General features: G+C 60.2%; 47 protein-coding genes and 1 pseudogene (2 of these 48 running past the window's edge). 30 read left to right on the top strand and 18 right to left on the bottom strand.

The genetic code is table 11. The annotated features are described in order from the left end of the window. The 3 genes in view from CER19_RS16985 to CER19_RS16975 are tightly spaced (at most 25 nt apart) and all read left to right on the top strand, a layout consistent with a single transcriptional unit that may run on beyond the window. Positions 1–1562, top strand: partial view of a fimbria/pilus outer membrane usher protein gene (locus tag CER19_RS16985; RefSeq protein ID WP_116667227.1) — the 3' portion only. 862 nt of this gene lie to the left of the window's left edge; 1562 of the gene's 2424 nt are visible here — the last part of the coding sequence; the start codon falls outside the window, past its left edge; its stop codon occupies positions 1560–1562. A gap of 11 nt (positions 1563–1573) precedes the next feature. After that, positions 1574–2713: a DUF1120 domain-containing protein gene (locus tag CER19_RS16980; protein ID WP_178088113.1), complete on the top strand. Its 1140-nt coding sequence runs from the start codon at positions 1574–1576 to the stop codon at positions 2711–2713. 25 nt (positions 2714–2738) lie between these two features. Continuing rightward, entirely contained in the window at positions 2739–3383 is a 645-nt protein-coding gene (locus tag CER19_RS16975) for a DUF1120 domain-containing protein (protein ID WP_116667226.1), read from the top strand. On the opposite strand, the gene CER19_RS16970 is transcribed toward CER19_RS16975, so the two are convergent. Both CER19_RS16970 and CER19_RS16965 read right to left on the bottom strand, forming a co-directional pair. Then, positions 3380–4645: a CynX/NimT family MFS transporter gene (locus tag CER19_RS16970; protein WP_116667225.1), complete on the bottom strand. Its 1266-nt coding sequence runs from the start codon at positions 4643–4645 to the stop codon at positions 3380–3382. The genes CER19_RS16975 and CER19_RS16970 overlap by 4 nt on opposite strands. Next, complete coding sequence (locus CER19_RS16965; RefSeq protein WP_116667224.1) at positions 4635–5294, bottom strand: FadR/GntR family transcriptional regulator; 660 nt, start codon at positions 5292–5294, stop codon at positions 4635–4637. The genes CER19_RS16970 and CER19_RS16965 overlap by 11 nt, the downstream gene beginning before the upstream one ends. A gap of 159 nt (positions 5295–5453) precedes the next feature. Between CER19_RS16965 and CER19_RS16960 the strand changes: the two are divergent. Further along, positions 5454–5764 (top strand): annotated as a pseudogene (locus tag CER19_RS16960) (type II toxin-antitoxin system MqsR family toxin). Beyond that, complete coding sequence (locus tag CER19_RS16955) at positions 5761–6249, top strand: type II toxin-antitoxin system MqsA family antitoxin (protein ID WP_003188761.1); 489 nt, start codon at positions 5761–5763, stop codon at positions 6247–6249. Before CER19_RS16960 ends, CER19_RS16955 begins: the two are co-directional and overlap by 4 nt. A gap of 59 nt (positions 6250–6308) precedes the next feature. Here CER19_RS16955 and CER19_RS16950 read toward each other — a convergent pair whose 3' ends face one another. The 4 genes from CER19_RS16950 to CER19_RS16935 form a co-directional block, all read right to left on the bottom strand. Beyond that, positions 6309–7073 carry an amino acid ABC transporter ATP-binding protein gene (locus tag CER19_RS16950; RefSeq protein ID WP_003188759.1) on the bottom strand — a complete coding sequence of 255 codons (765 nt, stop codon included), beginning with the start codon at positions 7071–7073 and terminating at the stop codon, positions 6309–6311. Positions 7074–7083: 10 nt separating this feature from the next. Then, positions 7084–8181, bottom strand: coding sequence for an amino acid ABC transporter permease (locus CER19_RS16945; protein WP_116667223.1), 1098 nt, complete (start codon positions 8179–8181; stop codon positions 7084–7086). A 10-nt stretch (positions 8182–8191) separates the two neighbouring features. Then, positions 8192–9373 carry an amino acid ABC transporter permease gene (locus tag CER19_RS16940; RefSeq protein WP_116667222.1) on the bottom strand — a complete coding sequence of 394 codons (1182 nt, stop codon included), beginning with the start codon at positions 9371–9373 and terminating at the stop codon, positions 8192–8194. A gap of 72 nt (positions 9374–9445) precedes the next feature. After that, entirely contained in the window at positions 9446–10477 is a 1032-nt protein-coding gene (locus CER19_RS16935) for an amino acid ABC transporter substrate-binding protein (protein WP_116667221.1), read from the bottom strand. 346 nt (positions 10478–10823) lie between these two features. Between CER19_RS16935 and CER19_RS16930 the strand changes: the two genes are divergently transcribed. Continuing rightward, entirely contained in the window at positions 10824–11480 is a 657-nt protein-coding gene (locus CER19_RS16930; RefSeq protein WP_116667220.1) for an alpha/beta hydrolase, read from the top strand. Between the two features lie 95 nt (positions 11481–11575). Next, positions 11576–13042, top strand: coding sequence for an ATP-dependent RNA helicase RhlB (gene rhlB / locus CER19_RS16925; protein ID WP_116667219.1), 1467 nt, complete (start codon positions 11576–11578; stop codon positions 13040–13042). A gap of 64 nt (positions 13043–13106) precedes the next feature. Here rhlB and CER19_RS16920 read toward each other — a convergent pair whose 3' ends face one another. The 8 genes from CER19_RS16920 to CER19_RS16885 form a co-directional block, all read right to left on the bottom strand. Continuing rightward, positions 13107–17834, bottom strand: coding sequence for an RHS repeat domain-containing protein (locus tag CER19_RS16920; RefSeq protein WP_116667218.1), 4728 nt, complete (start codon positions 17832–17834; stop codon positions 13107–13109). Positions 17835–17869: 35 nt separating this feature from the next. Beyond that, positions 17870–19885 (bottom strand): hypothetical protein, encoded by a 2016-nt coding sequence (locus CER19_RS16915; protein ID WP_116667217.1) that lies wholly within the window; start codon positions 19883–19885, stop codon positions 17870–17872. 129 nt (positions 19886–20014) lie between these two features. After that, a complete protein-coding gene (gene moaE, locus CER19_RS16910) occupies positions 20015–20467 on the bottom strand; it encodes a molybdopterin synthase catalytic subunit MoaE (protein WP_116667216.1) in 453 nt (150 codons plus the stop codon). Positions 20468–20469: 2 nt separating this feature from the next. Continuing rightward, positions 20470–20712, bottom strand: coding sequence for a molybdopterin converting factor subunit 1 (moaD, locus tag CER19_RS16905; RefSeq protein WP_032877676.1), 243 nt, complete (start codon positions 20710–20712; stop codon positions 20470–20472). Then, positions 20709–21182: a cyclic pyranopterin monophosphate synthase MoaC gene (moaC, locus tag CER19_RS16900; RefSeq protein WP_046071003.1), complete on the bottom strand. Its 474-nt coding sequence runs from the start codon at positions 21180–21182 to the stop codon at positions 20709–20711. Before moaC ends, moaD begins: the two co-directional genes overlap by 4 nt. Before the next feature lie 124 nt (positions 21183–21306). Then, positions 21307–25035, bottom strand: coding sequence for an autotransporter domain-containing protein (locus tag CER19_RS16895; RefSeq protein WP_116667215.1), 3729 nt, complete (start codon positions 25033–25035; stop codon positions 21307–21309). A gap of 296 nt (positions 25036–25331) precedes the next feature. Beyond that, positions 25332–26726, bottom strand: coding sequence for a PhoH family protein (locus tag CER19_RS16890; protein ID WP_005785025.1), 1395 nt, complete (start codon positions 26724–26726; stop codon positions 25332–25334). 341 nt (positions 26727–27067) lie between these two features. Continuing rightward, complete coding sequence (locus tag CER19_RS16885; protein WP_116667214.1) at positions 27068–28192, bottom strand: polysaccharide deacetylase family protein; 1125 nt, start codon at positions 28190–28192, stop codon at positions 27068–27070. Between the two features lie 243 nt (positions 28193–28435). On the opposite strand from CER19_RS16885, the gene yaaA reads away from it, so the two are divergent. The 15 genes from yaaA to CER19_RS16805 all read left to right on the top strand — a co-directional run bounded on the left by yaaA (position 28436) and on the right by CER19_RS16805 (position 48124). Next, the gene (gene yaaA / locus CER19_RS16880) at positions 28436–29215 is read left to right on the top strand and encodes a peroxide stress protein YaaA (protein ID WP_057710959.1); all 780 of its coding nucleotides are present in this window, start codon (positions 28436–28438) and stop codon (positions 29213–29215) included. Positions 29216–30093: 878 nt separating this feature from the next. Further along, on the top strand, positions 30094–31410 hold the full coding sequence (locus CER19_RS16875) for a nucleotide sugar dehydrogenase (RefSeq protein ID WP_003188741.1): 1317 nt from the start codon (positions 30094–30096) through the stop codon (positions 31408–31410). 82 nt (positions 31411–31492) lie between these two features. Then, complete coding sequence (gene alg8 / locus CER19_RS16870; protein WP_165861641.1) at positions 31493–32974, top strand: mannuronan synthase; 1482 nt, start codon at positions 31493–31495, stop codon at positions 32972–32974. 37 nt (positions 32975–33011) lie between these two features. Then, positions 33012–34178, top strand: coding sequence for an alginate biosynthesis protein Alg44 (locus CER19_RS16860; RefSeq protein WP_032893484.1), 1167 nt, complete (start codon positions 33012–33014; stop codon positions 34176–34178). A gap of 110 nt (positions 34179–34288) precedes the next feature. Next, entirely contained in the window at positions 34289–35710 is a 1422-nt protein-coding gene (algK, locus tag CER19_RS16855) for an alginate biosynthesis TPR repeat lipoprotein AlgK (RefSeq protein WP_116667291.1), read from the top strand. Beyond that, the gene (locus CER19_RS16850) at positions 35707–37197 is read left to right on the top strand and encodes an alginate export family protein (protein WP_116667212.1); all 1491 of its coding nucleotides are present in this window, start codon (positions 35707–35709) and stop codon (positions 37195–37197) included. Before algK ends, CER19_RS16850 begins: the two co-directional genes overlap by 4 nt. Next, a complete protein-coding gene (gene algG / locus CER19_RS16845; RefSeq protein WP_032893489.1) occupies positions 37197–38765 on the top strand; it encodes a mannuronan 5-epimerase AlgG in 1569 nt (522 codons plus the stop codon). The genes CER19_RS16850 and algG overlap by 1 nt, the downstream gene beginning before the upstream one ends. An 11-nt stretch (positions 38766–38776) precedes the next feature. Then, on the top strand, positions 38777–40225 hold the full coding sequence (locus CER19_RS16840) for an alginate O-acetyltransferase (protein WP_116667290.1): 1449 nt from the start codon (positions 38777–38779) through the stop codon (positions 40223–40225). Positions 40226–40233: 8 nt separating this feature from the next. Continuing rightward, a complete protein-coding gene (locus CER19_RS16835) occupies positions 40234–41343 on the top strand; it encodes a mannuronate-specific alginate lyase (RefSeq protein ID WP_116667211.1) in 1110 nt (369 codons plus the stop codon). Between the two features lie 189 nt (positions 41344–41532). After that, a complete protein-coding gene (locus CER19_RS16830; RefSeq protein WP_032877692.1) occupies positions 41533–43065 on the top strand; it encodes an MBOAT family protein in 1533 nt (510 codons plus the stop codon). 11 nt (positions 43066–43076) lie between these two features. Beyond that, the gene (locus tag CER19_RS16825) at positions 43077–44246 is read left to right on the top strand and encodes an alginate O-acetyltransferase (protein WP_116667210.1); all 1170 of its coding nucleotides are present in this window, start codon (positions 43077–43079) and stop codon (positions 44244–44246) included. 16 nt (positions 44247–44262) lie between these two features. Then, the gene (locus tag CER19_RS16820) at positions 44263–44919 is read left to right on the top strand and encodes an alginate O-acetyltransferase AlgF (RefSeq protein ID WP_116667209.1); all 657 of its coding nucleotides are present in this window, start codon (positions 44263–44265) and stop codon (positions 44917–44919) included. A 187-nt stretch (positions 44920–45106) separates the two neighbouring features. Beyond that, positions 45107–46558, top strand: coding sequence for a mannose-1-phosphate guanylyltransferase/mannose-6-phosphate isomerase (locus CER19_RS16815; protein WP_116667208.1), 1452 nt, complete (start codon positions 45107–45109; stop codon positions 46556–46558). A gap of 274 nt (positions 46559–46832) precedes the next feature. After that, positions 46833–47297: a multidrug transporter gene (locus CER19_RS16810; protein WP_116667207.1), complete on the top strand. Its 465-nt coding sequence runs from the start codon at positions 46833–46835 to the stop codon at positions 47295–47297. Positions 47298–47311: 14 nt separating this feature from the next. Continuing rightward, positions 47312–48124 (top strand): SDR family oxidoreductase, encoded by an 813-nt coding sequence (locus tag CER19_RS16805; RefSeq protein WP_116667206.1) that lies wholly within the window; start codon positions 47312–47314, stop codon positions 48122–48124. Here CER19_RS16805 and CER19_RS16800 read toward each other — a convergent pair. After that, positions 48121–48978: a LysR family transcriptional regulator gene (locus tag CER19_RS16800; protein WP_116667205.1), complete on the bottom strand. Its 858-nt coding sequence runs from the start codon at positions 48976–48978 to the stop codon at positions 48121–48123. The genes CER19_RS16805 and CER19_RS16800 overlap by 4 nt on opposite strands. Positions 48979–49089: 111 nt before the next feature. Between CER19_RS16800 and CER19_RS16795 the strand changes: the two genes are divergently transcribed. The 8 genes from CER19_RS16795 (at position 49090) to CER19_RS16760 (ending at position 56488) form a co-directional block, all read left to right on the top strand. Then, a complete protein-coding gene (locus CER19_RS16795; RefSeq protein WP_116667204.1) occupies positions 49090–50277 on the top strand; it encodes an MFS transporter in 1188 nt (395 codons plus the stop codon). Beyond that, complete coding sequence (locus CER19_RS16790) at positions 50270–50671, top strand: hypothetical protein (protein ID WP_034134554.1); 402 nt, start codon at positions 50270–50272, stop codon at positions 50669–50671. The genes CER19_RS16795 and CER19_RS16790 overlap by 8 nt, the downstream gene beginning before the upstream one ends. Positions 50672–50776: 105 nt before the next feature. Beyond that, the gene (locus CER19_RS16785; protein WP_116667203.1) at positions 50777–51703 is read left to right on the top strand and encodes an NAD synthetase; all 927 of its coding nucleotides are present in this window, start codon (positions 50777–50779) and stop codon (positions 51701–51703) included. Continuing rightward, complete coding sequence (locus CER19_RS16780) at positions 51693–52148, top strand: hypothetical protein (protein WP_256660464.1); 456 nt, start codon at positions 51693–51695, stop codon at positions 52146–52148. The genes CER19_RS16785 and CER19_RS16780 overlap by 11 nt, the downstream gene beginning before the upstream one ends. Before the next feature lie 234 nt (positions 52149–52382). Beyond that, a complete protein-coding gene (locus CER19_RS16775; protein WP_256660470.1) occupies positions 52383–53699 on the top strand; it encodes a TolC family protein in 1317 nt (438 codons plus the stop codon). Then, positions 53699–54829 (top strand): ABC transporter permease, encoded by a 1131-nt coding sequence (locus CER19_RS16770; RefSeq protein WP_116667200.1) that lies wholly within the window; start codon positions 53699–53701, stop codon positions 54827–54829. Before CER19_RS16775 ends, CER19_RS16770 begins: the two co-directional genes overlap by 1 nt. Positions 54830–54836: 7 nt before the next feature. Next, entirely contained in the window at positions 54837–55589 is a 753-nt protein-coding gene (locus CER19_RS16765) for an ABC transporter ATP-binding protein (RefSeq protein WP_116667199.1), read from the top strand. Beyond that, positions 55586–56488, top strand: coding sequence for an efflux RND transporter periplasmic adaptor subunit (locus CER19_RS16760; protein ID WP_116667198.1), 903 nt, complete (start codon positions 55586–55588; stop codon positions 56486–56488). Before CER19_RS16765 ends, CER19_RS16760 begins: the two co-directional genes overlap by 4 nt. A gap of 6 nt (positions 56489–56494) precedes the next feature. Here the strand turns inward: CER19_RS16760 and CER19_RS16755 are convergent, their stop codons facing one another. The 3 genes in view from CER19_RS16755 to CER19_RS16745 are tightly spaced (at most 10 nt apart) and all read right to left on the bottom strand, a layout consistent with a single transcriptional unit that may run on beyond the window. Then, complete coding sequence (locus CER19_RS16755) at positions 56495–57355, bottom strand: HlyD family secretion protein (protein WP_116667197.1); 861 nt, start codon at positions 57353–57355, stop codon at positions 56495–56497. Positions 57356–57365: 10 nt separating this feature from the next. Further along, positions 57366–57566, bottom strand: coding sequence for a DUF1656 domain-containing protein (locus tag CER19_RS16750; protein ID WP_003188711.1), 201 nt, complete (start codon positions 57564–57566; stop codon positions 57366–57368). Continuing rightward, positions 57556–57671 carry the end of an FUSC family protein gene (locus CER19_RS16745; protein ID WP_116667196.1) on the bottom strand. The gene runs 2062 nt beyond the window's last position, so the window shows 116 of its 2178 coding nt (coding positions 2063–2178); the start codon falls outside the window, past its right edge; its stop codon occupies positions 57556–57558. Before CER19_RS16745 ends, CER19_RS16750 begins: the two co-directional genes overlap by 11 nt.

The following is a 57671-nucleotide window of genomic DNA, read 5'->3' as shown; positions in this document are numbered from 1 at the left end:
TTCACTCCACCGTCGTACCCGCCGGCCCCTTTACCCTGACCGATGTCCGTCGCTTGAATACGCGCTCGGACGTCGAGGTCACGGTCAAGGAAAGTGTCGGTGGTGAGCGGCGTTTCACCGTGCCGGCGGCCATGCTCGGCCTTGGGTTGCCGGCACCGGGTTACTCCGTGGCGGCGGGCCGGGTACGCAATGTGGGCGACGCCAAAGGCAATGACCCATGGGTGGTCAGTGGCGGCTGGACCGGTGCCCTGCACCCGCAGTTGACCCTGGGCACCGGCGTACTGGCAACCAGCGAATACCGCTCGGTGGGCGCCAGCCTGGGCTGGTTGCCGTGGGTGGACAGTCAGATTCAGTTGTCCACGCAACTGTCCAACATCCAGGCGTGGGAAAGGGTTTCGGGCGTACAGACCGATCTTTCCTGGTCCCAGCGCCTGGGTGAGCAGTGGTCGATCAGCGCCGCCAATTCCTGGCGCAGCATCGGCTATCGCGAACTCGAAGAAAGCACGTATGAGCGTGATGACAGCAACCGCGACTCCCGTTATCGCGACCAACAAAGCCTCAACCTGGGCTGGTCGCATCCGCTGCTGGGTGCGTTCAGTGCCGGGGTTTCGCGCTCGGCCAACTTCGCTGGCGACAGCAGCAGCCGTGCATTGGCCTCATGGGGCACGAGCATCGGGGCGGTGTCGTTGTCGGCCAGTGCCGAGTGGCAAATGGGCGGTAGCCAGCAACAGGACAACGCGGTGTACCTCAATATCAGCGTGCCGTTGGGCGAAAGTCGCCGGCTACGTAGCTGGGTGCGTAATTCCGGTGGCGAGAACCGCACCGGCCTGGGCATCACCGAACAGATCGACGACCAACTCAGCTATCGCGTCAGTGCCGAACACGACAGCAGCGACCATCAAGTGGAAACCACCCTGGGCGTCTCGGCATTGCCGCGTTACAGCCAACTCGATTTCAGCTACAGCCGCTCCGATGCCGAACGCTCCAGTTATCAAGGCGGCGCTCGCGGCGGCGTAGTGATGCATGGCGACGGCGTGACTTTTTCACCCTACCCGGTGCGCGACACCTTTGCCCTGGCGTCGGTCGGCGATATGAGTGGCATCAAGCTCAGTACCCCCAGCGGGCCGGTGTGGACCGACTGGCAGGGCCAGGCCGTGGTGCCGCAAGTCGCCGCCTACGGGCGCAGCCCGGTGGAAGTGCAGACGCGTTCACTGCCGCGCAACGCCGACATCAACAATGGCCTGGCAATGATCTCGGCCGGACGCGGCGCCGTTGACCGTGTGGAATTTGGCATCGGCTTGACCCGTCGCATATTGCTCACCGTCAGCACCGACCAGGGCACACCTCTGCCTGCCGGAGCCTCAGTCAGCAGCGCCAGTGGCGAGTTCGTCACCTTGGTGCAGGACGCCAGCCAGGTGTTTCTACCCAACGTGCTGGACCAATCGACGCTGTGGATAACCACGCCCGATGGCGGTCGATGCGAATTGCGTTACTCACTGCCGGAAAAAGCCGACCCCACGGTGTACTTCGAAACTGCTCCCGCGCGTTGCCACGCGCCTTGAGGATTCCCGTCATGCCCTTCGCAACGTGTATGCGCCAACTGTGCCTGTGGTTATTGATCGGCGGTGCCGGCAGCGCCCATGCCCTGGAAGACTGCCAACTGAACGTCAGCGAACCCCTGATCGATTTCGGCTTGATGAGCCGCCTGGCACAAAGCGACAGTACGCTGGAGCGCCTGCTTGGCGAACGGCGCCTAAGCGTGAGCATCAACTGTCCGCAAGCGCAAGACTTGAGCCTGTTCTACCGCGCACTGGCCGCTAGCCCGCAGCGCCTGCAATTTACCCCGCATGGCAGCTATGCCATCGAAGCCGGCAACGCCGTGCTCGATGGTCGCGCCGTAGAGTTGGGGCTGCTACCTGCTGCGGGCCAGGCGCCCGTGGCCAATGGCGCGGTGCTGGAATGGCGCTCCGGCCATGGCATCGCGCCGGTCGAACACGGTGCGGTGCTCAGGGGCAACACCCTGTCGTTGCAACTGACGCTGCGCGCCTGGGCCGACCCCGCTGCCACTCAAGTGCGCGACAACACCACCTGGGAAGTTTCCGGGATGTTGTACAGCGCACAAAACGGACGCTACCGGGAACTGACCGTGCGCGCGCACTTTGCACCCATCGCCTGCCTGCCGACGTTATCCGACCACGGCGTGGTGGACTACGGCACCCTGTATGCCAAAGACCTCAACGCCACCACTGAAACACCGCTGCCCATCCGCACACTGCGCCTGAGCGTGACCTGCGATGCGCCGATCCGCTTTGCTCTGCGCATGAAAGACAACCGCGACGGTTCGGCCACAGGCGGTACCGATGAAACCGCTTATGGATTGGACCTGGATGCCAGTCGCAACAAAATCGGGCGGTTTTACCTGACTATCGACCCGGCCGAATTCAGCGCCGACACCTTCCCCACGCTGTACCGCACCGACTCCACCAGCAACGGCGTGGCGTGGAGCAGTTCCACCGCGCGGCAAATCCCCATGGCCGCCAACAGCCTGCTGGGGTTTACCGACACGACCGGGGTCGCCACCGGCCCGGTGGCCATCCAGACCCTGACCGGCACGATGCGCCTCAAGTCTTACCTTGCCCCCATGCACAGCCTGGATCTTCGCGAGGTGGTGCATATCAATGGTTCCGGCACTATCGAAATCGTCTACCCCTGACCCGTCACTATGAGGAACTCGTCCCGTGAAAACCCGCCTCTTTACCAGTCTGTTGCTGTTGACCAGCACGCCCTCTGTGCTCGCCGCCTCGGCGGTGGACCTGAGTGTCAAAGGCCTGATCACTCCCTCCGCCTGCTTGCCGCAGTTTCCCGGCGGAGCCCTGATTGACTACGGCAAGATTGCCCAACAGGACTTGAACCTGGCGGCCGCCACGCGCCTGCCCGTCAAGACCTTGCGCATCGGTATCGCCTGCAACGGCCCGGTCCGCTATGCGCTGCGCATGCGCGACAACCGTGACGGCTCGGCCATGGTCAGCAGCGAGATTTACTACGGCCTGGGGTTCGATAACAGCGGCAACCGCCTGGGGGTCTACTCCATGACCTTCGATCCACGCCAGACCCAGGCCAGCAACACCGCGCAGATCTTCGGCACTGAATCCACTACCGGGGGCCTGGCGTGGCGCACATCCAACCTCAACCCCATCGACATCGGTTCCAGAAGCTACCTGGGCTTTACCGACGTGGAGGGCAGCGCCAGCGGGCCCACCGCCCTCGGCACGCTGACGGGCACCGTCACTGTGCAGACCGTGATCAATGCCCGGCAGAACCTGGACTTGAGCGCGGAAACCCCACTCGATGGCTCAGCGACCTTGGAAGTGGTCTATCTCTAGACTTTCTCGCTGCTAACTTGTACGTAACGGGCACGCCCTGCACCGAGTCCCGCGACAATTGCACCGAGGCCGATCACGGCAAAGATCCAGCCGATCGCCGTCCAGCCGCCAGTCCAGTCGTGCACCAGGCCGACCGCAAACGGGCCCATCGACGCCAGGGTGTAGCCGATGCCCTGGGCCATGCTGGAGAGGTTGGCAGCCACATGGGAATCGCGTGAGCGCAATACGATCAGGGTCAGCGCCAGGCTGAAGGTGCCCCCCTGCCCCAGACCGAGCAAAATCGCCCAGCCCCACAAACCATCCAGTGGTGCATAGAGGCAACCGAACAGGCCGCCCAGGGTCAGCAGCATCACCACCACGATCGCCAGACGTTGGTCCTTGCCCCGCGTCGCCAGCCACGGTGCGGCCAGGGAGCTGAACAACTGCACGATGATTGAGCCGGACAGTGCCAATCCGGCTTCGGTAGCACTCAGGCCGCGTCCGATCAGGATTGACGGCAACCAGCCAAACACAATGTAGGCCAGGGATGATTGCAGGCCCATGTACAACGTCACCTGCCAGGCAAGCGGGTCGCGCAGCAAGCCCCTGACCCGGTAAGCCACCTGATGGGCGCCGTGTTTTTGCCCCACTTGTGGCAACCAGAACAAGGCCGCCAGCAACGCCGGAATAACCCAAAACCCCAGACCGATAGCCCAGCTGTCTGCGAAATATTGGCTCAGGGGCACCGTAGCTCCCGCAGCCAACGCAGCCCCTAGACACAACGCCATGGTGTAGACACCAGTCATGGCGCCCGCCTGCCTGGCAAAATCGCGCTTGACGATGCCCGGCAGCAGCACGCCAATGATGCCGATACTCGCACCGGCAATCAGGCTGCCGGCGAACAGCCCCACTTCACCGAACGAACTGCGCAGGATAATCCCGGCGGCCAGGGTCAGCAGGATGCCCAGCACCACGCGCTCGGCGCCAAAACGTCTGGCCAGGATCGGCGCAGTGGGCGCGAACAGGCCCAGGCACAAGACCGGCAAAGTGGTCAGCAAACCGGCCTTGGCGGCGGACAAGCCCAAACTGCTCGAAACCTCTGCCAGCAACGGCGACAGGCTCGACAAGGCCGGGCGCAGGTTCAAGGCCACCAACACCAGGCCCAGCAACAGCAGCCATGGCCGAACCACGCTCGGCTGCGCCTGCTGCACGCTGTCGTCGTCAGCTTCGGCGTCGATCAACAGTTCTTCGAGTTCGGTCTTGCGTGGGGCTTCAGGGTTCATTGATCAACTGCCGGCAGAGGGATTTGGCGCGGTCCGGGTCTTGTTGTTCCACCGCATCGAGCAGCGCTCCATGCAGGTCGAACACCGCCTGGCGTCGCGGTGAGCGGTTCAGGGTCTGGCGCAGTTGCGCGCCGACAATGGCGGAGAAGTAGTGGTACAGCTCGCTCAAGGCCGGGTTGTGCGCCGCATCCACCAAGTGCTGGTGGAATATCAGGTCGGCGCTGATATAGGCCTCCAGGTCACCGTGATAGCGCGCGGCGCTGAGGTCGAGCGCTTTGCGCAATGCCTCAAGGTCCGCTTCGGTACGACGCAATGCAGCCAGGCCGATGGCCTCCACTTCCAGAATCTGACGCGTCTCCTGCGCCTGCTCCAGCGTGCAATGGGACAGCGCCCGCATTGTGCCCAGCGGGTCGGTCATCGAACGCAAATAGCTACCGTCGCCCTGGCGGACTTCGATCAAACCCGAGAAGGCCAATACCCGCAGGGCTTCACGCACGGTGTTACGGCTGATCCCCAGCTCGGCGGACAACTCGGGCTCGGTGGGCAGGCGCTCGCCGATGGCCCATACGCCCTGGGAGATGCGCAGGCGCAGTTGCTCCAGGGCCTGGTCGACCAGGGAGCGTTTGATCAGCGGGGCGATGTCTGTCATGGGATTTACGCTTTCGTCCAATCATAGGATGATTTTTCCTACAGGCTATTCGGAGTTGCCTACAAAGGCAACGCACTAGGGTTCTTAGGCAGGAAAAGGAGCAGTATTTTCGATTGGTAAAATTACCCTCAGAGGGTAATTATTGGACTCAGGTGTCTTATGGAAAAGTACACACCTCATTACGATTTGGCCCTGATCAAGGCGCAAGTCATCCAGCTGGGCAACGGAGCATTTACGGCAAGTGCGCGGGAGAGCGCTCGACAGCTTGAATTGAGTATCGGCCAGATGCGGTTGGCGGTCTGCGCCCTTGAAAATCGAATGTTGTACAAATCAATGACACCTATTCAGACCATCGGGTATGGCAGGACGTCTATCTCATCAAAATGTACGGTACGGAGATTTACATCAAGGTGACTTACCGCTCAAGCGGTGGAGCTCCCGTAATCTCCTTCAAGGAGAAAACCTTATGAAAACCCAACAATGCGTGAATTGCGGAGCCCATGAGGGAATGCAGCATTTCGAAGGTCGCACCTTCACCATCAACACGCGCGGCATGATGCGCGACATTCCAAACATCGCGGGCTGGGAATGCCAGGTCTGTAAGGAAATCGAATTCGATCATGACGATGACAGCGCAGAGCGTTATTCCGACGCCAGTGACCAATTATTGATTGATGGCAGAAAAATCATCGCTGCCGAAATGAAGCGAATCCGTCGCAAACTGCATCTCACTCAGAAGGACGCCGTGAAGCTTTTGACTGTGCGTGGGCAAAATTCATTTTCTCGCTACGAAAGGGCTGAGGTTTTCCCTCCTGAACCATTGTTTACACTCATGCGCCTACTGGATAAGCATCCGCATCTACTAGCCGAGATCGAGGCGCTCAATGTCGGCGATGACCTCAATCGCCTGCTCATAGCAAAAGATGAGCAACAACTTGCGGCCCAAGCCTCCTGAGCAGATCAACAGGCAAAAACAAACCCGGCACCAGGCCGGGTTTGTTTTTTAACCTTCCATCAATGCAGTATCTGGCTCAAGAACAACCGGGTCCGCTCATTCTGCGGGTTATCAAAGAAGTCATTCGGTGCCGCCTGTTCAACGATCTCACCCTTGTCCATGAAGATCACGCGGTTGGCCACGGTGCGCGCAAAGCCCATTTCGTGAGTCACGCACAACATGGTCATGCCGTCTTCGGCCAGGCCAATCATGGTGTCCAGAACCTCTTTCACCATTTCCGGGTCGAGTGCCGAGGTCGGCTCGTCGAACAGCATGATTTTCGGTTTCATGCACAAGGCACGGGCGATGGCCACACGCTGTTGCTGGCCGCCGGACAGTTGCCCCGGAAACTTGTGGGCCTGCTCTGGAATGCGTACACGCTCAAGGTAGTGCATGGCAATTTCCTCGGCCTTGCGCTTGGGCATCTTGCGCACCCACATCGGCGCCAGCGTGCAGTTTTGCAGGATAGTCAGGTGTGGGAACAGGTTGAAGTGCTGGAACACCATGCCCACTTCACGGCGGATCGCTTCGATCTGCTTGAGGTCGTTGGTCAGCTCCACGCCATCGACCACAATGCGGCCTTGCTGGTGCTCTTCCAGGCGGTTGAGGCAACGGATGGTGGTGGACTTGCCCGAGCCCGACGGCCCGCACAGCACGATGCGCTCGCCCTGCTTGACGTTGAGGTTGATGTCTTTCAACACGTGGAACTGGCCGTACCACTTATTGACGCCCTGCATCTGGATAATGCCTTCAGGGCTCACAGGCTGTTTGATTGCTTCGCTCATCAAAAAACTCCTAACGCTTGTGGCCAGTGTCGAGCTTGCGTTCCAGATGCATGGAATAGCGCGACATACCAAAACAGAAAATCCAGAACACCAGGGCGGCGAACACGTAGCCTTCAGTGGCCATGCCCAGCCATTTGGGGTCGGCGGCGGCTTGCTTGACGCTGTTGAGCAGGTCGAACAGGCCGATGATGATCACAAGGCTGGTGTCCTTGAACAGTGCGATGAACGTATTGACGATGCCCGGTATCACCATCTTCAAGGCTTGCGGCAGGATCACCAGGCCCATGCTGCGCCAGTAACCCAGGCCCATCGCCGCAGCCGCTTCGTATTGCCCCTTGGGAATCGCCTGCAAGCCACCGCGCACCACTTCGGCCACATAGGCCGACTGGAACAGGATCACACCGATCAACGCCCGCAGCAGCTTGTCGAAGTTCATGCCTTCAGGCAGGAACAGCGGCAGCATCACCGAAGACATGAACAGCACGGTGATCAACGGCACGCCGCGCCAGAACTCGATGAAGGTCACGCAGACCACCCGAATGGCGGGCATGTTCGAACGCCGTCCCAGCGCCAGCACAATCCCCAGCGGCAAGGCGCCGGCGATGCCCACGGTGGCGATCACCAGAGTCAGCATCAGGCCGCCCCATTGGCTGGTCGCCACGTTGCTCAGGCCGAACACGCCGCCGTGCAGCAAGCAGTAGGCGATGATCGGGTACAGCACCAGAAAGCCCAGGCCGTAGATCGCCTTGCGTGGGAAACGCGCGATGAATAACGGCGCCACGCCGACGATGGCCAGCCATACCGTCATGTCCACGCGCCAGCGCAGGTCGACAGGGTAATAGCCATACATGAACTGCCCGAAGCGCTGTTGGATAAACACCCAGCAGGCGCCCTCCTTGGTGCAGTCGGCGCGGGTGGTGCCCACCCAGTTGGCATCGAGGATGGCCCAGTGCAGGATCGGTGGCACCACCAGGTACACCAGGTAGATCGCCAGCAAGGTCAGCAGTGTATTGAGCCAGCTCGAGAACAAGTTGGCGCGCATCCAGGCCACCGGCCCGAAGACTTTGCTCGGCGGTGGCATGTCAGGTTTGAACGTATGCGTAGTCATGGGTGTGTCCTCACCGCTCGATCAGCGCAATGCGCTTGTTGTACCCGTTCATCAGCAGGGAAATGCTGATGCTGATCGCCAGGTACACGCTCATGGTGATGGCAATGACTTCAATGGCCTGGCCGGTCTGGTTGAGCACCGTGCCGGCAAACAGCGAAACCATTTCCGGATAACCGATACCGGCGGCCAACGACGAGTTTTTCGCCAGGTTCAGGTATTGGCTGGTCAGCGGCGGAATGATCACGCGCAACGCTTGCGGGATGATGACCTTGCGCAGCGTCGGCCCCGGGCGCAGGCCCAGTGAACGTGCCGCTTCGGTCTGTCCATGGCTGACGGACTTGATGCCCGAGCGCACGATCTCGGCAATGAACGCTGCCGTGTACACCGTCAGCGCCAAGGTCAACGCCAGCAATTCCGGGATCAGCACCCAGCCGCCGACGAAGTTGAAGCCCGCAAGCTTGGGCATTTCCCAATGCAGCGGCGTGCCGAAGATCAACACGCACAGCGTCGGGATTACCACCAGCAGCGCCAGGCCCGCCCAGAATTTATGGAAAGGAACCCCCGTCGCTTCAAAGCGCTTGTTGGCCCAGCGGGTCATCAGCACGATGGCAACGATAGCGACCACCAGGCTGGCCACAAACGGCCAGAACCCGTCGGCCGCCAGCGCTGCCGGCATGTTCAGGCCACGGCTGCTGACAAAGAAGGTGTCACCGAAGTTATGGCTGTTGCGCGGCCCTGGCATGGTCAGGAACACCGCGAAGTACCAGAATAGGATCTGCAACAGCGGCGGAATATTGCGGAACACCTCCACGTACACCGTCGCCAGCTTGTTGATCATCCAGTTGGGCGACAAGCGCGCCACGCCGATGATGAAGCCGAGCAGGGTTGCCAGCACCACACCGATGACGGTCACCAGCAAAGTGTTGAGCAGGCCGATGACAAACACCCGGGCATAGCTGTCCGATTCGGTGTAGTCGATCAAGTGCTGCGCGATGCCGAACCCAGCACTGCGCTCAAGAAAGTCGAAACCCGAGGTAATGCCCCGGTGTTGCAGGTTGGTCTGCGTGTTATGGAACAGGTACCAGCCCAGCGAGACCACCGCCACGATCGTGATGATCTGGAACAGCCACGCACGCACTTTGGGGTCGCTGAAGCTGAGCTTCTGCTTGGGTGCGCCGATTTGATTTTGCATGAAGTGCCCCGAAAATAATGGAACAGAACATCACCCGGCAGTTGGCCTACCGGGTGACAGAACCATCAGCGATCAGCGCACAGGGGGTGCGTATTGAATGCCGCCGTTGTTCCACAGGGCGTTCAGGCCACGGTCGATTTCCAGCGGCGTGCTCTTGCCCAGGTTGCGCTCGAACATCTCGCCGTAGTTGCCCACTTGCTTGACGATCTGTACCACCCAGTCCTTCTTCACTTTCAGGTCTTTGCCGTATTCGCCGTCGGCACCGAGCAGACGCGCAACGTCCGGGTTCTTGGTGGACTTGGCTTCAGCTTCGACGTTCTTGGAGGTCACACCGGCCTCTTCCGCGTTGAGCATGGCGTAGCCCACCCAGCGCACGATGGCCAGCCACTCGTCGTCGCCGTTACGCACGACCGGGCCCAGGGGCTCCTTGGAAATGGTTTCCGGCAGCACCACGTAGTCTTTCGGCGAGGCCAGCTTGCTGCGCTGGGCGAACAGCTGGGACTTGTCGGAAGTCAGTACGTCGCAACGCCCGGATTCCAGCGACTTGGCGCTTTCATCGGAGGTGTCGAAGGTGATCGGGGTGTATTTGAGGTTGTTGGCGCGGAAGTAGTCGGAAACGTTCAGCTCGGTGGTGGTACCGGCCTGGATGCAGATGGTTGCACCGTCCAGTTCCTTGGCGCTCTTGACGCCCAGCTTGTTGTTCACCAGAAAGCCGATGCCGTCGTAGTAGGTAATGAAGCCCGGGAATTTCAGGCCCATGCCCGCATCGCGGGAGCTGGTCATGGTGGTGTTGCGCGACAAAATGTCGACTTCGCCTGACTGAAGCGCGGTGAAACGCTCCTTGGCGTTCAACTGGCTGAACTTGACCTTGGTGGCATCGCCAAATACGGCAGCGGCCACGGCGCGGCAATAGTCAGCGTCGATCCCGAGGATCTTGCCGCTGGCATCCGGCACCGAGAAACCCGGCAGGCCGTCACTCACACCGCACTGCACAAAGCCTTTCTTCTGCACGGCGTCCAGGGTGGCGCCCGCCTGGGCAAAACCACTGACACCCAGTACAGCCGCCGCAGTGGCGATGGCCAGGGTGGATTTCAATACCTTCATTACAAACCTCCAATTGCTCTTGTTGTGTCGGAGCTCCAACCTCAGCGCACCCTTATGAGGCGATATCGACCCGTGTTGGTTTTTTTTGGGGCCAAGCAGCATGAGGTTTTTGCGGTAATTCCAGTTGCTTTCCCACAGGCGGCAGTCACTGATAGTGTTACCGTCCTAGGAGAGTTCTGACATCGAGCTACACATAGCAAGGCGCGTACCAGAGTCTTGGCCGAGTGGCTGCAACTGCGCTTCAATGGCAAAAGATTCAACCTTGCGACATTCTCTTAACAGATCAACCTGTCGCGCACCCTTCCGACGCACCTCATCGGAGCGCCCGCACATCTATGGAGCAAACATGACCGAACCCTTGATTCTTCAGCCTGCCAAGCCCGCAGACGCCTGCGTTATCTGGCTGCATGGCCTGGGCGCCGATCGCTACGACTTCCTGCCGGTGGCCGAAGCCCTACAGGAAACGTTGCTGACCACCCGCTTCGTTTTGCCCCAGGCGCCCACGCGTCCGGTGACGATTAATGGCGGCTACGAGATGCCGAGCTGGTACGACATCAAGGCCATGAGCCCGGCTCGTTCGATCAGCCTGGAAGAACTGGAGACGTCGGCCAAAATGGTCACCGACTTGATCGAGGCACAGAAGAGGACCGGGATAGACGCGTCGCGAATTTTCCTCGCCGGCTTCTCCCAAGGTGGCGCCGTGGTTTTCCACACTGCGTTTAAGAAATGGGAGGGGCCCTTGGGCGGTGTGATCGCCCTCTCCACCTATGCGCCCACCTTCGATAATGACCTGGAATTATCCGCCAGCCAGCAACGCATCCCCACACTGTGCCTGCACGGCCAGTACGATGAAGTGGTGCAGAACGCCATGGGCCGCAGCGCCTACGAGCATTTGAAGGGCCGTGGTGTCACCGTGACATGGCAGGAATACCCAATGGGCCACGAAGTGTTACCCCAAGAGATACACGATATTGGCGCCTGGCTGATGGAACGCCTGCGCTGAACCCCGTGTTTATGTAGCCGTATGACAGACACACTACGCCGCGCCCGATTCTTGCATTACACTGGCCGGCGTACATTCCTTAATCAATTAATGAGATGACCGTGCTCAAAGCACTCAAGAAGATGTTCGGCAAAAGCGAGGCTGAGCCGCTCGCGCCTGTTCCCAGTGCCCCAGCCCCCAAGCCCGGCAACCGCAATGACGGTCAACAGCCCGGCCGGAATGCGCCCGCCGCCTCACCGAACAAAACCACGGTGACGCCGCCTGAACAGGTAAAGCCTGCCGAGCCCGCCCCGACGCCTGTGGCCAAGCCCCGTCGCGAACGTGCGCCCAAGCCGCCCGTGACTCCATGGAAACTCGAAGACTTCGTCGTCGAACCCCAGGAAGGCAAGACCCGCTTCCACGATTTCAAGCTGGCCCCGGAACTGATGCACGCCATCCAGGACCTGGGCTTTCCGTACTGCACGCCGATCCAGGCGCAAGTGCTGGGCTTCACCCTCGCGGGCAAAGACGCCATCGGTCGTGCCCAGACCGGCACCGGCAAGACCGCCGCGTTCCTGATCTCGATCATCACCCAACTGCTGCAAACGCCGCCGCCCAAAGAGCGCTACATGGGTGAACCGCGTGCGCTGATCATCGCCCCGACCCGGGAGCTGGTGGTGCAGATCGCCAAGGACGCCGCCGACCTGACCAAGTACACCGGCCTCAACGTCATGACGTTCGTGGGCGGCATGGACTTCGACAAGCAACTCAAGCACCTTGAAGCCCGTCACTGCGACATCCTCGTCGCCACCCCGGGCCGCCTGCTCGACTTCAACCAGCGTGGCGACGTGCACCTGGACATGGTCGAAGTGATGGTGCTGGACGAAGCCGACCGCATGCTCGACATGGGCTTTATCCCGCAAGTACGCCAGATCATTCGTCAGACCCCGCCGAAAGCCGAGCGCCAGACTTTGCTGTTCTCCGCGACCTTCACCGAAGACGTGATGAACCTCGCCAAGCAATGGACCACCGACCCGTCGATCGTCGAGATCGAAGCGCTCAATGTTGCCAGCGAAAACGTCGAGCAACATATCTACGCCGTCGCCGGTGCCGACAAGTACAAGCTGCTCTACAACCTGGTCAACGACAACGGTTGGGAACGCGTGATGGTCTTCGCCAACCGCAAGGACGAAGTGCGCCGCATCGAAGAACGCCTGGTGCGCGATGGCGTCAATGCGGCGCAACTGTCGGGTGATGTGCCGCAGCACAAGCGCATCAAGACCCTCGAAGGCTTCCGTGAAGGCAAGATCCGCGTGCTGGTGGCCACCGACGTGGCCGGTCGCGGTATTCACATCGACGGCATCAGCCACGTGATCAACTTCACCCTGCCGGAAGTGCCGGACGACTATGTGCACCGCATCGGGCGTACCGGTCGCGCAGGCGCGGCGGGTGTGTCGATCAGCTTTGCGGGCGAGGATGACTCGTACCAGTTGCCGTCCATCGAGGCGTTGCTGGGGCGCAAGATCAGCTGTGAGACGCCGCCGACGCATTTGTTGCGGGCAGTGGAGCGCAAGCGGCCTTAAGCGCGGCTCAATGCCAGTCAGCGAACCTGACTGGCATTTTTACGGCCTCGACCAATATTGCTGATCAGTCATCGCGATCCGAGTCACTCAGAACAGACTGACGAATACGCGTTGCCTCCCGTCGAAACTCCCCATAGAACTGAAAACTACTCCCTGACATGTCCACCAGTCCCAGGCTCATTGGTCGTGGCTGTGGTTGCTGCTGCGACTGTGGCTGCTCGTCACCGCTCACCGGCTGAGCTTGGGTGCTTTTGAGTCGCGCATCCAGACCACGGCTGAAGTTGGTCCATCTGAGTACCGAGCGGGCACCGCCGAATAGTTGACTGGCAGTGGTTATCCTGGCGGGGGCAGCGAGCGAGTAAGACAACCCCGTCGCGTTCTTGCCTGCTGCAACGAGCCCGCTGCCAAAGGGGCTGGAAAGCAAGCCAGTAGTCTTTTCAGATACCTTGCCCGCTGCCGCTCTAAAGGCATTAACCCCCAACGTGGTAGAGAGGCCAACACTGGCAACAACGCCAACAGTGGAAAACCCGAAAGACGCCCATCCCAGGTTCTTGATGTGCTGCGAACGATCCCACCCCATTTGCTTGTCGACAGCTTCGATACTCAGCCCTGTAATCCCCAGCGTGCCGCCTACCGAACTAGAGCCCGTAGCGATGAGGCCCAGAATATTTGCCGCCTTTACCGCCCCTTTAGCGAGCGCCGCCGCCATCCCGACCACTGCAACCTTGAACGCCACCACCGATAAGGCCAGCGCAACCCCGGTCAGCACCCAAGACAGCCACTTTGGAAAAAGCCCACTCGGGTCGATGAGGTTGATCGGGTTACCAGCGCAGTAGGCGTAGCTGTTAATCCCACCCTCATCAAAAGGCGCCAATGGATCAGCCGAAAAAAACACCATCAAGTGAGGGTCGTAAGCGCGCGGCCCCAAATGGTAAAGGCCGACCGCCGCATCCAGACGCTCGCCGTTAAACGCCGGCAGTTGCAGATCCGCCATCGATCGCACATTGCCGTCCTGCGGCACAACCTGACTCTCGCCATACGGAGCGTAATGACGCTGCACAGGCGCTTGCCCAGGTTCCACCACGCCGCGCACGGTACCGGCACCGTCATTCAGGTGCAGCTGCGGCCCCTCGACGCCACCGGTACGCGCCTGCACTTGGCCCCCGGCATTGAAGTAACGCAGTTTTCTACTGCCCTGCACCAACCAATCCAGACGATCCCCCGCATAGACCATGGCCACCGATGTTTCGTTGTCACGTGTCGCCACGACTTGGCGAGACTCGGCATCGTACTGGTAACTGCATTGCAGAGAACCTGCCTGCACATGAGTCAATTGGTCAAAGCCGTTGTACGTGTAAGTTCGCCCTTCGGGGCCCCCGGTCAAATTACCCGCGGCATCATAGGTCAGGGCATCATCCTGCAACGGGTTGGAGTGCGTCACACGGGTCAGGCGCGTGGGGTCTGCATCGGTGAAAAATCGCTCACTGATGTCCTGCGTGCCATCAGCGAAAGTCGTCACGACGTGTGTGATGTTATCCAGGCTGTCGAAACGAAATTGCTGCCCAACGATGTCGCGCCCCAGCGAATCCTGCGGATGTTCACGCCCCTCGCACCTATAAGCCTTAAGCCGCAGGAACGCGTCATAGGTAAAGGTCTCACTCATCACCAATTCAGCGTCTGCGTCACGCACGATACGACTGGCCAGCAGGCTATTGGGGTGATAAGTGCTGCTCATGATCTGCAGCAGCGCGCCATTGTGCACAAAGCGCCGCTGCGCCTCCCGCCCCAAGGCGTCGTAGCTCACCTGTGTGACCACCTCAGTGTCGGCATAGCGAGTGATCAGTACGTCAGGTCGCGCAAATAAGTCATAGGACTGTTCTACGACCACCGTCCCGGCAGTCATCGTGCAAAATCGGCCCATGGCGTCATATTCATACTCGCTACGCTGCCCATCATCCGCAATGCGATGCAACATACGCCCACCGATTGAATAACCATACTGCGTGACCAGTGTCATACCGAGGACAGTCTGTACCTCTTTTTCCGGGTAGCCGTTCACATCATGGAACAACTCATGTTTGAGCGTGCCACTCTCTGAATAGGTCGGTTGACCACTGACCGGATCATGCCGGTACTGCCTATCCGTGTGCCCCGCCATTTTGACCGTGCTCGGAGTGCCCAACTCCTTGTCGTAGGTCCATTGCTGACGGCGCCCACTGCCCGAGACCACGGAGACAGGTTCGGTCCAGTTTGTCTCATAGTGCCAAGTGGTGGCGGGTGCCGTGCCCCTGGACTGAGCAGTCAAACGCCCCAGGCTGTCGTAGGTGCGCGATCCCACCTGCTTGCCATCGATACTGATTGAACTGGGCTGCGCCTCGCTGGTTCCAGGCGCGTAGGCCACCGTGCGCAGCCGCGCAGGGCTGCCATCCGAGGGCGTGTGGAGTGTAGTCAACACGCGGTCGAACAGGTCATAGGTGTAAGCGGTACGATGCTTGTCAACGTCCAGCCGTGACAGGCAGCGCCCCAGGCCGTCATAGAGGCATGACTCCACTTCAGTGACCTGCCCCAGGGCGTCCACCCGGTTCACCAGGAACGGCTGATGATGAGCATTCAGATAGGTTTCCAGGCGCTCGCCACCCTCGCCCCCCGTTACACGCAGGTGCAGCCTTGGGTCATACTCATCGATCGCCACGCTGCCATCGGCGCGGCTTACACGGCAGGCGTTGCCCCACGCGTTGTAAGCGTAGCCGGTGGTCAATACACGCTCGCCATCCGGCAGATAATCAATATGAGTCCGTTCAACCGTTTGCCCAAGGGCGTCGTAGCGCCAGGTCCCGAGGGGCTGCTCCTTTTCGCCATCCTCCAGTAACAACGCCTCGGCAACTGGCCGTCCCGCCCCATCGAAATAAGTGACGGTACTGCGACCTTGCGCATCAGTCATCACCAAATGCGCGCGTGTCGTTGGCCCTGCATAGTGATAAACAAAACAACGACTGGCTTGCTGCGGCTCACCTGGCGAGGAGGTTTGTGCCGTCAATCGTCCTGCAACATCGTACGCGGTGACCAGCGTTGCCCCCCCGTCCCGGCTCATCGACAGTAGGCGCCTGTTGACCATAGAGTGCGTGCGCACTGACTCCAGCCAGTGGCCCTCACGCCCCAACAGCCGACAGGTTTCGCTCAGCGTGTCGCCAGTGACGGTGTAACTGTAGTTGCTGACTAACACCTGGCCATCAATGGTAGAGGTGGTGCTTTTCAACCGGCCAGCCAACTCGGCAGGCGTGTCGTAGTAGGTTTGCTGTGTGCTGAATACACCAGCCTGTGCGACCGACTCCTGCAAGACAAAATAGCTGTTCCCTGTATGCGGCACGCGTGTATGGGTGTACTCGGTGAGTCGGACGGCGGGTGTGCCCCCGACGGGGATAAGGCGCTCTTGTTTGACATAGCGCGGGAACAAATCATGGGGGTCGGCGGGACACTTACCCAGCTCTCCGTCTTTGGAGTAATAACTGTATTCAATGCGCCCCCCTGAATCCTCAGTGCGGCTTAGCTCGTTACCGTAGTCGTCAGTCTCAATCTCGACCTTTACCACCCGCTCCGCGCCTCCCGCCACCAGCGCATAACTGGTCGTGATAACGCGGGGTAGCTGGAGGTTGGGAGGCTGCGCCGGAAAGAGCCCTGGGCACACGTTATATTCAATGGCCCTGGTAGTCCGGGTGCCTTCGCGCAGGACCTGCTCCTCGATCAGCAGGTGGAATTTGTTGTAGGTGGTACGCGTAACGCTCAGCGGCGCCTCATGGGTTGTGTTATCGATGCAGGTCTCTTCCGTCCAATAGTCATACTTACTGCCTATCAGGTACAGGTTGTCTTCGCCCTCACGAAAACCGCCTGAAAAGGGGTAGCCGGTGAAATTCATGTCGGGGCTGTAACTATAGGTACGTGACATGCCGGGCTGGCTGGCAGCAGGGGTCTGGACCCAACTGGTGACGCGAGGGATGTATTGGCCATTGGCATACCGATGGCCGTTTTCAGCATAGTTGATCAACTCATCACCGCCCATCGGTGAGCGCACGCGCTTGATAGCAATCATGCCGTTACGAAAGGCTTGCCAATCCAATACATAGCGTGCACTGGGAGGCGACTCGCGACTGTCATAAGGAGCGGTGAAACCGGTCAGTCGAGCGTTCAACTGGGTGAAGGCAATACGCGCATAACGTCCTCCGTCGACTCGCGTATCACTACGTACCAAGCGCCCGTTGGAGTAGGTCAACAACAGCAGCACTTGCTGATCATGATCCAGAATACGCTCAAGAGAACCACCCGGCGCGTACTCCCATTTCAGACGCTCACCGTTTTCAAACTGGATAGCATCAATACGATAGGGCGTGGTGCTGCCCGTACGCTTCAATATCTCGACGGTACCGTCCTTGTAAATCACATGAAGCGTCGTGGCATCCGGTCGTTTGACTACCAGGTCCTTAAGCTTGCGGTCCTTGATCAGCAGCGTTCCTCCCACTGGGGGCAGGCTTTGGGTTTTGAATTGTTCGCCGGTGAGCAGTGTGAGCCGCGAACGGGTGCTGTCAAACTCGGTGTTGCTGATGCTCCAACTGGTTCCATAAACACCCACTTTGTTATTCAGCATGGAGAATGACAGCGCGATCGTTCTACTGACCTCCAGCGGGCCTTGCGGGTACAAGGTGGCCAACTGAATTCGACAACTGTATTGGCCGGTGCGTGGGTCTACTCTAGCGCCGAAACGGGTATCAAAATTGAATGCCTGAGAATAAATATCCATATAAAACCCCATCACAAAACATGCATAACATTCAACTAACCGTCCACCAGCTCAAGTTCCAATCCCTCACGAATCTGCTGCAAGCTAAAAACATGCTCACAGCCATAGTTATCCAAGATACGCCATTTACTTTTCGCATCATCAGACCCTGATGATGACGCCCTCACGCGGGCTACAACAGCACGCATTATGGTAGGCCTCATATTGAACCGAACAATTTTCTCATGCCCAGAAGATGTACCAAGAACGATATCATCGAGTGAAACCACCGGACCAGCAACATCCTTATTGATCACTGCCCCACCTTTAAAATAGTACCCTTCCCCTCCCTTATTAAAATAAGAAGTCTGAAAATTCAGACCTTCCTTACTAACTGACAATGGCGAATCAAGACCTTTATTCACAAGAAAATGCAAACCTGCCGGCGGAGTCCAGTAATAAACATCAACATCATAATATTCATCATGATAGGCATCGTGATCAGCGTATCTAGTCAGATCGCGTACGTGCAACTGATAAAGCCGTGCCGGGCGAACTACCACATACGAGTCAAAGGCAACATCACCATCACTGTAGTTAGTGGTGTACGTCACTCCACCTAATTCGATTGACGCCATGAATCTGCGCTCTTCGACGGGTACACTCGGATCCACACGTAAATAGCGCTCTACGATCTCGACTTGTCGCTGAGCGTGCCCGGCCACGGCCTCTGGTTTTTGATCCGGCCTTACCTCATCGATACGTGTACGCCATAGACCCGTATCGTAAATGTTTTTCTCCTTATCACAGCTCCAACCTTCTGGAAGCGGCTCATTGAAATTTGGCGAGTAGAGCGAAATGGTCAAGCTATTACGCTCCGCATTCGACAGCCTGGCAGGCACCCAATACCCATCGGAGTCTAGCTGTTCAACAGTAACCTCAGCGACCACCTTGCATTGATGACGACCATTGGCATACAGCTCATCGGTAAAGGTCCCGCCACCGGGCAATGTGATTTTAAAATGAATGACCCTAAGCGTCCGAACGATCTCACCGGTCAATTTAAAAAAAGGCACGCCAGGAAGGTTCATTGAATCTATCTGTTTCACTAAAAATTTTTGCTCAGTGCCATAGTTATCCAACACCCGCCAAAAACTCTTCGCATCGCGATTCTCAGGCACCAGTGGGGACTTCAACCTGATCGCACGTAGCACAGTCGCTCTTTTGTTAAACGGGATGAAGGGATCGGGAGATGGTGCAGGAAGCCCTGCATCAATCTCATGCAGATGAAGTGTCGAGTCTAGCTCATCCTTGTTTATAAAGGTTCCTACCCTGCTTGAAGCAGTGTTATCGATAGGCGAATGCCACGATAAAACGCTCTGAAAATCCTCCCCCTCCCCCGGCAAACCCAGCGGGCTATCAAAACCCATATTTTTTACTACCCACAAGCCTCCTGGTGGGGTCCAGTAGTAAACATCCACCAAGGTGCGATAAGGAGGCGCACTGAAGTAGGCGAGATAGTCCACATAAAGATCCATATCGTCCGCATCCCAGCTCATTGGACGAACAGGGTTAATCGTGATAAAAGACTCAAAAACGGCGTCGTGCTTAAAGCTGTAAGTTGTGTAAACACAACTATCTATGGTCACACACGCCATAAATACTGCGGGCCCGATGGGTGCGTCCGGAGAGCAACGTAAATAGCGCTTGACAGGTTCCTCTAATGAACGCTCAAGACGTTCTTCCAAGTCGTTGACCGGCTCATGCGGCAGTGATTTATCCTGCCAAAGCCCAAGCGTGAATTGATTTTTTTCTACATCGCAGCTCCACCCGGGTGTGAGGGTTTGATTGCCATGTTCTGAGCATTCGACAACGGTAACACTGGCGCGCTCTTGATCAGTCAAGCGCACACGGACCCACTCGTCGCCTACGCCACTGATTTCTTTAACAACGTCAATGAGGACTTCACATTGATGGCGTCCGTTGGCATAGAGCCCATTAGCCGCTTGCGTATTGGCGGGACGACTGATGCTGAACTTCGACAAACGACATTTGCTTGCTTGTGTGACCATGTCCCACCCCCATCATTAAGTAAGTCCTGAGATCATCAGAACCCGCAAAGAGGGGCGGAACAACTGTCAGATCTGACAGTTCTATAGATTCATTTTAAATAACGCTATCGGTTAAAAGCGCTGCAACGCCTATGATTTCCAGCGATCCGCCGCGGCATGATCACTGTCTCGCCCATCCACCCAACGAGCGCCCTCACTGGTGTTCTCCTTTTTCCAGAACGGCGCCCGCGTCTTCAGGTAATCCATCACAAACGCACAGGCGTCAAACGCCGCCTGCCGATGAGCACTGGCCGCCGCCACGAACACAATCGGCTCACCCGGTTCCAAGGCGCCGATGCGGTGCAACACCTCCAACTTGAGCAACGGCCAACGCTGCTCAGCCTCAACGGCAATCTTGGCCAAAGCCTTTTCAGTCATGCCCGGGTAGTGCTCCAGAAACATCCCCGACACCTCGCGGCCGTCATTGAAGTCGCGCACATAACCGACAAAACTCACCACCGCGCCCACGCCCACATTGGCCGCGTGCATGGCGTTGACTTCGGCTCCGGGATCAAAGGCCTCGACCTGCACACGAATGGCCATGCTCAGCCTCCGGTTACGGGCGGGAAAAACGCGACTTCGTCACCCGCTTGCACCGGTTCATCAAGGCCGCACAGTTCTTCATTGCGTGCGCACATCAGGCTGCTCTCGTTGAGCACTGCAAACTCCGGATCAGCGGCCAGCGCCAGGCGCACAGCATCGACGGTGGCGAAATCGCCCTCCATCTCCAGCGAATCAAAGCCCACCGCTTCGGCATAACGCGCAAAAAACAATACGTTGATGCTCATACCTGATCCGCCTTGAAATGCCCGCTTTTACCGCCAAGCTTTTCCAGCAGGCGAATGCTTTCGATGGTCATGCCACGGTCCACCGCCTTGCACATATCGTAGATCGTCAGTGCCGCGACGCTGGCGGCAGTCAGTGCCTCCATCTCCACGCCGGTCTGGCCTGAGAGTTTGCAGCGCGCCAGGATATGCACGGCATCCACGCCATCGGCGCGCAGTTCGACCTTGACCCCGGTGAGCATCAGCGGGTGGCACAGGGGGATCAAGTCACTGGTTTTTTTCGCCGCCTGGATCCCGGCAATGCGGGCCACGGCGAACACGTCGCCCTTGGGGTGGGCGCCGTCGACGATCATTGTCAGCGTTTCGGGCAACATGCGCACCCGCGCTTCGGCCACGGCCTCACGGAACGTCACGGCTTTGTCGGTGACGTCGACCATATGGGCACGACCTTGGGAATCGAGATGAGTCAGCACAGCAATACTCCTGATCAGGAGCAGCGATTGTAAACCTGTGGGTCAAATTTGCGCAGGGCTGTTTATTCCATAGATGACTGTGGCGCGGGAGCGAGCTCCCTCGCCACAGGACACCGCTGCCGGGTTAGAAACGGAAGGTAAACCCGGCGTTGATCCCGTTGTTGTTACCGCGGTTGGACAGCAACCCGCTGTAGTTCAGCGACACCAGGGTATCTTTGGTCAAGGCCATTTCCGCACTGGCCTTGATCACCGCGCCATCCCGGGCGACGGGCACGCTATTAACGGCAAAAGCAGTGTCGCTGCCGGCAAACTTCAGCGAGGCTTCGCGATCGTTATCACCGAACTGATGCTCCCAACCCAGCTCACCGCGCAATGTCACGGCCGAGGTGGAGCTGACCGGCAACTGCGTATGCGCACGCAGGCCCACCGTAGAGAGCGTCGCGTCCTGGCTTTGCTTGCTGGCGTGCAAGGCAGCGGCGCCGCCTTTTTCCTTGAACGAATCGCTCTGGTAGTTCAGGTACGTGAGGTTGGCGAAGGGTTCGAACTGGTTCCACTGGGTGTAGCCGATCTCGGCAAACACTTGGTCGGTGCGCGCATTGTAATCGGCCTTGGCATAGTCCGACTGGTGGGCGTAAGCCCCCCGCCGCGAAGTATCCAGACGGTGCCAGGTGGTAGCGCCGCCCAGGCGTAAGGCGATTGCCTCGAAGCGCTTACCGCCATACACCGACAGGTGATAGTTGTCGCTGTCCGCCGAAGCCGACCGGCCATTGAGGTGGCTCTGGGTATAACCGGTCGCCGCCCCCACGCGCCAGCCGTCGCTGACCTCGGTATCCAGCCCCAGCAACACCCCACTGGTGGACGAGGAATAGCCACTGACGTTGTTATCACCGCTGACGTTATTGCGCCCACCGAGCAGCTGCACCCAGCCGCCGTTGTCACGACTATCGATCTGCGCGCTGGAATCCAGTGCCTGGGCCTGTTGCAGACGAGCATTCACCGCTTCGCGAAGGTATCGACTGTCGGCCATTTGCGCCGCCGCAACATCCGAATGCAGCTGCCCCGACAATTGCTTGAATGCATCCCGTGCCTGGGCGGCGGAATCGGAAGCCAACAGGCTTTCGTAAACCGGGCTGCCGGCGCCCAGCTTCTCGGCCGCTGTCGCCACAGCCCGTTCATTGCGGGTTTGCGCGACGCTGGCGAAGGTGGTCTGGTTGCGCGCTATCGCCAGGGTCAGTTGGTTCGGTTGGTAAGCGAGTTGCGTGCCGATGAACAGGTAGTTGGGCGCGAACGCCGCAAACTGGCCATTGATACCCTGGCTGGCGCTGAGGATGTTGAACTGCTGGCCCAGCAAACTGCGCGCCTCGCTGGCGGACAGCAGGTTTGGGCTGTTCTCCAGGGAAACGTTCACCACACCGCCATTGAGGGTCGCCACGCCGCTGCTCTGGATCTGGTCGCTGCGGCCATTGGCCCCCACTTCAACGGCATACACCGAGCCCGGATTGAAGGTCACGTCGCCGGTACGCAGCGTGCCAATCGAATGCCCCGGCGCCACGCGCCCGCCAGTGTTGACGGTCAGGACGCCCACCGTGCCGTTGCCGGCCAGGGTGCCGCCCACTGTGGTCACTACGCCGTTGTCTGCATTACGCGTGCCCACGGCACTGCCATCCACCGTCACGGCAGAGGTCAGCGCACCGTCCACCGACAATTTGCCTCCGCGCACCCAGGTGCTGCCTGAATATGTGTTCTGGCCTTCCAGCACCAGCTCGCCGTCACCGGACTTGACCAGGCTACCGACGTAGGTGGTGCCGGTGAGCAGGTCCTGGCCACGGGTGAGCGTCGCCTGCTCCCGTGCATGACCGATCTCGTATTCGAACTGATCATCGGCCGAGGCGCTGGCGGGCAGGCCATTGAACCAGCCCTTTTGCTGCTTGGTCGCAGCCCAGGTGGCCTGCTCGGCTGTATCCTCTACGCGGCGGGCGCGAATGGCTTCATCGGAAATCGGGTTGGCCCAGATATCGCGGGTACCGGCAGGCAAGGCCACCGCCACGGCACCCAGGAACTGCCCCGGCCCTTGCATCGCTTTTTGCAGATTGGGCAAACCCCATCCGCTGACCACACCCGGCACTTGCGGCGTTCCCGGCGCGGCATCATGCACCGGTTGCAGGTTGTCGTAGGTGCGTCCTCCCGTCAGCTCGCCCACGGGCGTGTCCGCACCGTCCGGCGCCTGCAGGCTGGAGGTGGTGAGCAACACATCCCGCGCCTGGCTGGCGGTCATGTAGGGAAAGCGCTGGATCACCAGGGCCAAGGCGCCGGAAACGCTCGGCGCCGCCGCGGAGGTGCCATTGGCATTCGGGATGATTTCGCCCTCAGGCCCGGCAGACGGGATGCCCGATACGCCCATTACACACCACCACTTCGAGGTGCCGCAGCGGTTGTAGACCTGGGCGCTGGTCTCGTCGTAGCCGGTGATCGAAAGGAACTTGCCTTCGATATCCGGCTTGAAAAATGGCAGGTTCGCGTTGGTGTCCGGGTTGGCACCGTGGCTGTCGTTGCCCGCCGAGATAATCTGGATAAAGGTGTTCTGGCGGGCCGCGTCGGCCATGGCGTCCATCCAGGTTTTGTGCCCGGCGTGGGCCTTGTCCCAGAACGGGCGATAGGCGGCGGTCATGTCACGCAGGTTTTGCGCGGCGCTGTCGCCGACATTACCGAAGTGGTTCTCCACGTCATCGCGCGAGCTTTGCCCCCAGCTCTGGTTGACGATCGAGACGTTCTTGGCCGCCAGGGCGTTGTAGCTGGCCATGAACGCGTTGTAGTCGAGGTCGTTGGAGCCTTGGTACCGATCGTTGTCGCTGCCGCCGGTGTTGGCGACAAAGATATTCGCATCGAAGGCGATTCCGTGCATGCCGGTGCCGTTGCGGCTGGCCCCGAGCACACCGGACATTTCCGTCCCGTGGCCATCGTTGAACGCCGGGTCATATTCCCCGGAAATACTGAAATGCTCACCCTGCTTGAACTCGCCGCTGGGCACTTCAAGACGGTAGCGCGGATGGGTGGCGTAGTACTCGCCGGTGGAGGTCACCGCCTGCACCCGGTCCTGGCCCTGGGCATTCTTGCCCTGAAACTCGAAGTGCCTGGTAAGGATGCCCGAGTCGAGCACGCCGACATTCACACCCTTGCCGGTGATGCCCAGGGCATAGGCGTAATACGCGTTGGTGCGCTCCAGGCCGGAGTTGACCTGGGCTTCCGGGGTCCTCCAGGTTTGCGCGTTGGCGCTCCAGTCACGGGTTGCGCCGGCCCAGGACTGGCCTGCGTTCAACTGCCCGCTGAGGTTGCTGCTCACGCCCGGCTCGACGTAGGTGTAAGGCTTGGCGGCCGGCAGGTTGGCAATAATGGCCTTGGAGAAATCGAGGATATTGGTGGTGTAACGGCCGCTGTTGCTGAACAGCCGGCTGCGGTAGTAATCCAGGCGCGAGGCATAGTCCAGTGGCCGCCGCGTGTCGCCGAGCATGGCGCCGATGGTCAGGTTTTCGGGTTGTAGCTCGTAGTTTTGCTTGAGGGCCGAATCGAACTTGCCGGACTGGGCGGCGAAATCCTTGGCGGCGAGATCGACGATATCCGCGTAGGCAAACCTGAGGTTTTTGTACACGGCGGTATCAGGGCCGAATGAGGCGACGGCTGTCCTGAACGCCGATTCCAATACCTGCGAGGTGTAAGGGTTGTCGTCTGCATTGGCCATAGAGCCGTGGCCCAGCCATAAGGCCAGGCCAAGTGCTATGGGCGTGAGGGGTATCGTCTTGAAACGGGGGGTGCGATTGCGTTGCGACACAGTGAAGCCATTACCTGCTACGTCCATTTTCCTTTCCCTTTGGATATGTGCGTCATCAATGAGCGATGTATCGGGCTTTTGTAATAGGCAGGGTCACGGTGAAAACCCTGGACAGGTTTTCTAAGCGTTCGTCGAATCAAGGAGGTGGTGTTCCGACGGGGTCTTGCAGTGTTCTTATAGTTTTTACCGCAAGAAAAAATGTAACAAAATAATTACAAGCACCACAAGCGCCCAGGACGCATTAACGCAGGCAAATGTCGCACAAAACAAAAAACCCGGATTTCGTGAAAAATCCGGGGTTTTTCGCAGCGGGTTCAGCGTAGTTACAGATGGGACTCGGCGTATTCAGCCAGAATCGAACGCGGTACCCCTTGCAGCGCAATGTGCACGCCGTTCGGGAAGTCCTTGAAGCGTTCCGTCAGGTAAGTCAGCCCGGAGCTGGTCGCGGACAGGTAAGGGGTATCGATCTGCGCCAGGTTGCCCAGGCACACCACTTTGGAACCGGCGCCGGCACGGGTGATGATGGTTTTCATCTGGTGCGGCGTAAGGTTCTGGCATTCATCGATCAGAATCAGGCTTTGCTGGAAGCTGCGACCTCGGATGTAGTTGAGGGATTTGAACTGCAACGGCACTTTGCTGAGGATGTAGTCGACGCTGCCATGGGTGTTTTCGTCATCCATGTGCAAGGCTTCGAGGTTGTCGGTGATCGCCCCCAGCCACGGCTCCATTTTTTCCGCTTCGGTGCCGGGCAGAAAGCCGATCTCCTGGTCCAGGCCCTGCACGCTGCGGGTGGCGATGATGCGGCGATAGCGTTTGGTCACCATGGTCTGTTCGATGGCGGCGGCCAGGGCCAGGATGGTTTTGCCCGAACCCGCGGCGCCGGTCAGGTTGACCAGATGGATGTCCGGGTCGAGCAGCGCATAGAGCGCCAGGCTCTGGTAGATATCACGCGGTTTCAGGCCCCAGGCTTCCTGGTGCAACAGGGGTTCCTGATGCAGGTCGAGGATCAGCAACTTGTCGACCTGGATCTCTTTGATCCAGCCCACGAAGCCCTGTTCATCGACAATGAACTCATTGATATGCACGGCCGGCAGGTTGTCGATCAGTTGTACCTGATGCCAGGTGCGGCCGTGGTCCTGACGGGTTTCGACCTTGCTGACACGGTCCCAGAACGAGCCGGTCATCATGTGATAACCACGCGAAAGCATCGACACGTCGTCGACCAGTTGGTCGGTACTGTAGTCCTCGGCAGCGATCCCACACGCTCGTGCCTTGAGGCGCATATTAATGTCTTTGGTCACCAGCACCACGCGCAGGTCCTTGTCGCGGGCGTGCAGGTCGATCAATTGGTTGATGATTTTGTTGTCGTTCAGGTTTTCCGGCAGCAGGCTGTTGGGCTCGCTGCGCTTGCTCATCAGGATCGACAGCAAACCCTTGGGCCCGCTCTTGCCACGCTGGATGGGCACGCCGACTTCAACGTCCTCGGGCGAAGCTTCACCCAGGGTCTTATCGATCAGGCGGATGGCCTGGCGGCATTCGGCGGCAACGCTGTGGTGGCCGCTTTTGAGTTTGTCGAGCTCCTCAAGCACGATCATCGGGATGGCGACGTGGTGTTCTTCGAAGTTCAGCAGTGCGTTTGGATCGTGGATCAATACGTTGGTATCAAGCACATAAAGGATTGGCTGGTCGGAAGAAGGGTTACGTCCATGATCATCCATACTCGGTCACCTTTGTGGGAGCCATTCGACGCAATACCTGGGCGGTGCTGCGCCTCGATTCGACCACCGATTGCACCTTGAGTAAGGTCAAGTGCAGTGCCCACAGAAGGAGTCTTGGAAGACGCCACCTGTGCTGCAGGTTTCGGCGATCTGACTTCGTAATACCGCAAAACCCATGACAGGAAAAAGCACTTTGACGCTTTTTTGAAGTTTATTTTTCAGGATGACGAATAGCACTAGCCGAGTGCCATGTACCCCGTTAAAGTCGGAAGTCCGCCTGCATCGAAATGTCGCAGCAAATCACCCCGAAAATTCCTCATCCCCAGCAGGGCCGGGCATTCTCAGCGAAATGCCTCGCGACACTCTTGCCAACCCAAGCCACTCTGCGTCGTTGCCTGCAATACCATCGGCAATGCCACCCGCGCCTTGTCCTGGGTGTCGTGAAACACGATCACGCCTTTGCGCCACAGCAGCATCAGCGTCAGCACCCGCTGCGCCGACTCATCGGCCTTGAGCTTGCCCGGCTCGTCCTGGGAATCGATGTCCCATAACGCCACTTGCAAGCCCTGTTGCTGGAAGAAGCCCTGGCTGTCCGCACGGCGTTGCCCATACGGTGGGCGGAACAAGGGCACATAATTTTCCGGCATCAGGTTCTGTACCAGCCCGGCACTGCGGGTGATGGAGCTTTGCCAGTCGACCCAATGGCTGTGGGAGCGGTACTGCCAGCCCTGAAGACCCACGCACTGCCCTTGGTACAGCGCCTGCACATCGGCAGCGGAACTGCGCTCCACACGAGTTTGCAAGCTGCTGCCAAGAACAAAGAACGTCGCGTTCATCTTTTGCTTGCGCAGGTAATCGGTGAGCCAGTCGGTATTGCCGCTGACAGGTGCAGGGCCACCGTCGAAGGTCAGTAAAAACATCCGGTCATTGAGTTCATCACCGTTGCGCTCATGAGCGCCAAAGCGCGCCACTTCACTGCTGATTTGCGGAAACAGCGCAGCCTTGCGCAACAACTCGTCCAGATAGCGTACGTGGAAGTGCCGGCTGGGGGCGGCCCAGCCTATATAGAAAGAGTTGTCACTGACCTCGAACTTGCCAGCCTGCTCACGCAGGTCGTCCATGTTTTCCACCAGGTAGCAGAACGAGGCGTCTTCTTCGCAGCTCTGCTGGGCGAACGTGTAGTTCTCCAACAGCCGTTGCCAGAGCTGGCGACGCAGGTCGTCGATAGCAGCCAGGTTGATGATCTTCAACCCCAAGCGCTGCTTGAGCGCGGCGTCGTCCAGGGCTTCGCTGGCGAGCAGGCCGTGGGCAAACATCAGGATCTCCGCACGCGAAGCCACATCGAACAGCGCCGGGCTGGCGAGTTTTTCCGGCCAGGTACTACGATCCAGGCTGGCGACATCCACCGGCGCGGCCTGGGCATTCAGGCACAGCAGGCAAGCGGACAATAAAAGCGCTAAACGCACACGGGGTCTCCCTCTGCAGAGTTACCGCCCATCATAGCGGACTGGCCCGCCCTTTTTGTGTAGGAGCGAGCTTGCTCGCGAAAAACGTCTGGGCACCGCGTTTATTCAGTCTGCCAGCATTCTCGTTGACGACTTTCGCGAGCAAGCTCGCTCCTACGCAAAAACCGGGGCCTATCGGCTTGATAGGTGGAGTCGAACGCTCCAACCCCCTAGAATCCCCCCACGATTCCAGGAGCCAACTTCATGCTGATGGTGATTTCCCCCGCCAAAACCCTCGACTTCGAGTCCAAGCCGGTCACTGCGCGCTTCACCCAGCCGCAGTACCTGGACCACTCCCAGGAACTGATCGAGCAACTGCGCGAACTGAGCCCGGCGCAAATCAGTGAGCTGATGCACGTCTCCGACAAGATCGGTGGCCTCAACGCCGCGCGTTTCGGCAGCTGGACGCCCGCCTTCACTCCGGCCAACGCCAAGCAGGCGCTGCTGGCGTTCAAGGGCGACGTGTATACCGGCCTGAATGCCGAGACCTTCAGCGACGCTGATTTCAGCTATGCCCAGGACCACCTGCGCATGCTCTCGGGCCTCTACGGCCTGCTGCGCCCGTTGGATTTGATGATGCCGTACCGCCTGGAGATGGGTACCAAGCTGGCCAATGCCCGTGGCAAGGACCTTTACGCGTTCTGGGGCACGCGCATCAGCGAGTGGTTGAATGAGGCACTGGCCGAGCAAGGCGACGATGTGCTGCTCAACCTGGCGTCCAATGAGTATTTTTCGGCGGTCAAGCGCACGGCCTTGAAGGCACGGATCATCAACACCGAGTTCAAGGACCTGAAGAACGGCCAATACAAGATCATCAGCTTCTACGCGAAAAAAGCCCGGGGCATGATGAGCCGGTTTGTGATTGAAGAACGCATCAACGACCCGGCGCAGCTCAAGCAGTTCGATGTGCAGGGTTACCGCTTCAATGCGGAGCAGTCCAAGCCGGACAACCTGGTGTTCTTGCGCGATCACGCACCGGAATAAGACCGGTACAGCCACCAACATCAACTGTGGGAGCTGGCTTGCCTGCGATAGCGGTGTATCAGCAACATGTGAGTCAGCTGACCCTCCGCTATCGCAGGCACGCCAGCTCCCACCTTTTTTGTCTGCATTTCACCTCGAGAATCGTCATTTATTTGACGTCAAAAAATATCACGATACATCCCTAACAATTTCTTCACTCGACACTCGTCGGTTTTTTTCGTAGTGGCACCACTTTTTTTTAACAGTAGTGGCACAAAACTATCCTCTCGCACCAACTCCCCATAACTACTGGCCTAAATAGCAAGTGCTATCAATATAGTACCAGTGCCATCTTTTCTAATATTTCAAAAAATTTCCGGAAAGGGGATGAGCGGCCAGGAACTTCGTCCTGAAGCACCGCTCATACCACCGGTAACGAAATTCTCTGTTTACGTAAGAGATGACTTACATACCGACCAATGGAAGTAGCCAAGTTGTCATAAAGCACTTTGGCTCGAAGGTCATATTATCAACTGATTGAGTTGAGGGCGGCGATAAGGACTCATTGCCAACCCCTAAAGGCCAAGGCAGCGCTGACCTAAATGAGCCAGTGTTAACACCCAAGGCATTGATATCAAAAGGCTTATTGCCTGTATCAAAGCCCTGCGGCACTGGCGCCGGACCCTTCCGCCATGGAAAACCGGCTGCATTTCAGGGCAAGCCCCAATAACAAGGCCACGTTGCGCACAACTTGAGTGCAATAGTTAGTCACTCGCTATTTAACATGCCTGCACGCGGTAAGTCGGCGTCTATTCGCCCAACTTTCGCGGCATCAGTGACGCTTGCAAACATGAACTCCGGCCATCTAATGGCATGATTTAAACATAGAGGTAATTGCGATGCGCATCAGCATATTTGGTTTGGGTTACGTTGGCGCCGTGTGTGCCGGTTGCCTGTCTGCCCGAGGCCATGAAGTGGTCGGCGTAGACATCTCCAAGGAAAAGATCGACCTGATCAATGCGGGTAAATCCCCCATCGTTGAACCGGGTCTGGGCGAACTGTTGAGCCAAGGCATCGCAACCGGTCGACTGCGCGGCACCACCAACTTCGCCGAAGCCATCCGCGACACCGACCTGTCGATGATCTGCGTCGGTACGCCGAGCAAGAAAAACGGCGACCTGGAGCTCAACTACATCGAATCGGTATGCCGTGAGATCGGTTTTGTGCTGCGCGACAAGACCACTCGCCACACCATCGTGGTGCGCAGCACCGTACTGCCAGGCACCGTGGCCAATGTGGTGATCCCGATCCTCGAAGACTGCTCCGGCAAGAAAGCCGGTGTGGATTTCGGCGTTGCGGTCAACCCGGAGTTCCTGCGTGAATCCACCGCCATCGCCGACTACGACCTGCCGCCGATGACCGTCATCGGTGAGTTCGACACCGCCTCCGGCGATGTCCTGCAGTCGCTGTACGAAGAGCTCGATGCGCCGATCATCCGCAAAGACATCGCCGTCGCCGAAATGATCAAGTACACCTGCAACGTGTGGCACGCCACCAAAGTCACCTTCGCCAACGAGATCGGCAACATCGCCAAGGCCGTCGGCGTCGATGGTCGTGAAGTGATGGAAGTGGTGTGCCAGGACAAGACCCTCAACCTGTCCCAGTACTACATGCGCCCAGGCTTCGCTTTCGGCGGTTCGTGCCTGCCCAAAGACGTGCGTGCCCTCACCTACCGCGCCGGTTCCCTGGACGTGGAAGCACCGCTGCTCAACTCGCTGATGCGCAGCAACGAGTCCCAGGTACAGAACGCCTTCGACATCGTGTCCAGCCACGACAAGCGCAAAGTCGCGCTGCTGGGCCTGAGCTTCAAGGCCGGCACTGACGACCTGCGTGAAAGCCCGCTGGTAGAGCTGGCAGAAATGCTGATCGGCAAGGGTTACGACCTGAGCATCTACGACAGCAACGTCGAATACGCCCGTGTACATGGCGCGAACAAGGACTACATCGAAGGCAAGATCCCTCACGTGTCGTCCCTGCTCAACTCGGATTTCGATGATGTGATCAACAACTCCGACGTGATCATCCTCGGTAACCGTGACGAGAAGTTCCGTGCCCTGGCGCATAACGCTCCGGAAGGCAAGCAAGTGGTCGACCTGGTGGGCTTCATGTCCAAGGCCACCAGCGTGAGTGGCCGTACCGAAGGTATTTGCTGGTAACAGCAACGGCAAGTTTCAGGCTGCCAGTGGCTTACCCCCAGCGCTTGCAGCCTGAAGCCTCCTCACCTTGCGGATGACGCTTATGTCCAAGTTAAAACATGTATTTCTGCAATCCGCCGGCTGGCTGTTCTTTCTCAGCCTGCTGATGGGTCTCGCCCTGCTGTTGCCGGCGAGCACCTTCGATTCGCAATCGAAGAATTTTATTTTCCTGATTGGTGCCGTGGGTATCTGGCGCTACTCGATGGGCGCGACGCATTTCTTTCGCGGCATGCTGTTCCTGTACGTGGTGTACCCGCACCTGCGCCGCAAAGTGCGCAAGCTGGGCAAGGCCGCCGACCCGTCCCATGTGTTCCTGATGGTCACCAGTTTTCGCATCGACGCGCTGACCACCGCCCAGGTCTATAGCTCGGTGATTCGCGAAGCCATCGACTGCGGCTTCCCCACCACCGTGGTCTGCTCGCTGGTGGAAATGTCCGATGAGCTGCTGGTCAAGAGCCTCTGGGAAAAGCTCAACCCGCCGGCTCACGTCAAGCTCGACTTCGTGCGTATCGCCGGTACTGGCAAGCGTGACGGCCTGGCGTTCGGTTTCCGTGCCATCTCCCGCCACTTGCCGGACGACCGCGCCGTGGTTGCCGTGATCGATGGCGACACCGTGCTGGCCGAAGGCGTAGTGCGCAAGACCGTGCCGTGGTTCCAGCTGTTCGGCAATGTCGGTGGCCTGACCACCAACGAATTCTGCGAAGTGCGCGGCGGCTACATCATGAGCGAATGGCACAAGCTGCGCTTCGCCCAACGCCACATCAACATGTGCTCCATGGCTCTGTCCAAGCGCGTGCTGACCATGACCGGGCGCATGTCGGTGTTCCGCGCCAGCGTAGTGACTGACCCGGGCTTTATCGCCGACGTGGAAAGCGACTCGCTGCAACACTGGCGCCTGGGCCGCTTCAAGTTCCTCACCGGGGATGACAAGTCCAGCTGGTTCAGCCTGATGCGCCTGGGCTACGACACCTTCTACGTGCCGGATGCCGCGATCAATCCCGTGGAACACCCGCCGGAAAAGAGCTTTATCAAAGCCAGCCGCAAGCTGATGTTCCGCTGGTACGGCAACAACCTGCGCCAGAACTCCCGTGCCCTGGGCCTGGGCGTGCGTCGCCTCGGCTTGTTCACCAGCGTGGTGCTGTTCGACCAGCGCGTGTCGATGTGGACCTCCCTGCTCGGCCTGACCGTGGCCATGATCGCCACCTTCAAGTACGGCGGCGCGTTCATCCTCGCCTACCTGCTGTGGATCGGCATTACCCGCCTGATCCTCACCCTGCTGTTGTCGTGCTCCGGCCACAAGATCGGCCCGGCCTACCCGCTGATTCTCTATTACAACCAGATCATGGGCGCGTTGGTGAAGATCTACGTGTTCTTCCGCCTTGATCAACAGTCCTGGACCCGCCAGGACACCAAACTGACCCGCGATTTGGCCAGCTTTCAACGTTGGTTCAACACCTGGTCGTCTCGGACCATGACCTTCTCCGCCGGCAGCATCTTCGTTGCCGTGTTGCTGATGATGGTCTGACCCTGCCAAGCCTGAATTAACTAGGAAATCGAATACTATGAACAGCCAAGTAAACGCCAACGTTGTCCACGAATCCGAAGCCCAGCGCCAACACGCCCGGGTGAAAATCCCGGCCAAGCTGCGCTTCTTCAACAGCGACCGCACGCCGACCGAAGCAAAGGTTATCGACCTGTCCGCCGGCGGCCTGGCCTTCACCGCCACCCAGCCGCTCACCATCGGCCAAGTGCACAAAGGCCGCCTGCAGTTCGTGATCGACAACCTCGGCCTGGCCATGGACGTGGAGCTGCAGATTCGCTCCTACGACCGCCAGACCGGCCGCACCGGTTGCCAGTTCCAGAACCTCGATGCCCAGGATATTTCCACCCTGCGCCACCTGATCACCTCGCACCTGTCTGGCGACATCGTGACTATGGGCGACGTACTCGCGACCCTGCAACGCGACAACTTCACCAAGGCACGCAAGGTCAAGGATGGCGGCAGCGGCATGACCGCGTTCGGTCGCCTGCGCGCCGTGACCTTCAGCCTGGCGATCTTTTTGGTGGGCCTGGCGGCCTTCGGTTTTGTGGTCAAGTCGCTCTACGGCATGTACTTCGTCAGCCACGCCCAGGCCGGCCTCGTCAGCGTACCGGGCATGAACGTGACCATGCCCCGTGACGGCACCGTGCAAAGCCTGCTCAAAGGTGACTCGGTAGCGGCCAAGGGCGCGCCACTGGCTACTTTCAGCACGAGCATGCTCGATGTACTCAAGGGCCACTTGGACGAAGACCAGTTGCAACCGGCCAAGGTTGAAGAGCTGTTCGGCAAGCAAATGACCGGCACCCTGACGTCGCCCTGCGATTGCGTGGTAGCCCAGCAATTGGTCGCCGACGGCCAGTACGCCAGCAAAGGTGATGTGATCTTCCAACTGGTGCCACGCGGCAGCCAGGCCAATGTGGAAGCGCGCTTCAGCTATCGCCAGTTTGGTGATGTGCGCCCAGGTACGCAGGTGAACTTCCAGGTCGCCGACGAAGAACAAGTGCGCACCGGCACCATCGTCAGCAGCACCAGCCTGAACAGCGCCGACCTGTCCTCCGACATCCGCGTGCAAATCAAGCCCGACGCACCGCTGGACAGCACCTACGCCGGCCGCCCGGTGGAAGTCACCAGCGACCGTGGCCCATCGTTGAACTGGCTGATCGACAAAGCCATGGCTCACGGTCTGTAAGCGAGGACATGCCTGTGAACTCTATTCCAACAACACCGCTGACCTCTGTGGGAGCCGGGCTTGCCCGCGATGCAGGCGACTCGGTGCATCAGTTGCACCGCAGCGATGCCATCGCAGGCAAGCCAGCTCCCACACAGAGCAGATTTCACTTGGCCTCTGCGTACTGCGCGCTGGCACTGGCCGTAAGCCTGGCCGGTTGCGCCGGCCTGCCCGACCAGCGCCTGGCCAACGAAGCCCTCAAGCGCGGCGACACCGTCACCGCCCAGCAGAATTACCAGCAACTGGCGGAACTGGGCTACAGCGAGGCCCAGGTGGGCCTGGCCGATATCCAGGTCGGCACCCGCGATCCGGCGCAGATCCAGCAGGCCGAAGCCACTTACCGTGCAGCGGCGGACACCTCGCCACGCGCCCAGGCACGCCTGGGTCGCCTGCTGGCGACCAAGCCCGGCGCCAGCGAAGCCGAACACCACGAAGCCGAAACGTTGCTGAAAAAAGCCTTTGCCAATGGCGAAGGCAATACCTTGATCCCGCTGGCAATGCTGTACCTGCAATACCCGCACAGCTTTCCCAACGTGAATGCCCAACAGCAGATCAGCAAGTGGCAGGCAGCCGGTTACCCGGAGGCCGGCCTGGCCCAGGTGCTGCTGTATCGCACCCAGGACACCTACGACCAACACCTGGACGATGTGGAGCGCATCTGCAAAGCCGCGCTGAACACCACCGATATCTGCTACGTCGAGCTGGCCACGGTCTATCAGAAAAAACAGCAGCCGGAACAACAGGCCGAACTGCTCAAGCAAATGGAAGCCGGCTACAGCCGTGGCACCGTCACCGCCCAGCGCGTCGACAGCGTCGCCCGCGTACTCGGCGATGCCACCCTCGGCACCCCGGACGAAAAAACCGCCCAGGCTTTGCTTGAAAAAATCGCCCCCGGCTACCCGGCGTCCTGGGTCAGCCTGGCGCAACTGCTCTACGACTTTCCCGAACTGGGCGACGTCGACCAGATGATGAAGTACCTCGACAACGGCCGTGCCGCCGACCAGCCACGCGCTGAATTGCTGCTGGGCAAGCTCTACTACGAAGGCAAGTGGGTGCCGGCCGATGCCAAGGCTGCCGAGGCGCATTTCGAAAAAGCCGTGGGCCGTGAAGTGGCCGCCGATTACTACCTCGGCCAGATCTACCGCCGTGGCTACCTGGGCAAGGTTTACCCGCAAAAAGCCCTGGACCACCTGCTGACCGCAGCGCGCAACGGCCAGAACAGCGCCGACTTCGCCATCGCCCAACTGTTTTCCCAAGGCAAGGGCACCAAGCCCGACCCGTTGAACGCCTATGTCTTCAGCCAGTTGGCCAAGGCCCAGGACACGCCAGAGGCCAACGACCTAGCCACCCAGCTTGAAGCGCCGCTGACGCCTGAGCAACGCGCCGAAGGCCAACGCCTGGTGCAACAGGAACTGGCCGCCCGCGGCACCCTGGCCCAAAGCACGCTGCAACTGCACGCCCTGCAAGAAGAAGACGGCGAGGAATCCCTATGAAGCTCAACCCATTCGTCAAGGCCGGTATCGGCCTGTCCTTCGCCCTGCTTTGGTCGTGCCCGACCCTGGCCGCGCTCACCGAAGCCAAGAATTTCGGCCTGGAAGTCAAAGCCACCGCGCAGTCTGAAGATGACCGCGACCTCGGCACCCAGAAAGGCGGCGACGTCAACGGCATCGGCCTCGACCTGCGCCCCTGGATCTACGGCGAAAGCGGCGCGTGGAGTGCCTACGCCATGGGCCAGGCGGTGGTGTCCAGCGACATCATCGAGACCGACACCCTGCAACAGTCGGCCGATGACACCACCGAGCAGCAGTCGAGCAACGACGACCGCAAGGCCAAGAAAAACTATCTGGCCCTGCGTGAGTTCTGGGTCGGCTACAGCGGCTTCACGCCCTACCCCGGCGAGATCCTCAAGTTCGGCCGCCAGCGCCTGCGCAATGACGACGGCCAATGGCGCGACACCAACATCGAAGCGCTGAACTGGACCTTCGACACCACCTTGCTCAAGGCCAATGTCGGCGCCGCCGAACGCTTCAGCGAATACCGCACCGACCTCAAGGAGTTGTCGCCGGTCGACAAAGACCGCCAGCACTTCTACGCCGACGCTGCCTACCAGTGGACGCCGGGCCAGTGGATCGGCGCGCGCGGCCACCACACCCATGACGACGGCAAGCTCGACTACGCCGAACCGGGTGTCGCCAGCGACCCGTTGGACAAGCGCGAAAACGGCGACCTGACCTGGCTGGGCATCGAAGCCAACAGCGATGCCTATAACTGGCGCAACACCAACACGGTCAACTACTGGGCCAGCATCACCGGCATGCGCGGCGACCGCGACAAGGTCAACGCCTTGAACGCCGACGGCACGCGCCCCACCAGCGCCAAGCGCAGCGATGACCTGAGCGGCTGGGCCACCGACATCGGCGTGCGCCTGCGCCTGGACCCGCAGTGGCAAGTGGGTGCTGCCTATTCCCGCGCCAGTGCCGAGTACGAGCAGAACGGCCTGCAAAGCAACCGTTCGAACTGGACTGGTACCCAGTCTCGCGTGCATCGCTTCGGTGAAGCGTTTCGCGGCGAAATGAACAACATGCAGTCCATGAGCCTGTTCGGTTCCTGGCAACTGCGCGAGGACTATGACGCCAGCCTGGTGTACCACAAGTTCTGGCGCGTGGACGGCAACAAACCGGTGGGCAGCAACGGTATCGACGCGGTGCAGAACAACACCGATGACGTCACCGGCGCGATCCTCTCCAGCACCTCCCTGCCCCTTGAAGACGGCAAGAAAGACCTCGGCCAAGAGATGGACCTGGTGGTCACCAAGTACTTCAAGAAAGGCTTGCTGCCTGCGGCGCTGAGCCAGTCGATCGACGAGCCGTCGGCCCTGGTGCGTTTGCGTGCCGGCGTGTTCAAGCCCGGCGATGCCTATGGCAGCCAGGTCGACTCCTACATGCACCGCGCGTTCGTCGACGTGGTCTGGAAATTCTGATGGGAGCCTGCGCCATGAATGCTCAAAGCCTACTCGTCGCGGCAATGCTGATGGCCAGCGCCACAGCGTTCGCCGATACGGCGGCCAAGGCGCCGACCATCGCCAAGGAACTGCAACAGGCCAAGACCTACACCATTTCCAGCCCGCCCACCGCGCCGCTGGAAATGGCCAAGCCGGCGCTGCCCGACCTGTCGGGCTACACCGCGCAGGCGATGGAAAAGAAGATCGTCAAGACCAAGGCGGGCAAAATCAGCATCCGCCGCATGATGCAGGAAGACGCGCTCAAGGACTTTATCGGCGGCGATAACAAGATGGCCGAATGGGTGGTGCGCCAGCATGGCATTCCCCAGGCGATCTTCGTCGACGACGGTTACATGAACCTCAAGGACCTACTGGGCAAGGTGCCCAAGCAGTACTTCAGCGAAACCTCGCCGGGGGTGTTCCTGGCCAAGTTGCCGATCGTGGTGGGCCGTAAAGGCATCCTCGACATCGACAAAAACACCCAGGAACTGCGCCTGTCCCAGCAAGCCGGCTCGTTTTTGATCAACGACGGCCAGCTGTTCGTGCGTGACACCAAGGTCACCGGCTGGGACGAAAAAGCCAACGGCCCGGCGCTGTTCAAGTCGGCCAAAGAGTTCCGCCCGTTCCTGCTGGCCTGGGGCGGCACCGAGACCTATATCTCCAAGACCAAGATGGCCAGCTTCGGCTACGCCAACAGTAAGTCGTACGGGGTGAGTATTTCCCAGTACACGCCGAACATGGCCAAGGTGCTCAAGCGCCCTGAACCGACCGGCTGGATCATCGACTCCGAGTTCTCGGACATGTGGTACGGCTTCTACTGCTACGAGACCACAGGCTTTGTGATCAAGGGCAATACCTACAAAGACAACATCGTCTACGGCATTGACCCCCACGACCGTTCCCACGGCCTGATCATCGCGGACAACACCGTGTACGGCACCAAGAAGAAGCACGGCATCATCATTTCCCGGGAGGTGAACGACAGCTTCATCTTCAACAACCGCAGCTATGACAACAAGCTGTCGGGCTTGGTGATCGACCGTAACAGCGTCAACAACCTGATCGCCGACAACGAGATCTACCGCAACCACACCGACGGCATCACCCTCTATGAGAGCGGCGACAACCTGCTGTGGGGCAACAAGGTGATCAGCAACCGTCGCCACGGAATCCGCGTGCGTAACAGCGTGAACATCAAGCTCTACGAAAACACCTCGATGGCCAACGGCCTGACCGGCGTGTACGGCCACATCAAGGACTTGACCGACACCGACCGCGACATCGCCCTCGACCCGTTCGATGCCAAGGTGTCGCTGATCGTGGTCGGCGGTGAACTGGCGGGTAACGGCAGCGGGCCGCTGTCCATCGACTCGCCGTTGAGTATCGAGCTGTATCGCGTGTCGATGCTGGCGCCGACCAAATCCAGCGGCATCAGCTTCTCCGGCATCCTGGGTGACCGCCAGGAAGAAATTCTCGACCTGCTGGTGCGCCAGCAGAAAGCCGTGCTGATCGACCCCGTCGAACGCCAGACCGAATTGCAGGACTGAGGATGACCCTTATGCACCCACACATGATCAAACTGCTGAGCCTCTCGGGTCTGACCCTCGGCCTGCTGGCGGCCAGCCAGGGCGTACGCGCCGATGAAGTGAAAGCCCCGACCTTCACCGCCGAACCGTGCTGCAGCCTGTGCCCGGCCGCCCATGACGCGAAAAACTACACCACGCGCTACCAGCAGAACTTCACCACCCTGGTACAAGCCCAGGGCGACTGGCTGTTCCGTACCCAGGAAGACCTGCGCACCGAATTCGACACCACCCCGGCCGGCTACAAACGCATGCAGCAGCTGCACGATGCGTTCAAGGCCAAGGGCGTGGAACTGGTGGTGGTCTACCAGCCGACCCGTGGCCTGGTGAACCGCAACAAGCTCAACCCTGAGGAAAAGGCCAAATACGATTTCGACAAGGCCTTGACCAACTACAAGACCATGCTCGGTCGTTTCGCCAAGATGGGCTACGTGGTGCCAGACCTATCGCCGCTGACCAACGAGCAACTGCCGGATGAATTGCCGGCCCACGATTTCTACTTCCGTGGCGACCAGCACTGGACCCCATACGGCGCCCAGCGCACCGCGAAAATCGTCGCGGCCAAGGTCAAGCAGATGCCGGAATATGCCGAGATTCCCAAGCGTGAGTTCGAGACCAAGCGCTCGGGCCGCATGGGCAAGACCGGCACCCTGCACAACATGGCCGGGCAACTGTGCGGCACCAGCTATGCGATCCAGTACATGGACCAGTTCACCACCGAACCCAAGGGCGAGGCCGGTGACGGTGACCTGTTCAGTGATTCGGGCAACCCACAGATCACCCTGGTGGGTACCAGCCATAGCGGCAAGAACTACAACTTTGCCGGTTTCCTCGAAGAAGAAATCGGTGCCGACATCCTCAACGTCGCCTTCCCCGGCGGTGGCCTGGAAGGCTCGATGTTGCAGTACCTGGGCAGCGACGAGTTCCAGAAGACCCCACCGAAGATCCTGATCTGGGAATTCTCGCCGCTGTACCGTCTCGACCAGGAAACCATCTACCGCCAGATGATGGCGCTGCTGGACAACGGCTGCGAAGGCAAGACCGCGCAGATGTCGGCCAGCACCACGCTCAAACCCGGCAAAAACGAACTGATGGTCAACAGCGCCAACAAAGACCTGCGCAACGCCAACCATCAGGTCGATATCCGCTTCGCCGATCCGTCGGTGAAAACCTTGCAAGCCACCCTCTGGTACATGAACGGGCGCCACGAGGACATCAAGATCGAGAAACCCGAAACATCCGATACAGACGGGCGTTTCGCCTTTGAACTGCGCACCGATGAAGACTGGGCCTCGCAGAACTTGCTGGCCGTGGAAGTGCAGGGCCCCGAAGCGGGCGCTGCGGCGCAGAAGGTTGAAGCGAAAATTTGCACACGCAACGTATTCCCAAGCGGTGGTCAGCAGACCGCCCAACTCGGGAAGTGAGGTTACCTATGCAAAAGTTATTGCTCCCTGGCCTGCTGGGCCTGGCCATGTTCGCAGGTTCCGTCAATGCGGCGGCGCCACTGCGTCCGCCCCAGGGCTATTTCGCACCGATCGAAGCGTTCAAGACCGGCGACTTCAAGAATGATTGCGACAGCATGCCAACGCCCTACACCGGGCCGTTGCAGTTTCGCAGCAAGTACGAAGGCTCCGACAAGGCCCGTTCGACCCTGAATGTGCAGTCGGAAAAAGCCTTTCGCGACAGCACCGCTGACATCACCAAGCTGGAAAAAGACACCAGCAAGCGCGTGATGCAGTTCATGCGCGACGGCCGTCCACAGCAGCTCGAATGCACCCTGAACTGGCTGGTGTCATGGGCCAAGGCCGATGCGTTGATGTCCAAGGACTTCAACCACACCGGCAAGTCCATGCGCAAATGGGCGCTGGGCAGCATGGCCTCGGCCTATGTACGTCTGAAGTTCTCCGAATCGCAACCGCTGGCCAAGTACCCGCAGCAAGCCCAGCAAATCGAAGCCTGGTTCAACAAGCTGGCCGACCAGGTGGTGAGCGACTGGGACAACCTGCCCCTGGAAAAAACCAACAACCACTCCTACTGGGCCGCGTGGTCGGTGATGGCAACGTCCATCGCTACCAACCGCCGCGACCTGTTTGATTGGGCGGTGAAGGAATACAAGGTCGGCGTGAACCAGGTCGATGACCAGGGTTTCCTGCCGAACGAATTGAAGCGCCAGCAGCGCGCCCTGTCGTACCACAACTACGCCCTGCCGCCGCTGTCGATGATCGCCAGTTTTGCGCTGGTCAACGGTGTGGACCTGCGCCAGGAAAACAACAGCGCGCTCAAGCGCCTGGGCGACAAGGTGCTGGCCGGGGTGAAAGACCCGGACATCTTCGAGCAGAAAAACGGCAAAGAGCAGGACATGAAAGACCTCAAGGAAGACATGAAGTTTGCCTGGCTTGAGCCCTTCTGCACGCTCTACACCTGCGCCCCGGAGGTGATCGAGCGCAAGCATGGCATGCAACCGTTCAAGACCTTCCGCCTGGGCGGTGACCTGACCAAGGTCTACGACCCGGCGCATGAAAAAGGCAATAAAGGCAGCTAGTCGCTGATCGTTCCCACGCTCTGCGTGGGAATGCAGCACGGGACGCTGTGCGTCCCAAAGCGTGGCGCAGAGCGCCACAAGAGGCATTCCCACGCAGAGCGTGGGAACGATCACAGCCTCCCCCGAAATCGTGGGGGGGTTTGGGGGGGCTCTGGCCCTTGACTGTTGGTTAAACATGGAGAGATCGGGATGGTTTTCTCGTCCAATGTGTTCCTGTTTCTGTTCTTGCCGATCTTTCTCGGCTTGTACTACTTGAGCGGGCAACGCTATCGCAACCTGCTGCTGCTGATTGCCAGCTACGTGTTCTACGCCTGGTGGCGAGTGGACTTCCTGGCGCTGTTCGCGGCCGTCACGCTGTGGAACTACTGGATCGGCCTCAAGGTCGGTGCCGCCGGTGTACGCACCAAGCCGGCGCAGCGTTGGCTGTTGCTTGGGGTGGCGGTCGACCTGTGCATCCTCGGCTACTTCAAGTACGCCAACTTCGGTGTCGACAGCATCAATGTGATGATGAAGTCGGCAGGCCTGGAGCCGTTCATCCTCACCCACGTGCTGTTGCCGATCGGGATCTCGTTCTACATTTTCGAGTCCATCAGCTACATCATCGACGTGTACCGTGGTGACACGCCGGCAACGCGTAACCTGATCGACTTTGCGGCGTTCGTGGCGATCTTCCCGCACCTGATTGCCGGCCCGGTGTTGCGTTTTCGCGACCTGGCCGACCAGTTCAACAACCGCACCCACACCCTGGATAAATTCTCCGAGGGCTGCACGCGGTTCATGCAGGGTTTCATCAAGAAGGTCTTTATTGCTGACACCCTCGCGGTGGTGGCCGACCATTGCTTCGCCCTGCAAAACCCCACCACGGGCGATGCCTGGCTCGGCGCGCTGGCCTACACCGCGCAACTGTACTTCGACTTCTCCGGCTACAGCGACATGGCCATTGGCTTGGGCTTGATGATGGGTTTCCGCTTCATGGAAAACTTCAAGCAGCCCTACATCAGCCAGTCGATCACCGAGTTCTGGCGGCGCTGGCACATCAGCCTGTCCACCTGGCTGCGTGACTACCTGTACATCACCCTGGGCGGCAACCGCAAAGGCACCCTGACCACCTACCGCAACCTGTTCCTGACCATGTTGCTCGGTGGCCTGTGGCATGGCGCGAACATCACCTACATCGTGTGGGGCGCCTGGCACGGCATGTGGCTGGCGATTGAAAAAGCCATCGGCCTGAACACCGCGCCGCGCAGTTTCAATGTGCTGCGCTGGGCCTTCACCTTCCTGCTGGTGGTGATGGGCTGGGTGATCTTCCGCGCCGAAAACCTGCACGTCGCAGGCCGCATGTACGGTGCGATGTTCAGCTTCAGCGAATGGTCGCTGTCGGAACTCAACCGCGCCAACCTTACCGGCCTGCAAGTGGCAACCCTGGTAGTGGCCTACGCCACGTTGGCGTTCTTCGGTCTGCGTGACTTCTACACCAATCGCCCTGCCGACAAGACCAAGCCGGCTGATCCGAGCCTGATCAAGGCGGTACCTGGCGACAACCCAGGCAGCATTCACGAGCCCGGTTTCAGCGTGGGCCGTGACGCCGCCGTGCAACCGGCCTACTGGACCGCTGACTGGCCACGCTACGCCATGCGCGCTGCGGTGCTGCTGCTGTTCGTGGCGTCGATTCTCAAACTGTCGGCGCAGAGTTTCTCGCCGTTCCTTTACTTCCAATTCTGAGGGAGCCGACCATGACCCGCTCATTACGCGTCCTCTACATAAGCCTGTTCCTGGTGCTGTTGCTGGCACTCGGCGCCTGGTCGCTGCGCAGCTTCTTTGGCTTCAGCACCAACGCCGATGCCACCGTGCTCAACGGTCGCTGGACCAAAGCCGTCGAGACCCACTACGACGACGAGTTCCCGATCAAGCGCCTGGGCACCAACCTGTGGGCCGCGCTGGACTACAAGCTGTTCAATGAAGGGCGCCCTGGCGTGGTGCTGGGCCGCGATAACTGGTTGTACAGCGACGAGGAATTCACCCCCGCCGTCAACGAAGACCAGAACCTGCAAGGCAACTACGCGCTGGTCGAAGGCGTACGCCAGAAGCTCAAGGCCCAGGGTATCCAACTGGTGATGGCGATCGTGCCGGCCAAGGTGCGCCTGTATCCGGAGCATCTGGGTGAAGTGAAACCGGCCAGCGTGCACGCCAACCTGTACCAGGACTTCCATGCCCGAGTGGCGGCGGACAACATTCCTGCTCCAGATCTGCTCGGCCCGCTGCAACAGGCCAAGCTCGCCGGCAAGCAAGTGTTCCTGCGCACCGATACTCACTGGACACCGGACGGTGCCGAAGTCGCCGCCAAGCAATTGGCCAAGGCGATTGCCGACAAGACCCCACTGAGCGGCGAGCCGCAGCGCTTTGTCACCGAGGCTGAGAAAACCGAGCCGCATAAAGGCGACTTGCGTTTGTTCCTGCCCCTGGACCCGCTGTTCGAAAACCTGATGCCGCCTAAAGAGCCGCTGGAAAAACGCGTCACGCACCTGGCCGAAGAGAAAGGTGATGACGCGCTGTTCAGCGACAGCGAAACCCCGGTGGCCTTGGTGGGCACCAGCTACAGCGCCAACCCCAACTGGAACTTCGTGGGCGCGCTCAAGCAAGCCTTGCACAGCGACGTGGTCAGCTACGCCGAAGACGGCCACGGCCCGATCCTGCCGATGCTCAGCTACCTCAAAAGTGACGACTTCAAGAACAACCCGCCCCAGGTGCTGATCTGGGAATTCCCCGAACGCTATCTGCCCGTGAATAACGAAATCGGTGACGCCGACCCAGCGTGGGTTGCGCAGCTTAAACAAGCCGGTTCGCGCCAACAAAACATGGCAATCAACACTAAATCCGAGACGCCCGACCGGGCGCAAAACTGAAAGAGAGGTAACTCACATGACTTTCACTACTACTCCTCGTCGTCTCGCCAAGACCCTGGCTATCGCTGCCGGCCTGAGCTTCGTATCAATGTCCGCCTTTGCCGGTGGTGACGCCGCCCTCTACGGCCCAACCGCGCCAAAGGGTTCGAGCTTCGTGCGCATCTACAACGCCAGCAACCAGGAAGTCAGCGCCACCGTCGGCAGCACCAACCTCAGCGACGTTGCACCGTTGGCCAGCAGCGACTTCAGCTTCATGCCCGGCGGTGACTACAGCGCCAAGGTCGGCAGCCAGACCGTGCCGGTCAAACTCGCGGCCGACCACTACTACACCCTGGTCAACAGCGGCAGCGGCCAGCCGCAACTGATCGAAGAACCGCCGTTCAAGAACAAGCAGAAATCCCTGGTGCGCGTGCAGAACCTCAGCGACAAGGCCCTGACCCTGAAAACCGCCGACGGCAAGACCGACGTGGTCAAGTCGGTGGCTGCCAAGGGTCGTGGCGAGCGTGAGATCAACCCGGTGAAAGTAAGCCTGGCGTTGTATGACGGTGACAAGAAAGTCGGCGATGTGAAGCCGGTGGCGTTGGAACGCGGTGAAGCGGCGGTGCTGTACGTCACCGGTTCCGGTTCGAGCCTGTCGCCAGTCTGGGTGAAACGCCCAGTGTCGACCCGATAACTATTTCCCTGAGTTGACACGCCCCCTTGTGGGAGCTGGCTTGCCTGCGATGGCGGTCTTGAAGGCGCCATCGCAGGCAAGCCAGCTCCCACACTGACCGGGGTACAACTCAGGACCGAGACAAAAACAAGAGTGAAACGACAAACCTTCGTAGCTCTGACCCAAACTGATTCAAGGAGACACACCCATGATCCCAGTAATCCTTTCCGGTGGTAGCGGCTCACGTCTTTGGCCGCTTTCCCGTAAACAGTTCCCCAAGCAGTTCCTGGCCCTGACCGGCGAGCACACTTTGTTCCAGCAAACCCTGGAGCGCCTGGTGTTCGAAGGCATGGACGCCCCGATCGTGGTCTGCAACAAAGACCACCGTTTCATCGTCAACGAGCAACTGAGCGCACGCAAGCTCGAATGCCAACGTATCCTGATGGAGCCCTTTGGCCGCAACACCGCACCGGCCGTAGCCCTGACCGCGATGATGCTGGTCAACGAAGGCCGTGACGATTTGATGCTGGTGCTGCCCGCCGACCACGTGATCGACGACCAGAAAGCCCTGCAACGCGCACTGGCCCTGGCCACGGTAGCCGCCGAGCGTGGCGAGATGGTGTTGTTCGGCGTACCGGCGACCCGTCCGGAAACCGGTTATGGCTACATCAAGTCCACCAACGATTCGCTGCTGCCTGAAGGCGTGAGCCGCGTGCAGCAGTTCGTGGAAAAGCCCGATGAAAAACGTGCGGTCGAGTTCGTCAAAAGCGGTGGCTACTTCTGGAACAGCGGCATGTTCCTGTTCCGCGCCAGCCGCTTCCTCGAAGAGCTGAAAAAGCATGATCCGGACATCTACGACACCTGCGTGCTGACCCTGGAGCGCAGCGAGCAGACCGCCGACACCGTGACCTTCGACGACGCCACCTTCGCCTGCTGCCCGGACAACTCCATCGACTACGCCGTGATGGAAAAGACCCAGCGCGCCTGCGTGGTGCCATTGGCCGCCGGCTGGAGCGATGTGGGTTGCTGGGCTTCGCTGTGGGCGGTGAACGATAAAGACGCCAACGGCAACGTCAGCAAAGGCGACGTGGTGATCCAGGACAGCCGCAACTGCATGATCCACGGCAACGGCAAGCTGGTCTCGGTGATCGGCCTGGACAATATCGTGGTGGTGGAAACCAAAGACGCGATGATGATTGCCCACAAGGACAAGGTCCAGGGCGTCAAGCAGATGGTCTCGACCCTCAATGACCAGGGCCGCAGCGAAACCCAGAACCACTGCGAAGTCTATCGCCCGTGGGGTTCCTACGACTCGGTGGACATGGGCGGGCGCTTCCAGGTCAAGCACATCTCGGTCAAGCCGGGCGCGTGCCTGTCGCTGCAGATGCACCACCACCGCGCCGAACACTGGATCGTGGTCAGCGGCACCGCCGAAGTCACCTGTGACGAGAACGTGTTCCTGCTCTGCGAAAACCAGTCCACCTACATCCCGATCGCCTCGGTGCACCGCCTGCGCAACCCGGGCAAGATCCCGCTGGAGATCATCGAAGTGCAATCGGGCAGCTACCTGGGCGAGGACGATATCGAGCGCTTCGAAGATATCTACGGGCGCTCGACACCGGTTGAACGTGGTGTATCGGTGAAAACTATCGCGCAGTAAAACAGTCGTACAAGAAGCCCTCACCCAGCCCATTGCGTCCCCTATCCGCAGTGGGTTGGGTGGGGGCTTTTTATTGGGGATTTGTAGTGACGGTGCGGGCCTCGTCGCAGGCAAGCCAGCTCCCACCTTCAACCGCGTATCCACTTTAGAATGTGATCAAAGGTGGGAGCTGGCTTGCCTGCGATGGCGCCCGTGCGGCCAACACAATGCTCAAGCTAACCAATCCCACCTACGCTTAAGTTAGGATGCTCGTTCCCCATTCGAGGTGGCCACCATGTTCTTCGGCGTTCTCTTGATCATCACCTGGCTGATCCTGCTGCTGCGCTACCCGGCCAAGGCGCTGCCGGTTTCGCTGGCGGCTGCCGTCGGCCTGGGTTTCGTCGCCGTCTGGGTGGTATGGCTGGACAACCGCGAAGCCGCGCAATTGGCTCGCCTTGAGCTGCGCATTACTTACGCCCCGCAGGAATGCCCGGCCGACCGTCCTTTAAAACTGACCCTGAACAACGGCAACGACGTGCCACTGACCGAACTGCGATGGCGCGTCGCGGCCTATCCGCCGGGGGACACCGTCAACCTGGCCGACAACGTCTACGCCGCCCCACGCTATCGCGGCCCCGGCGAGCTACAGGCGGGCGCCACCTGGGATGACTGCCTGCCCACCCCGCCGCTGCGCCCTGGCTATCGCCCACAAACCCTGGAATTTCGCGCCGAGCACCTGCAAGGCAGTTTCTCGGACTGACAAAGGATGGACCCATGCCCAACGTACTGATCACCGGTTGCTCCAGCGGCATCGGCCGCGCCCTCGCCGATGCGTTCAAAGCCGCAGGCTTCGAGGTATGGGCCAGCGCCCGCCAACCCGATGACGTCGCCGCGCTTACCGCCGCAGGCTTTAATGCCCTACAACTGGACGTCAACGACAGCGCCGCCCTGCAACGCTTGTCCGAGCAGTGGGGCGAGCTGGATGTACTGGTCAACAACGCCGGCTACGGCGCCATGGGCCCGTTGCTCGACGGCGGTACCGAAGCGATGCAGCGCCAATTCGAAACCAATGTGTTTTCCATCGTCGGCGTGACCCAGGCGCTGTTTCCCGCCCTGCGTCGCAGCAAGGGCCTGGTGGTGAATATCGGCAGCGTTTCCGGGGTGTTGGTGACGCCGTTCGCCGGCGCCTATTGCGCATCCAAAGCCGCTGTGCATGCGTTGAGCGACGCCCTGCGCATGGAGCTGGCACCGTTTGGCGTGCGCGTGATGGAAGTGCAGCCCGGTGCGATCAATACAAGCTTTGCCAAGAATGCCGGCGCCCAGGCCGAATTGCTGATCCACGAACAGTCGCCATGGTGGCCATTGCGCGAGGGCATTCGTGCACGCAGCCAAGCGTCCCAGGACAAGCCAACCCCGGCCAATGAATTTGCTGCAGACGTGCTCAAGGCGGTGCAGCAAGTGCAACCGCCGCGCCTGTTGCGCTCGGGCAACGGCAGCCGGGCGCTGCCGCTGATGGCGGCGCTATTGCCCAAGGGGTTGTTGGAGAAGGTGTTGAGGAAGCGCTTTGGCTTGGGCGGTACGCTCTAAGCCTTCATGAAATCAATAAACGCCCGCACCTTCAGCGGCAAATGCCGCGTGTCCGGATACATCGCGTAAACCCCTTGCGGGGCAAAGCGGTGGTCCGCCAATAGGCGCACCAAGCGTCCCGCGTCAAGATCCTCCTGCACCAGCCATTGCGGCAAAACCGCCACACCGTGGCCACGCACGGCAAAGGCTTGGAGGACCGCCGCACTGTCCGCCACCAAGGCAGACGGGCCGGCTCGATAAGGGTGTTCGAGACCTGCCGGGTCGGTCACGCTCAGTTCGGTCAAGCGGCCGTGGCCCAGCCTGGGCAACTGCTCCAACTCATCCAGGGTTTGAACTGCAGCAAACTGCGGCGCCGCGACGGCGAACACGTCGAATGTGGACAACTGCATGGCGCGGTGATTGGAGTCCATCAAGCGCCCAAGGCGAATCGCCAGGTCAAAACGCTCGGAGATCAGATCGGCGTGGGTGGAGGAGGTGGATAAGTGGATATTCAGGTCCGGGTGCAGGCGTCGAAAGGCTTCTACCGCCGGAGCAACTACGGCCAAGGCATATTCGACGGTGGTGGTGATGCGCAGGGTGCCTTTGAGCTGGGCATGTTCGCTACGGGCTTCTTCTATCGCCAGACGGGCCTCTTCGAGCATACGCGTGCAGCGCAGGTAGAAGCGTTCGCCGGCATCGGTGAGCGCCAATTGACGAGTGTTGCGGGTCAGCAGGGTGACGCCGAGTTCTGCCTCCAGGCGCTTGAGGTTGAAGCTGACCACGGCGCGAGTCTGGCCCAGCAGGTCCGCGGCAGCGGTGAGCGAGCCGGCCTCGACCACGGCCTTGAAGGTATCGAATCGGTCCAGGCTGACCATTGGGCCAGACCTCCTTTGTCAAAATATTTTTGACAAACTAGCAGGCAAACCGGCGTATCCCAAACCCTGCGTGCGGCCTACCCTGCCGGCTTCACTCGCAGGAACGCGTTCATGACCTACCGCTCGAAAGTCGCCTGGATCTTTTTATTGGGTTTTGCCCTGGACCTGGTGAACATGTTTGTCGCCACCGTCGCCTACCCGGACATTGCCCGCGAGCTGCACGCCTCGGTCACGCAACTGGCGTGGATCAGCAACGCCTACATGCTCGGGCTGACCCTGATCATTCCCCTGAGTGTCTGGCTGGCAGCGATCATGGGCGAACGCACGCTGATCGCCACCAGCCTGCTGCTGTTCGCCGGCGCCTCGGTGATGGTGGGCCAGGCCGGTTCCATTGAGGCGTTGATAGGCTGGCGCGCAGTGCAAGGGCTCGGCGGCGGCTTGCTGATTCCCGTGGGGCAAGCCATGGCGTACCGTCACTTTCCCGCCGCCGAGCGCAGCCATCTGACGGCGCGGGTGATGTCGGTGGCGTTGCTGGTGCCGGCGTTATCGCCAGCGTTGGGTGGGGTGATTGTCGACAGTGTGTCCTGGCGCTGGATTTTCTACGCCAACCTGCCCCTGGCCCTGATCACCCTGCTGCTGGCCTTGTTGTGGATAAAACCCGACGCGCCCACCCGCGTGCGCCCACCTCTGGACCTGAGCAGCATTTTCAAACAAGTCGCCAGCCCGATACTGCGCGTGGCGATGCTGGTGTACCTGTGTGTCCCCGGCGTGTTTATCGGCACCAGCCTGATCGCCATCCTTTATGTGCGCAGCCTGGGCTATGACGCTACCCAGACCGGCGCGCTGATGTTGCCCTGGGCGCTGGCCTCGGCAGTGGCAATCTACCTGAGCAAGAAACTCTTCAATCGCTGCGGCCCCAAATCCTTGCTGCTGGCGGGCATGGCGCTGCAATGCACTGGCATCCTGTTGCTCAACGAGCCCGCCCTGATCATTGCGGCCTACGCGCTGATGGGCCTGGGCGGCAGCCTGTGCAGCAGCACCGCGCAAACCTTGGCCTTTCTCGACATCCCCGCCGAGCGCATGGGCCATGCCAGCGCCCTGTGGAATATCAACCGCCAAGTGAGCTTCTGCGTCGGCGCCGCCGTGCTCAGCGCAATGCTGTCGGCCTTGGATTCCTTTGCCATAACCTTCACGATGGCGGCAGCCTTGACGCTGTTGCCACTTTTTGCCGTGCTGCGCCTGGATACCTCCAGGGTACGCGCACTGCTTCACCCCTCCAGCGAGCCTGACCATGATTGACTACAGTGATTTTTTTGAAGAAGTGATCCACACCCACGTCGAGATCGAGCAATGGTTTGCTGGGGTTGCGCCGCCCGGGACGTTGGAGAGTTTGCTCGCGCGCTTCTCACCCGAGTTCAGCATGATCGCCCCTGCGACTGGCACACGAGTGAATACGGCGGGTGTCATTGCACTATTCACCCGCCTGGGCGGGATGCGTCCAGGGCTGAAAATCACCCTGAGTGAAATGACCGGTATCGACCGTCACGCACGCGGCGCCACGGTCACGTATCGCGAGCATCAGATTGACGACAGCGGTACCCAGACCGACCGCCGCGCTACCGTGGTATTCGAAAAGCAGGCCAGTGGTGCGCTGTTGTGGCGGCACTTGCACGAGACTTTTGTAGCGCCATGAGATAACCGCCCAGCCGCTTCCTACAATAAACAGCGAACGACCTGACATCATTACAAGGAAGCTATCCCCAGGCTCTTTCACCTCTGTTTAAGCACAGGTGAAAGGATGCCCAGCGATTTCCTGAGAAGCGGTGTGCCGGATGCGCACACCACGACTCGCCAGCGGTTAATCAGTCTGCTGGACCTGCCCAAACTCTATAGAACCATTGACGCTGACCCGGCCATCGTAGGGGCCGGCGTAGTGCATGTTGGCAGTGATTATCAGGTGACGGTGCTGCGTGAGTTTGTACCGCTGTGCAGTATCAGACCCAAGCGGGTGATTCTGCGGGAGCTGGTGGGCCCGATGATGACTGCCGATGAGTACGCGCACTGGATGGCAAACTCGCCACGCGAGTCGCAGATATGGCGCGAGGCAGCAGGGATGGCCCTAGCATGCGCAGGGGCTGTGATCGGGGTTATCGTTGCCAAGGCGAGCATCGGGTCAGCGCCTCTCACTGCGGGTTCCAGCCTCGCAATCACTTATGTTGCTTATACAGCCGCCGCCGCCAGTGCTTTGCAATGTGGCAACGGCATATGGCGAACGTTCAAAGAGCTAACCAACCCGGCTGAAAACGATTACTACGACAGCCTTAGTTGGTACAGGGCAATGACAGTAGCTTTGGATGGCATCTCGCTGGTGGGTGCCGGTAGCACGACGTTTGTCACCGTAAAAACTGTCATGACGATCAAACATACGACAGGCCGTGACCTGAACGACATCCTGAGGCGTATGAGCCGCCAGGAACGAGCAAAACTGACAAACGAAGTCCTGCGTCTACAGAACTTTCGTCATCCTCAAGAAATTATTCGGTTAAAACAACTGGCCGGAACCCTTCCCAAGCGGTTCAGCAATACGCGCTTACGCCACGACCTTCTCAATCAACTCTCCGATCAGGTCGGTGCCGCTCTGGCAATGACCGGCAGCGGCTTTTCCGGAAATATCAACCCTATCCTTATTGGCATTTATGAAGAGTTCAACAGCCATGAGCAATGATATCGGTAACCCACAAGTTTCCCGAACGTTAAGCCGTTATATACGACGTTTTGCATTCATTGTGGGCATGGGGATATCAATGAGCTTAGGCAGTATTTCAGGCAACCTGTCACATAGCCTGCCGTATTACGTCCGAGTTCATTATCTCCCTGGCGAGTATGCGCTCGCGGCGGGCATGGCACTGCTACTGGCACTGTGCACGGGGGTAGCCTTCGTGGCGGCGGGCTTTCGTTCAGGGGCTTCACTGCTTTTCGGCATCGCGGCCCTGAACGCATTACTTTCGGCAGGCTATTTGGGGAACAACCCAATAACGATGTTTGCAATATTTCCACTGGTTCAATCGCTGTTCGGCCTGCTGATCCTTAATACAAGAAACCACCGCCGCTTCGTCAGCATGCTGCGGGTAAAACGTCGACGAAAAGTAAGAGCCCACGCACAAACCTGAAGTAATGCCCAACCGGCCTATCAAAAGGCCGAAGTTGCTACCGCGGCCGCCCGCCTCCACTTCACCGTTATACAATTTCCCAACAGAACTGAACGGACGCTATGAGTAGAGTCGCGCCGTTCAGATATCTCTTGGGTGACACCTATCAAGCCTCTTAGCAGATCGCGCTCCGGTCGGACGTTGTGCACGCTGTCCCTACTGTTAATCACCGGCTGTTCCGTAGCGCCCTTGCCAGTGTTGAAACCGTCCACGCCGCAGGCCTGGCGCAACACGCCGCCCGCTCTGGCGCAACATAGTCCTGACTTACATCAATGGTGGCGGGCCTTCAATGACCCCGAACTCGATGGGTTGGTGGATCGCGCACTGCGCAACAACCTGGACGTCGGCGCTGCCATCGAGCGGTTGCGGGCCACCCGTGTGCTCAGTCAGAGCGCACAAGCGCCTTACCTGCCTGCGCTGGGCGTGAAGACTCACGATGCGATCAGCCCTGATACCCGCACCTCGTATTTTCTGATCGGCTTTGACGCGCAGTGGGAGCTGCCCTTGTTCGGCGCCCGGCAAAGTATCGACCGGCTGGCACAGGGTCACCAGTCGCGAGTGCAGGCCGATTTGCGCAGCGTGCAGGTGTCGCTGGCCGCCGAGGTCACGCGGCAGTGGCTGGCGCTACGCGAGGCGCAACAGGCAGAGCGCGGCCTGACCCACCAGCGTGACCTGCTGCAGGAAAAACTCGCGCTGTTGCGGGTACGTGAACACCTGGCCCTGGCCTCGCCCGCTGACGTCGCCGCCTCCCAGGCCGAACTGGCGCAGGCCGAGATGCGCCTGAGCACGCCGCGCCAACTGATCAACCGCCACGCGCAGCAGTTGGCGTTACTGTCGGGGCAAGCCGAGCCGGATGCGCGCTGGCTGCTGCCGCAACCGCTCCCCCCCCTGGGCCCATGGCAACTGAACCAGGTGCCGGCAGACTTGCTGCGCACGCGCCCGGAAATCGCCAGCGCCGAGGCCGAGGTGCTGGTGGCCGCCGGGGAACTGGGCATCAGCCGCGCCGATATGTACCCGCGCCTCAGCCTGGGCACTTCAGTGCAGTGGTCCGTGAACATTGCCAGCAATCGCAAACACACCCCCAGCGGCGACGCGATTTTCTCAGCCGGACCGGGGATCAGCATTCCGTTGTTCGACTGGGGCCAGCGCGCCGCCACCGCACGCGCCAAGGATCACCAATTGAAGGCCGCCGTGCTGGATTACCGCAACGCGGTCCTGCAAGGCGTGACACAGGTCGAAATAGCGCTGGGTGACCTGGAGCAAGCGCGATTGCGCGAGCAAGCCGCACGCCAGGTGAGCGTCGCAACGCAAGCGCATCTGCGCGCCTTGCAACAGCGCGCGAACCTGGGACTGATGAGCACGCTCGACCTGACGAGCGCCGAGTTCGAGGCGCAGCAGGCCCAGCAACAGGCCGACAGTGCCAGCCATGAACGCGGGGTCGCCTACATCGCGCTGTACAAGGCGCTCGGTGGCGCGCCGTTACCGACGGACGCCTTGAAGGAGGTTGACTGATGGTCGCACTCGCCCGTCTGACCTTGCTGCATGAATGGCGCCGCTTCCTGCCGGCGATGATCGCCGTGGGCTTCGCCGGCTTGCTGCAACTGTTGCAGGCCGCCCTGGTGCTGGGCATCTTCGGCAGCGCCAGTGTGTATATCACCGGCTCCACGGCCGACCTGTGGGTGGGTTACCCCGGCACCCAAAGCGTCAACCTCGGCCGGCCAATCGACGCTGGCGTGGAGATGCGCTTGCGCATGGACGCCGACGTCCTGCGTGTGGAACCGTTCCGCTGGGTCGATGCCGATTGGCGTGGCGCACGGGACACCGGCGGCGTCTCGGTGTTTGTCTCGGGTATTGATGCGGGGCCACAGGGCCTGATGTTCGAACGCGCGCTGCCGAAGGCGCTGCGTGCACGCCTGGATGAACCCGGCGCAGTAATCGTCGACCGTGCCGACCTGAACAGCCTGGGCGTCAACCCGGGGGACACCGCGACCATCAACGGTCATCGCGTGCACGTGGTCGGCGTGACCAGCGGCCTGCGTGCGTTGGGCGGGGTGAATGTGCTGGCGTCGCTGGCCACTGCCCGGCAACTGGACTCCAACGCCACGGCAGACCGCATCACCTACCTGGTGGCAAAGGTGCGAGACCCCGCCCAGGCCGAAGCGGTGGCCGCACGCCTGGGCGACGGCGCTGCATTCGGCAGCTACGCGGTCTGGACCGCACAACAGTTCGCCCAGCGCTCGCAGCTGTACTGGATGTTCGACACGGGCGCCGGTGCCGGCGTGCTGTTTCTCGCGGCGATCGTGTTTCTGGTAGGCGCGGTGATCACCAGCCAGACGCTGGTGGCGGCGGTGGTCGGCTCGATCCGCGAATACGCGACCCTGAACGCTCTGGGCGTTGGTGTTACGGCACTGCGCAAAGTGGTGATGGAGCAGGCGTTCTGGGTCGGGGCCCTGGGGTTGCTGGGCAGTTCGGTGCTCGCCGGCCTGCTCTTTGCGCTCGCCGGCTACTACAACGTGCCGGTGCAGCTCTCCCCCGTCGCAGCCCTGGCGTGCCTGCTGCTGAGCATGACCCTGGCCCTCGTGTCAGGCCTGGCGGCCATCCGCACCTTGCGCCACGCCGACCCGGCCAGCCTTCTGAGATAACCCATCCATGCGCCTCCTCAATTCGGCAATGCCCGTCACCCTTCACGCCAGCGGAATCGGCAAATCCTTTACCTCAGGCAGCATCGTCACGCCCGTGCTGCATGACATCAGCCTGGCGATACACCCTGGCGAGCTGACCCTGATCTCAGGGCCATCGGGCTGTGGAAAAAGCACCCTGCTCGCGATTCTCAGCGGCTTGCAGCGCCCCGACCGAGGCAGCGCAATCGCGCTCGGGCAAGACCTGGCCCAGCTCGACAGGCGCGCCCTGGAGCAATTTCGCCTGCGCCACACCGGGTTTGTGTTCCAGGGCTTCAACCTGTTCCCGGCCTTGACCGCCCTGCAGCAGGTGGAACTGCCCTTGAGCTACCTCGGGCTGCCTGCCAAGGAAATACAGCAGCGCGCCATCGAGGCGCTGGAAGAAGTCGGCCTGGGTGCACGCCTGAAACTGCGCCCGGCGCAGTTGTCCGGCGGCGAAAAACAGCGCGTGGCTATCGCTCGCGCAGTGGCCAAGGCGCCCGAGTTGCTGTTCGCGGACGAACCGACCAGTGCCCTGGACGCCACCAACGGTCACATCGTGATCGACATCCTCCATCGCATTGCCCGCACCCGAGGCACCACAGTGCTCTGCGTCAGTCACGACCCCCGTTTGATCAGCAACGCCGACCGGGTGCTGGCCATCGAAGACGGCCGCATTCTCAACGACACTTTCCCTCCCCTCCAACCGGCGCTGAGCGTCGGCCCCCAGGAACACTTTGTATGAACCCGCGTCTGTTTCGTCCCTGGTTAGCCTTGGGTAGCGCCCTGCTGTTGCTGAGCGCCTGCTCCCGTGAAGATGTCCCCGCCAAGCCCAGCGCCTCGGCCCCGGCGTACCTCGCAGTAGCGCGCGGGCGCATCGATGTGGAAGGTGGCTTGCTCAAGCTCGGCGCCACCCGTGACGGTGTGGTTGCCGAGGTCAAGGTCAATGAAGGCGAGTCGGTCAAAAAGGGCCAGTTGCTCGCCACGCTGGACAGTGAACCGGCGCAACTGGTGGTGGCGGCTGCGCTGGGTGAACAGCAACAGGTACAGGTGCAGGCCAGGCAACTGGCACGCCAGCTCAAGTTTGCCGAGCAGCGCGCCACGCGCCTGGCCACGGCCGCTGCCGCAGGTGCAGGTGATAGCCAGAGCGCGGACGAGGCCCACGAGAGCGCCGAGCGCTTGCGCGATGCGCTTGAACAGAACCAGAGCGACGCCCAGGCCGCAGCAAGAAAGCTCAGCGCGGCACGCTACGAATTGACCTTGCGCAGCCTGCGTGCGCCCATAGACGCCGAAGTCGTGCGTCGCCTGGTTCAACCTGGCGCCACCGTAACCGCGCACGCCGGGGCCGCATTCATCTTGCTGCCCAACCAGCCACGCATCGTACGTGCCGAGCTGAACGAGTCATTCACCGGTGCGGTGGTTGTGGGCATGAAGGCCGAAGTCTCAGACGACAACGGTACCGGTTCGGCACCGCTGACCGCCCATGTGGTGCGCATCAGCGCGGTGCTGGGCAACAGCACCCTGGAGGACGACCCCCAAGTCAGGGCCAATATGCGCACGGTCGAATGCATATTGGCCTTCGATCAACCGCCGCCGGATTCACTGCGGGTGGGGCAGCGCATGCTGGTGCGGTTCAGGCCCTAGGCCGCTTCAAGGCTGTGAAGGGTTGACGATCACAGTGCAGGTAATCCCGGCCGCCAACAACACGCCCTCCGGCACTTCATCAATATGAATCCGCACCGGCACACGCTGGGCCAAGCGCACCCAGTTGAAGGTCGGGTTCACATCGGCGATCAGTTCACGGCTCTCGGGGTTATCGCGGTCGTAAATGCCGCGCGAGATGCTTTCCACATGGCCCTTCAAGGTCTCGCCGCTCATCAGCTGCATATCGGCTTTGTCGCCCACCTTCACGTGGGGCAGTTTGGTTTCTTCGAAGAAGCCATAGACCCAGAACGAGTTCATATCCACCACGGCCATTTTGGCTTCGCCGATGCGCGCATAGTCGCCACGGTGCACGTTGAGGTTGGTGACGTAGCCGTCCACCGCCGCCAGCACTCGCGTGCGCTTCAAGTTGAGTTCGGCGGCCTCCAGTTGCGCCAGGGCGTGCTGATAATCGGCCAGGGCCGAGTCGGCGATGTTGCTGGCGTCGTCACGGTTTTCCTTGGAGATTACCAGGGCGTCCAGGTCGGCGCGGCGGTGCGCGTTGACCTTGCGCATTTCCCAGGTGGCCTTGCGTGAGGCCACCAGCGATTGCGCTTGCTTGACGGCAATACGGTAGTGCTCGGGGTCGATCTGCATCAGCAGGTCGCCTTTTTTCACCAACTGGTTATCGCGTACCGGCACGTCCACCACTTCGCCGGTGACGTCAGCCGCCACATTGATAATGTCGGCGCGCACCCGACCATCGCGGGTCCACGGCGTTTGCATGTAGTGCACCCACAACGTGCGGCCAATCCAGATCGCCAACGCCAGAACCAGCAAGGTGGCGAGCAGGCTGAAAAACTTTTTCATCGGGGCATTCTCAACGGTAGACGCTCAGCGCCAGGGCGCCGAACAGGCAAGCGAACAGGCTCAGGCGCAGCAGCGCCGGGTGCCAGAAGAAACGGTACAGGTCGAACCCGGCCAGGAAGCGGTCAACCGCCCAGGCCAACCCCGCTGCGATCAAGAACATCAGGGTCATGGTCGGCATATAGATGCCGTGGAATGCAATTTCACGAGGCATTCGGGGCTCCTTTGAGGGCGGCCAGAGGTGATTGCGGGTCGAGCAACGAGGTGCGAATAAAGTGCAGGTAGCTCTTCACCCGGCGCAGGGCCGAGGTGTCGAAGT

The sequence above is a fragment of the Pseudomonas sp. GL93 genome (genome assembly GCF_003408955.1).
Classification (GTDB): domain Bacteria; phylum Pseudomonadota; class Gammaproteobacteria; order Pseudomonadales; family Pseudomonadaceae; genus Aquipseudomonas; species Aquipseudomonas paracarnis.
The sequence above is the reverse complement of the archived record's forward strand: the minus strand, read 5'-3'. Positions and strand labels throughout refer to the sequence as shown.

Bases quoted from the DNA above. Each gene is read 5' to 3' on its own strand.
- CER19_RS16980 (WP_178088113.1), top strand. From the start codon at position 1,574: ATGCCCTTCGCAACGTGTATGCGCCAACTGTGCCTGTGGTTATTGATC.
- CER19_RS16970 (WP_116667225.1), bottom strand. From the start codon at position 4,645: ATGAACCCTGAAGCCCCACGCAAGACCGAACTCGAAGAACTGTTGATC.
- CER19_RS16965 (WP_116667224.1), bottom strand. From the start codon at position 5,294: ATGACAGACATCGCCCCGCTGATCAAACGCTCCCTGGTCGACCAGGCC.
- CER19_RS16955 (WP_003188761.1), top strand. From the start codon at position 5,761: ATGAAAACCCAACAATGCGTGAATTGCGGAGCCCATGAGGGAATGCAG.
- CER19_RS16950 (WP_003188759.1), bottom strand. From the start codon at position 7,073: ATGAGCGAAGCAATCAAACAGCCTGTGAGCCCTGAAGGCATTATCCAG.
- CER19_RS16945 (WP_116667223.1), bottom strand. From the start codon at position 8,181: ATGACTACGCATACGTTCAAACCTGACATGCCACCGCCGAGCAAAGTC.
- CER19_RS16940 (WP_116667222.1), bottom strand. From the start codon at position 9,373: ATGCAAAATCAAATCGGCGCACCCAAGCAGAAGCTCAGCTTCAGCGAC.
- CER19_RS16935 (WP_116667221.1), bottom strand. From the start codon at position 10,477: ATGAAGGTATTGAAATCCACCCTGGCCATCGCCACTGCGGCGGCTGTA.
- CER19_RS16930 (WP_116667220.1), top strand. From the start codon at position 10,824: ATGACCGAACCCTTGATTCTTCAGCCTGCCAAGCCCGCAGACGCCTGC.
- rhlB (WP_116667219.1), top strand. From the start codon at position 11,576: ATGACCGTGCTCAAAGCACTCAAGAAGATGTTCGGCAAAAGCGAGGCT.
- CER19_RS16920 (WP_116667218.1), bottom strand. From the start codon at position 17,834: ATGGATATTTATTCTCAGGCATTCAATTTTGATACCCGTTTCGGCGCT.
- CER19_RS16915 (WP_116667217.1), bottom strand. From the start codon at position 19,885: ATGGTCACACAAGCAAGCAAATGTCGTTTGTCGAAGTTCAGCATCAGT.
- moaE (WP_116667216.1), bottom strand. From the start codon at position 20,467: ATGGCCATTCGTGTGCAGGTCGAGGCCTTTGATCCCGGAGCCGAAGTC.
- moaD (WP_032877676.1), bottom strand. From the start codon at position 20,712: ATGAGCATCAACGTATTGTTTTTTGCGCGTTATGCCGAAGCGGTGGGC.
- CER19_RS16895 (WP_116667215.1), bottom strand. From the start codon at position 25,035: ATGGACGTAGCAGGTAATGGCTTCACTGTGTCGCAACGCAATCGCACC.
- CER19_RS16890 (WP_005785025.1), bottom strand. From the start codon at position 26,726: ATGGATGATCATGGACGTAACCCTTCTTCCGACCAGCCAATCCTTTAT.
- yaaA (WP_057710959.1), top strand. From the start codon at position 28,436: ATGCTGATGGTGATTTCCCCCGCCAAAACCCTCGACTTCGAGTCCAAG.
- CER19_RS16875 (WP_003188741.1), top strand. From the start codon at position 30,094: ATGCGCATCAGCATATTTGGTTTGGGTTACGTTGGCGCCGTGTGTGCC.
- alg8 (WP_165861641.1), top strand. From the start codon at position 31,493: ATGTCCAAGTTAAAACATGTATTTCTGCAATCCGCCGGCTGGCTGTTC.
- CER19_RS16860 (WP_032893484.1), top strand. From the start codon at position 33,012: ATGAACAGCCAAGTAAACGCCAACGTTGTCCACGAATCCGAAGCCCAG.
- CER19_RS16850 (WP_116667212.1), top strand. From the start codon at position 35,707: ATGAAGCTCAACCCATTCGTCAAGGCCGGTATCGGCCTGTCCTTCGCC.
- algG (WP_032893489.1), top strand. From the start codon at position 37,197: ATGGGAGCCTGCGCCATGAATGCTCAAAGCCTACTCGTCGCGGCAATG.
- CER19_RS16840 (WP_116667290.1), top strand. From the start codon at position 38,777: ATGCACCCACACATGATCAAACTGCTGAGCCTCTCGGGTCTGACCCTC.
- CER19_RS16835 (WP_116667211.1), top strand. From the start codon at position 40,234: ATGCAAAAGTTATTGCTCCCTGGCCTGCTGGGCCTGGCCATGTTCGCA.
- CER19_RS16830 (WP_032877692.1), top strand. From the start codon at position 41,533: ATGGTTTTCTCGTCCAATGTGTTCCTGTTTCTGTTCTTGCCGATCTTT.
- CER19_RS16825 (WP_116667210.1), top strand. From the start codon at position 43,077: ATGACCCGCTCATTACGCGTCCTCTACATAAGCCTGTTCCTGGTGCTG.
- CER19_RS16820 (WP_116667209.1), top strand. From the start codon at position 44,263: ATGACTTTCACTACTACTCCTCGTCGTCTCGCCAAGACCCTGGCTATC.
- CER19_RS16815 (WP_116667208.1), top strand. From the start codon at position 45,107: ATGATCCCAGTAATCCTTTCCGGTGGTAGCGGCTCACGTCTTTGGCCG.
- CER19_RS16810 (WP_116667207.1), top strand. From the start codon at position 46,833: ATGTTCTTCGGCGTTCTCTTGATCATCACCTGGCTGATCCTGCTGCTG.
- CER19_RS16805 (WP_116667206.1), top strand. From the start codon at position 47,312: ATGCCCAACGTACTGATCACCGGTTGCTCCAGCGGCATCGGCCGCGCC.
- CER19_RS16800 (WP_116667205.1), bottom strand. From the start codon at position 48,978: ATGGTCAGCCTGGACCGATTCGATACCTTCAAGGCCGTGGTCGAGGCC.
- CER19_RS16795 (WP_116667204.1), top strand. From the start codon at position 49,090: ATGACCTACCGCTCGAAAGTCGCCTGGATCTTTTTATTGGGTTTTGCC.
- CER19_RS16790 (WP_034134554.1), top strand. From the start codon at position 50,270: ATGATTGACTACAGTGATTTTTTTGAAGAAGTGATCCACACCCACGTC.
- CER19_RS16785 (WP_116667203.1), top strand. From the start codon at position 50,777: ATGCCCAGCGATTTCCTGAGAAGCGGTGTGCCGGATGCGCACACCACG.
- CER19_RS16780 (WP_256660464.1), top strand. From the start codon at position 51,693: ATGAGCAATGATATCGGTAACCCACAAGTTTCCCGAACGTTAAGCCGT.
- CER19_RS16770 (WP_116667200.1), top strand. From the start codon at position 53,699: ATGGTCGCACTCGCCCGTCTGACCTTGCTGCATGAATGGCGCCGCTTC.
- CER19_RS16765 (WP_116667199.1), top strand. From the start codon at position 54,837: ATGCGCCTCCTCAATTCGGCAATGCCCGTCACCCTTCACGCCAGCGGA.
- CER19_RS16760 (WP_116667198.1), top strand. From the start codon at position 55,586: ATGAACCCGCGTCTGTTTCGTCCCTGGTTAGCCTTGGGTAGCGCCCTG.
- CER19_RS16755 (WP_116667197.1), bottom strand. From the start codon at position 57,355: ATGAAAAAGTTTTTCAGCCTGCTCGCCACCTTGCTGGTTCTGGCGTTG.
- CER19_RS16750 (WP_003188711.1), bottom strand. From the start codon at position 57,566: ATGCCTCGTGAAATTGCATTCCACGGCATCTATATGCCGACCATGACC.